This window comes from Dyella sp. (assembly GCF_036746095.1).
Taxonomy (GTDB): Bacteria; Pseudomonadota; Gammaproteobacteria; order Xanthomonadales; family Rhodanobacteraceae; genus Dyella_B.
Window position 1 is genome coordinate 1 of sequence record NZ_DAIOEU010000011.1, and the last position, 55176, is coordinate 55176.

General features: G+C 62.4%; 61 protein-coding genes. 39 read left to right on the forward strand and 22 right to left on the reverse strand.

The window, feature by feature from the left end; all coding sequences use genetic code 11:
* Positions 1–85 precede the first annotated feature (85 nt).
* From V7M64_RS07125 to V7M64_RS07145, 5 genes are all read left to right on the forward strand, one after another.
* Entirely contained in the window at positions 86–469 is a 384-nt protein-coding gene (locus tag V7M64_RS07125) for a hypothetical protein (protein ID WP_333678117.1), read from the forward strand.
* Between the two features lie 137 nt (positions 470–606).
* On the forward strand, positions 607–1056 hold the full coding sequence (locus V7M64_RS07130; protein ID WP_333678119.1) for a transposase: 450 nt from the start codon (positions 607–609) through the stop codon (positions 1054–1056).
* Between the two features lie 683 nt (positions 1057–1739).
* A complete protein-coding gene (locus tag V7M64_RS07135; RefSeq protein WP_333678121.1) occupies positions 1740–2909 on the forward strand; it encodes a hypothetical protein in 1170 nt (389 codons plus the stop codon).
* Positions 2910–2966: 57 nt separating this feature from the next.
* Complete coding sequence (locus tag V7M64_RS07140; RefSeq protein WP_333678123.1) at positions 2967–4184, forward strand: hypothetical protein; 1218 nt, start codon at positions 2967–2969, stop codon at positions 4182–4184.
* 608 nt (positions 4185–4792) lie between these two features.
* Positions 4793–5161 carry a hypothetical protein gene (locus V7M64_RS07145; protein ID WP_333678125.1) on the forward strand — a complete coding sequence of 123 codons (369 nt, stop codon included), beginning with the start codon at positions 4793–4795 and terminating at the stop codon, positions 5159–5161.
* A 34-nt stretch (positions 5162–5195) separates the two neighbouring features.
* Here the strand turns inward: V7M64_RS07145 and V7M64_RS07150 are convergent, their stop codons facing one another.
* Entirely contained in the window at positions 5196–5753 is a 558-nt protein-coding gene (locus V7M64_RS07150; RefSeq protein ID WP_333678127.1) for a lytic transglycosylase domain-containing protein, read from the reverse strand.
* 120 nt (positions 5754–5873) lie between these two features.
* Positions 5874–6743, reverse strand: a complete 870-nt coding sequence (gene trxA, locus V7M64_RS07155) for a thioredoxin (RefSeq protein WP_333678129.1) — start codon at positions 6741–6743, stop codon at positions 5874–5876.
* 203 nt (positions 6744–6946) lie between these two features.
* Here trxA and V7M64_RS07160 point away from each other — a divergent pair, with 203 nt between their 5' ends.
* The 8 genes from V7M64_RS07160 (at position 6947) to nadD (ending at position 15627) form a co-directional block, all read left to right on the forward strand.
* Positions 6947–7597: a paraquat-inducible protein A gene (locus V7M64_RS07160; protein ID WP_333678131.1), complete on the forward strand. Its 651-nt coding sequence runs from the start codon at positions 6947–6949 to the stop codon at positions 7595–7597.
* Positions 7594–8217, forward strand: a complete 624-nt coding sequence (locus V7M64_RS07165; RefSeq protein WP_333678133.1) for a paraquat-inducible protein A — start codon at positions 7594–7596, stop codon at positions 8215–8217. Before V7M64_RS07160 ends, V7M64_RS07165 begins: the two co-directional genes overlap by 4 nt.
* A complete protein-coding gene (locus V7M64_RS07170) occupies positions 8210–9940 on the forward strand; it encodes an MlaD family protein (protein WP_333678135.1) in 1731 nt (576 codons plus the stop codon). Before V7M64_RS07165 ends, V7M64_RS07170 begins: the two co-directional genes overlap by 8 nt.
* The gene (locus V7M64_RS07175) at positions 9937–10548 is read left to right on the forward strand and encodes a PqiC family protein (protein WP_333678136.1); all 612 of its coding nucleotides are present in this window, start codon (positions 9937–9939) and stop codon (positions 10546–10548) included. Before V7M64_RS07170 ends, V7M64_RS07175 begins: the two co-directional genes overlap by 4 nt.
* A 176-nt stretch (positions 10549–10724) precedes the next feature.
* Positions 10725–13358, forward strand: coding sequence for a leucine--tRNA ligase (gene leuS / locus V7M64_RS07180; protein ID WP_333678138.1), 2634 nt, complete (start codon positions 10725–10727; stop codon positions 13356–13358).
* 4 nt (positions 13359–13362) lie between these two features.
* Positions 13363–13953, forward strand: coding sequence for an LPS assembly lipoprotein LptE (gene lptE, locus V7M64_RS07185; protein ID WP_333678140.1), 591 nt, complete (start codon positions 13363–13365; stop codon positions 13951–13953).
* A gap of 15 nt (positions 13954–13968) precedes the next feature.
* Positions 13969–14979 (forward strand): DNA polymerase III subunit delta, encoded by a 1011-nt coding sequence (holA, locus tag V7M64_RS07190; RefSeq protein ID WP_333678142.1) that lies wholly within the window; start codon positions 13969–13971, stop codon positions 14977–14979.
* Between the two features lie 12 nt (positions 14980–14991).
* Complete coding sequence (gene nadD, locus V7M64_RS07195) at positions 14992–15627, forward strand: nicotinate-nucleotide adenylyltransferase (RefSeq protein WP_333678143.1); 636 nt, start codon at positions 14992–14994, stop codon at positions 15625–15627.
* A gap of 475 nt (positions 15628–16102) precedes the next feature.
* Here the strand turns inward: nadD and msrB are convergent, their stop codons facing one another.
* Both msrB and V7M64_RS07205 read right to left on the reverse strand, forming a co-directional pair.
* Positions 16103–16729, reverse strand: a complete 627-nt coding sequence (gene msrB / locus V7M64_RS07200) for a peptide-methionine (R)-S-oxide reductase MsrB (RefSeq protein WP_333678144.1) — start codon at positions 16727–16729, stop codon at positions 16103–16105.
* Positions 16730–16759: 30 nt separating this feature from the next.
* Entirely contained in the window at positions 16760–18484 is a 1725-nt protein-coding gene (locus tag V7M64_RS07205) for a cytochrome c biogenesis protein DipZ (protein ID WP_333678146.1), read from the reverse strand.
* Positions 18485–18758: 274 nt separating this feature from the next.
* Here V7M64_RS07205 and V7M64_RS07210 point away from each other — a divergent pair, with 274 nt between their 5' ends.
* From V7M64_RS07210 to V7M64_RS07240, 7 genes are all read left to right on the forward strand, one after another.
* Entirely contained in the window at positions 18759–19283 is a 525-nt protein-coding gene (locus V7M64_RS07210) for a sigma-70 family RNA polymerase sigma factor (protein ID WP_333678287.1), read from the forward strand.
* 5 nt (positions 19284–19288) lie between these two features.
* Entirely contained in the window at positions 19289–19939 is a 651-nt protein-coding gene (locus V7M64_RS07215; protein ID WP_333678147.1) for an NrsF family protein, read from the forward strand.
* A 458-nt stretch (positions 19940–20397) separates the two neighbouring features.
* Positions 20398–20787 carry a ribosome silencing factor gene (gene rsfS / locus V7M64_RS07220; protein ID WP_333678149.1) on the forward strand — a complete coding sequence of 130 codons (390 nt, stop codon included), beginning with the start codon at positions 20398–20400 and terminating at the stop codon, positions 20785–20787.
* A gap of 12 nt (positions 20788–20799) precedes the next feature.
* Positions 20800–21270 carry a 23S rRNA (pseudouridine(1915)-N(3))-methyltransferase RlmH gene (gene rlmH / locus V7M64_RS07225; protein ID WP_333678150.1) on the forward strand — a complete coding sequence of 157 codons (471 nt, stop codon included), beginning with the start codon at positions 20800–20802 and terminating at the stop codon, positions 21268–21270.
* Between the two features lie 43 nt (positions 21271–21313).
* Complete coding sequence (locus V7M64_RS07230; protein WP_333678152.1) at positions 21314–21763, forward strand: GNAT family N-acetyltransferase; 450 nt, start codon at positions 21314–21316, stop codon at positions 21761–21763.
* A 107-nt stretch (positions 21764–21870) separates the two neighbouring features.
* On the forward strand, positions 21871–22827 hold the full coding sequence (locus V7M64_RS07235) for a hypothetical protein (RefSeq protein ID WP_333678154.1): 957 nt from the start codon (positions 21871–21873) through the stop codon (positions 22825–22827).
* 37 nt (positions 22828–22864) lie between these two features.
* Positions 22865–23440: a Maf family protein gene (locus tag V7M64_RS07240; protein ID WP_333678155.1), complete on the forward strand. Its 576-nt coding sequence runs from the start codon at positions 22865–22867 to the stop codon at positions 23438–23440.
* A gap of 69 nt (positions 23441–23509) precedes the next feature.
* Here V7M64_RS07240 and V7M64_RS07245 read toward each other — a convergent pair whose 3' ends face one another.
* Entirely contained in the window at positions 23510–24304 is a 795-nt protein-coding gene (locus tag V7M64_RS07245; RefSeq protein ID WP_333678157.1) for a CPBP family intramembrane glutamic endopeptidase, read from the reverse strand.
* A gap of 22 nt (positions 24305–24326) precedes the next feature.
* Positions 24327–24722, reverse strand: a complete 396-nt coding sequence (locus V7M64_RS07250; RefSeq protein WP_333678159.1) for an MAPEG family protein — start codon at positions 24720–24722, stop codon at positions 24327–24329.
* Between the two features lie 101 nt (positions 24723–24823).
* Here V7M64_RS07250 and V7M64_RS07255 point away from each other — a divergent pair, with 101 nt between their 5' ends.
* Positions 24824–25687, forward strand: coding sequence for a neutral zinc metallopeptidase (locus tag V7M64_RS07255; protein WP_333678161.1), 864 nt, complete (start codon positions 24824–24826; stop codon positions 25685–25687).
* Positions 25688–25761: 74 nt separating this feature from the next.
* The gene (locus V7M64_RS07260; protein ID WP_333678162.1) at positions 25762–26127 is read left to right on the forward strand and encodes a YkgJ family cysteine cluster protein; all 366 of its coding nucleotides are present in this window, start codon (positions 25762–25764) and stop codon (positions 26125–26127) included.
* On the opposite strand, the gene V7M64_RS07265 is transcribed toward V7M64_RS07260, so the two are convergent.
* Positions 26108–26884 (reverse strand): anti-sigma factor, encoded by a 777-nt coding sequence (locus V7M64_RS07265; protein ID WP_333678163.1) that lies wholly within the window; start codon positions 26882–26884, stop codon positions 26108–26110. The two genes, V7M64_RS07260 and V7M64_RS07265, sit on opposite strands and share 20 nt — an antisense overlap.
* Positions 26874–27434: a sigma-70 family RNA polymerase sigma factor gene (locus V7M64_RS07270; protein WP_333678165.1), complete on the reverse strand. Its 561-nt coding sequence runs from the start codon at positions 27432–27434 to the stop codon at positions 26874–26876. Before V7M64_RS07270 ends, V7M64_RS07265 begins: the two co-directional genes overlap by 11 nt.
* Positions 27435–27582: 148 nt before the next feature.
* On the opposite strand from V7M64_RS07270, the gene V7M64_RS07275 reads away from it, so the two are divergent.
* Both V7M64_RS07275 and V7M64_RS07280 read left to right on the forward strand, forming a co-directional pair.
* Positions 27583–28515 (forward strand): metallophosphoesterase, encoded by a 933-nt coding sequence (locus tag V7M64_RS07275; RefSeq protein WP_333678166.1) that lies wholly within the window; start codon positions 27583–27585, stop codon positions 28513–28515.
* The gene (locus V7M64_RS07280; protein WP_333678168.1) at positions 28515–28868 is read left to right on the forward strand and encodes a cupredoxin family copper-binding protein; all 354 of its coding nucleotides are present in this window, start codon (positions 28515–28517) and stop codon (positions 28866–28868) included. Before V7M64_RS07275 ends, V7M64_RS07280 begins: the two co-directional genes overlap by 1 nt.
* 92 nt (positions 28869–28960) lie before the next feature.
* Here V7M64_RS07280 and V7M64_RS07285 read toward each other — a convergent pair whose 3' ends face one another.
* Positions 28961–29746: a class III extradiol ring-cleavage dioxygenase gene (locus V7M64_RS07285; RefSeq protein ID WP_333678169.1), complete on the reverse strand. Its 786-nt coding sequence runs from the start codon at positions 29744–29746 to the stop codon at positions 28961–28963.
* A gap of 199 nt (positions 29747–29945) precedes the next feature.
* Entirely contained in the window at positions 29946–31802 is a 1857-nt protein-coding gene (locus V7M64_RS07290) for a DEAD/DEAH box helicase (protein WP_333678171.1), read from the reverse strand.
* Between the two features lie 108 nt (positions 31803–31910).
* Between V7M64_RS07290 and V7M64_RS07295 the strand changes: the two genes are divergently transcribed.
* Positions 31911–32057, forward strand: coding sequence for an SDR family NAD(P)-dependent oxidoreductase (locus V7M64_RS07295; RefSeq protein ID WP_333678173.1), 147 nt, complete (start codon positions 31911–31913; stop codon positions 32055–32057).
* Positions 32058–32062: 5 nt separating this feature from the next.
* The gene (locus V7M64_RS07300; RefSeq protein ID WP_333678288.1) at positions 32063–32617 is read left to right on the forward strand and encodes a GNAT family N-acetyltransferase; all 555 of its coding nucleotides are present in this window, start codon (positions 32063–32065) and stop codon (positions 32615–32617) included.
* A 182-nt stretch (positions 32618–32799) separates the two neighbouring features.
* Here V7M64_RS07300 and V7M64_RS07305 read toward each other — a convergent pair whose 3' ends face one another.
* A complete protein-coding gene (locus V7M64_RS07305; RefSeq protein ID WP_333678175.1) occupies positions 32800–34113 on the reverse strand; it encodes a DEAD/DEAH box helicase in 1314 nt (437 codons plus the stop codon).
* Between the two features lie 167 nt (positions 34114–34280).
* Here V7M64_RS07305 and V7M64_RS07310 point away from each other — a divergent pair, with 167 nt between their 5' ends.
* From V7M64_RS07310 to V7M64_RS07320, 3 genes are read left to right on the forward strand one after another with little or no spacing between them, the layout of a single operon-like run.
* Positions 34281–35501: an MFS transporter gene (locus tag V7M64_RS07310; protein ID WP_333678177.1), complete on the forward strand. Its 1221-nt coding sequence runs from the start codon at positions 34281–34283 to the stop codon at positions 35499–35501.
* A 31-nt stretch (positions 35502–35532) separates the two neighbouring features.
* Positions 35533–36093 (forward strand): GNAT family N-acetyltransferase, encoded by a 561-nt coding sequence (locus tag V7M64_RS07315; RefSeq protein WP_333678179.1) that lies wholly within the window; start codon positions 35533–35535, stop codon positions 36091–36093.
* The gene (locus V7M64_RS07320; protein ID WP_333678180.1) at positions 36090–36575 is read left to right on the forward strand and encodes a peptidylprolyl isomerase; all 486 of its coding nucleotides are present in this window, start codon (positions 36090–36092) and stop codon (positions 36573–36575) included. Before V7M64_RS07315 ends, V7M64_RS07320 begins: the two co-directional genes overlap by 4 nt.
* 66 nt (positions 36576–36641) lie before the next feature.
* Here V7M64_RS07320 and V7M64_RS07325 read toward each other — a convergent pair whose 3' ends face one another.
* The 4 genes from V7M64_RS07325 to V7M64_RS07340 all read right to left on the reverse strand — a co-directional run bounded on the left by V7M64_RS07325 (position 36642) and on the right by V7M64_RS07340 (position 40066).
* The gene (locus V7M64_RS07325; protein ID WP_333678181.1) at positions 36642–37073 is read right to left on the reverse strand and encodes an organic hydroperoxide resistance protein; all 432 of its coding nucleotides are present in this window, start codon (positions 37071–37073) and stop codon (positions 36642–36644) included.
* A 5-nt stretch (positions 37074–37078) separates the two neighbouring features.
* The gene (locus V7M64_RS07330) at positions 37079–37552 is read right to left on the reverse strand and encodes a MarR family transcriptional regulator (protein ID WP_333678182.1); all 474 of its coding nucleotides are present in this window, start codon (positions 37550–37552) and stop codon (positions 37079–37081) included.
* A gap of 150 nt (positions 37553–37702) precedes the next feature.
* Positions 37703–38269 carry a C40 family peptidase gene (locus V7M64_RS07335; RefSeq protein WP_333678183.1) on the reverse strand — a complete coding sequence of 189 codons (567 nt, stop codon included), beginning with the start codon at positions 38267–38269 and terminating at the stop codon, positions 37703–37705.
* A 348-nt stretch (positions 38270–38617) separates the two neighbouring features.
* Positions 38618–40066: a hypothetical protein gene (locus V7M64_RS07340; RefSeq protein WP_333678184.1), complete on the reverse strand. Its 1449-nt coding sequence runs from the start codon at positions 40064–40066 to the stop codon at positions 38618–38620.
* A 282-nt stretch (positions 40067–40348) separates the two neighbouring features.
* Between V7M64_RS07340 and V7M64_RS07345 the strand changes: the two genes are divergently transcribed.
* From V7M64_RS07345 to V7M64_RS07360, 4 genes are all read left to right on the forward strand, one after another.
* Positions 40349–41608, forward strand: coding sequence for an FAD-dependent oxidoreductase (locus V7M64_RS07345; RefSeq protein WP_333678186.1), 1260 nt, complete (start codon positions 40349–40351; stop codon positions 41606–41608).
* Between the two features lie 163 nt (positions 41609–41771).
* Entirely contained in the window at positions 41772–43118 is a 1347-nt protein-coding gene (gene gorA / locus V7M64_RS07350; RefSeq protein WP_333678188.1) for a glutathione-disulfide reductase, read from the forward strand.
* 24 nt (positions 43119–43142) lie between these two features.
* A complete protein-coding gene (gene hutG / locus V7M64_RS07355) occupies positions 43143–43922 on the forward strand; it encodes an N-formylglutamate deformylase (RefSeq protein ID WP_333678189.1) in 780 nt (259 codons plus the stop codon).
* A 183-nt stretch (positions 43923–44105) separates the two neighbouring features.
* Positions 44106–44324 (forward strand): hypothetical protein, encoded by a 219-nt coding sequence (locus V7M64_RS07360; RefSeq protein WP_333678190.1) that lies wholly within the window; start codon positions 44106–44108, stop codon positions 44322–44324.
* 69 nt (positions 44325–44393) lie between these two features.
* On the opposite strand, the gene V7M64_RS07365 is transcribed toward V7M64_RS07360, so the two are convergent.
* The 7 genes from V7M64_RS07365 to asnS all read right to left on the reverse strand — a co-directional run bounded on the left by V7M64_RS07365 (position 44394) and on the right by asnS (position 50402).
* The gene (locus V7M64_RS07365) at positions 44394–44822 is read right to left on the reverse strand and encodes a Rid family hydrolase (RefSeq protein ID WP_333678191.1); all 429 of its coding nucleotides are present in this window, start codon (positions 44820–44822) and stop codon (positions 44394–44396) included.
* Positions 44819–45487 (reverse strand): carbonate dehydratase, encoded by a 669-nt coding sequence (gene can / locus V7M64_RS07370; protein WP_333678192.1) that lies wholly within the window; start codon positions 45485–45487, stop codon positions 44819–44821. Before can ends, V7M64_RS07365 begins: the two co-directional genes overlap by 4 nt.
* Before the next feature lie 10 nt (positions 45488–45497).
* Complete coding sequence (locus V7M64_RS07375; RefSeq protein WP_333678193.1) at positions 45498–46949, reverse strand: aldehyde dehydrogenase; 1452 nt, start codon at positions 46947–46949, stop codon at positions 45498–45500.
* Positions 46950–47015: 66 nt separating this feature from the next.
* On the reverse strand, positions 47016–47807 hold the full coding sequence (locus tag V7M64_RS07380; RefSeq protein ID WP_333678194.1) for an SDR family oxidoreductase: 792 nt from the start codon (positions 47805–47807) through the stop codon (positions 47016–47018).
* A 56-nt stretch (positions 47808–47863) separates the two neighbouring features.
* Entirely contained in the window at positions 47864–48190 is a 327-nt protein-coding gene (locus V7M64_RS07385) for a hypothetical protein (RefSeq protein WP_333678195.1), read from the reverse strand.
* Positions 48187–48987, reverse strand: a complete 801-nt coding sequence (locus tag V7M64_RS07390; RefSeq protein ID WP_333678196.1) for a MalM family protein — start codon at positions 48985–48987, stop codon at positions 48187–48189. Before V7M64_RS07390 ends, V7M64_RS07385 begins: the two co-directional genes overlap by 4 nt.
* Before the next feature lie 14 nt (positions 48988–49001).
* On the reverse strand, positions 49002–50402 hold the full coding sequence (gene asnS, locus V7M64_RS07395) for an asparagine--tRNA ligase (protein ID WP_333678197.1): 1401 nt from the start codon (positions 50400–50402) through the stop codon (positions 49002–49004).
* A gap of 129 nt (positions 50403–50531) precedes the next feature.
* Between asnS and V7M64_RS07400 the strand changes: the two genes are divergently transcribed.
* From V7M64_RS07400 to alr, 6 genes are all read left to right on the forward strand, one after another.
* Complete coding sequence (locus V7M64_RS07400) at positions 50532–50858, forward strand: iron-sulfur cluster assembly accessory protein (protein WP_333678198.1); 327 nt, start codon at positions 50532–50534, stop codon at positions 50856–50858.
* Positions 50859–51023: 165 nt separating this feature from the next.
* Entirely contained in the window at positions 51024–51452 is a 429-nt protein-coding gene (rpsF, locus tag V7M64_RS07405; RefSeq protein ID WP_333678199.1) for a 30S ribosomal protein S6, read from the forward strand.
* 17 nt (positions 51453–51469) lie between these two features.
* Positions 51470–51700, forward strand: coding sequence for a 30S ribosomal protein S18 (gene rpsR, locus V7M64_RS07410; protein ID WP_017462785.1), 231 nt, complete (start codon positions 51470–51472; stop codon positions 51698–51700).
* Positions 51701–51799: 99 nt separating this feature from the next.
* Complete coding sequence (gene rplI / locus V7M64_RS07415; RefSeq protein ID WP_333678203.1) at positions 51800–52252, forward strand: 50S ribosomal protein L9; 453 nt, start codon at positions 51800–51802, stop codon at positions 52250–52252.
* A 239-nt stretch (positions 52253–52491) separates the two neighbouring features.
* The gene (locus V7M64_RS07420) at positions 52492–53883 is read left to right on the forward strand and encodes a replicative DNA helicase (protein ID WP_333678204.1); all 1392 of its coding nucleotides are present in this window, start codon (positions 52492–52494) and stop codon (positions 53881–53883) included.
* Between the two features lie 173 nt (positions 53884–54056).
* Complete coding sequence (gene alr / locus V7M64_RS07425) at positions 54057–55145, forward strand: alanine racemase (RefSeq protein WP_333678205.1); 1089 nt, start codon at positions 54057–54059, stop codon at positions 55143–55145.
* The last annotated feature ends 31 nt before the right edge of the window (positions 55146–55176 follow it).

The window sequence follows — 55176 nt, forward strand, 5'->3', positions numbered from 1 at the left end:
ATTTCCATCGTCGAAGTATACGGTCAAGCATCTAGTGTTAACACGCCCTAGCACAGGCACTACCTGGCGATGGCGGGGACGTACCGTGAAAATGGTCGATGGGAGCACGGTGACGATGCCCGATACGCCTAAAAATCAGGCGCTTTATCCGCAATCAGGGATACAAGCGCCGGGGCTTGGATTTCCCATCGCACGAGTAGCCGCACTGCTTTGCCTGGGGACCGGCGCGGTTATCGATACGGCAATGGGGCCGTGCCGTGGCAAGGGTGAAAGTGAGCAATCGCTGCTATATCGCATGTTGCCACGGGTGGCGTCGGGCGATGTCTTAATTGCCGATCGCTATTACTGCTCCTATTTCGGCATTGCCATGGTTCAATTGCGTGGCGCCGATGTGATTTTCCAGCAACATCAACGCCGGATCACGGATTTCGGAGAGGTCGTCGGCTGGGAGTTCGAGATCATGTGGTGACATGGCAGAAGCCCAAGTAGAAACCGGAATGGCTGAGTCAGACCGATTATGACGAAGCGCCCGAAACACTTACCGTTCGCGAGGTGCAAGCGGGCAAGAAAGTGCTTGTAACAACGCTGTTGTCGCCGGGCATCTGCATGAAAGAACTCAAGCAGCTTTACACACAGCGTTGGAATGTCGAATTGGATCTACGCAACATCAAGGCTACGCTCGGCCAGGATCGCCTAGCGTGTCAGACTCCTGTCATGAACGAGAAGCAGTGGTGGGCCGCCTTGCTTGCCTACAACCGGATTAGACTCTTGATGGCGCGCTCCGCAAAAATCGCCGATGTAATGTCGCGTCAGATCAGCTTCAAGCACTGTTTGCAGCTTTGGAACGCCTGGAGCATGAGAGGCGACCGAGTAAATGAAGCGGAAGAAGATGTGCTGTTCAAGCTTATGGCGCAGCAGCGGGTGGCAAATCGCCTAGGCCGAATAGAGCCGCGGTCGGTAAAGCGACGACCTAAACCGTACCCACTTTTAATGCGTCATCGCCACATTGAGCGCCAACAAATTCAACTACATGGACATCCAAAAAAACTAAAGTAAGTGCCATTCGGGTCTGACCCTTTATTTCCTTCTATTTCGATCATGATCGTCCGCTAACGAGAACCTGATCACGCTTTAACGCCAGCCAGGGGGCGACCTCGACATTGACCTTACAATCGCCTCCTTAGAATGCGTCTCCACCGCTGAGGCGCCGTTTTCGCCACGGCGGTAGCAGCTCAATAGCGGCACCCCATTCAAGCCACAGGGCATAAGGCCAGGGAGGGCGGTGATGTGTGCGCGTGACTTTCCCATGCATATTGCGGTGGTCGCGAATGGTGCGCCGACCTGCCCTGACGCGCGCTGCCGTGAACAGTCGGCGCTTTCCGCGCGCAGTACGAAGGGCATGGGCGCACTGCCGATCCATGCGCTTGCAACACCGATGGGCGAGACGATCATGGCCGCCATGGCGCCGATTGCGTTGGACGGCGCTCAGACCTGCGCCATTGGCGTCTGCAGGTTTCCTGCTCATTCCGATGTACAGCCTGGCCTCAGAGCCTGTTTGCGATCTCTGCGCAACGCGCGCTACGCAGGGATCGTAAACAGGCCCTCAAAGCAAACGAGGCGCGCGGCTCATGTGACGCAACCGATGTCCGACTGAAAGCTGGCCTGCCTGCACCTCAACGCCGGCTTCGGCTAGCTGCACTGCGTAGATCACCGGCAGTTTATCCATAAGGAGAAACGACATGTCCGAACCGCGATCCACAGACCTGTTCAAAAGTTTCGACACCGGCTTGCTCAGCGGACGTCCCGCCTTTCTGTTCGTCAAGCAAACGGATACCGACGGCGATGCGATCTACCTTCGCCACTATTCGGGCGACGGCGAATGCCACGACGTTCTCGCCGGCAAGAGCCCCGAGGGCTCGCACGTACCGGCGGCGCGCTTCGTGAAGGACGATGGCAATACGATCCTTGCACTTGCATGGTTTCATTCCACCGGGCAGGACCGGCATCAAGGGCATTTCTCCCAGGTCGTCACCGAGGCGTCCGGCATCAAGGTCACGCCTGCGCAAGCACTCGATTTTCCGAACGTGATCGAGCCGATCCTGGTCAACCTGGTGCCATCGGGCGAGAACATCTATTTCGCCTGCATCGATGGGTACGGTGACGGCCCGGGCGTCGTATGTCTGGCGACCTTCGATGCCGGGACGCTGCAACCCACTTCCCGTGTGACCCGGCTCGATGCGCCGCTGTCAGACGGCTACGGGGATGCAATCGAACGCCAGCTGGGCCGCAACATGAGCCTGGTGACCGATTTCGCCGGCGGCGCGTTCCTTCAGTTCGTCACCACGAATAACAATATTGCCGTCTATCGCATCGAGCCGCCCGAGCAAGGCAACGTCAAGTATCACCTGCTGTTCCGCATCGAAGAAACTGACGTTGGCTATCACAACGCGGTTTACGACAAGGAGTACAACCTGCTTCTCACCGTGTATTCCGATCTCTCGCGGAACCAGGATGAGGTTGCAGTGTATGGCGTGGCCTCGCGTATCTTCGGCGCCAACGCACCGGCGCGTAAGCGGCTCGCTGCCTATCCGGCCGCAAAAAAAAGGCTGAACCTGCTGCCCGGGGGATACACGCGGCCGGTGATTTCGCTGATCCCGCATAGCGAAAACTACCTGGTTTCCTGGGAGGGCAAGCAGAGCATCAACTTTGCCGAATTCAGCGCTGAACTCGATCACGCCGGAGCCGAGCAAAGTGTGCCGGCCGACATGCCCGGCAATCATCGCTCGATTGCAGCTGAGCATGGCTACGGCATCGGCTACCAGGATCGCTGCGATGAACCGCGGTTTGTCGGCTTGGAATACCTCAGTACGCTCAGGGCGGGGCAAGGAGAACACCATGGCCGCCACTGACGTAGCGCCGACTGCCCCCTCACCGATGAGATTGAACTGCCTAATGGAGGTATCCGCATGAATACCAACTGGCAAGACGGCCTGAACATCCTGTTCGACGGCCCCTACAATGAATCGCCACGTGCCGCGCTGTGTACTGCAGTCAGTGGACAGCTGATCGGCGCCTACACCGGATACGACGGAACGGTTTGGACGCTCTACACACGCATGCAGACGACCAACGGCGCATTGCGGCCGCCCTATCTGATGCCGGCATTCACGCGCAACAACCAGAAGGATATCGACCTGACCGCGATCGATGGCACCAACGAGATGGTCGCGGTTTGGGCAAGCAGCCATAACAACGGCTTGTACCGGGTCTATGCGCGCAAATACAGTGTCAGCGACCAGGGGGTCGGCACGCCATTCCCGCCATACCCGGAAATCCTTGCCAGCGGCGAGAACGGCAACTATGTATGCCCGCGCGTGATCTACAACCCGACCAGCGGGCTAACTTTCGTATGCTGGGCCAGCGACAACGAACGCGAGCTGCAGGGCATCTGGCTGGACCGTTCGCTGGAAGAGCAAAGCTATCGCTTCGGGATCAGCAAAGACATCTATTCGACGTTCTACTATTCCGGGACCGAACTTGGCATCGCCGCCAATGAAAACATCGTGCTGATGAACCAGCGCGACAGCGTCATCGTGGCGATCCAGGAGACCCTGAGCAAGATCAATTTCTATCGGGTGGAACGTCCGGTTTTCGGATCCTCGAGGGTGACGCTGATCACCAGCTACCCACAGGCCAACATGGGTAAGTTCCATGCCGTACTCGATCAGAGCAGAAGCACGATCATGCTGGTGTATGTCGGCCCCCAATCCTACGTCTACGGTGATCGCCTGCGCGTGTTCGGCTTGCAAGACGATTCGCCCGATGGCTCTCCAACGCCCCATGCCGAGGACAACCAGCCGCGAGCGGGTATCCGGCTGAACAATGCTACTTATGCCACAGGCATGCCATATATCGCGGCCCTGCCTGCGCAGAAGGGTCAGGAAGGGCCGCCTGGCTTCGTCGTGGCCTGGAGCTGTGCGAACTACGGCATCTACTACAACCACTTCGACGAGCTGTTCAACCCGATGGCGGCGGAACGGCAGATCAACCCGAACGATAGCGCCAACAACTATCCGAAGGTCCTGGTGAGCGACAACCAGGTCGCCATCGTGATGCAGGCCTCCCGCTTCAACAACAACAGTCTGGCTGGCTACGGCGTGCTGACTAACGTCGCACGCTACTGACCGCCTGGTCGGCGTCGGTTCGTTTCATGTGCGCCGACGCCGACCGATGCGCGGGCAGGAAAAACAGCGACGCGCTTAGAGCCCATTTACGATTCCTGCGTAGTCCGCGTTGCTTCTGAGCAGTTCAATCTGCGTATGCGATAGCCCTAAAGCAAGCCATCCCAGGCCGTGAACAGCGCCACCGAACTTGGCGCTCGCTTGTAAGGATTCAATTTGTTCTGTGGGAGCCATGCTCGGACGCGAGCTGCACACTAATAATGTGCTGCAGTTACCGCCGTGGCTTCAACGCTTTGATACGGAAAGTCAGGCAAGGATGCTTGCGCTGTAAGGCGTCGAGTAGATAAGTGTGCGGATTCTTGTCGCGTGGTTTGAAGCCTGGTCAAAGGGCGTTATGTATGGATATGGGCAATCATCGACTGGCTTGAACAGAAAAGGGCGGCTTCTGTCCGCATGATCTCTCGATGACGTCTGAGGCATTGCGGTCGACTGTGTATGGGGAATGTGAGTGGGTGACGCGCAGGTACCGGTGGCAAGTGCATGCAATTGAAAATCGTCTGTGCCGATGATTCGTTCCATGGCAGATGCTCACTATCGGGCACAATATCCCGATGACTTCTCTATCTCGTATCGATCGGTTAGCTGCGCAGCTGCGCGTTCAATTGGAGCGGCAAAGCAAGCGCTCCAGTAGCGTCCAGGCGGGTGGCTCAAGCAAAGATGGGTGGGCAGATCTGTACACCGGCGCCGCGCAATCGCCTGCCGCATCGGTTCGCGCGTTGCATGCGGCAGGTGTAACGGATGAGCGTGTGTTGGTGAGTCGTTTTATCGAGGGCATGCTCAAGCAGGAATTTGGCGATGAGGTTGGTAATGCATCGCAGTTTCAGCAGACGGTGGGGATGATCGTGGAGACTCTTGCCGATAACTCAGAGACCTGGGTTTTGTGCCGGAACTGTGTTGCGCAGGCGTTGGAGATGCGCTGATTTATTTGTGTCGTAGGTTGGGTTCAAATCTACGTCATGGTTTTGCAATCGACAGATCGGGTGTTTCAGGGTCGGGTACGCCCCATGTCGTGAGCAGGCCCTGGATTTTAACGACGTATGCGGCGCCGATATCCGGCGTTTCGGAATGATAGGCGGCGACGGCTCGCCACGAATTGCCGTATTTCTCCATCTTGCGGCGCAGATACCAGGCGCCGACGTAAGCGCTTACGCAAGGGTCCAGCAATTGCTCCCTGGCGATGCCGAAGCCGGAAAGTTCGGAAAGGTGTACGGAATTGATGCCCATTACCCCGTAGTCAGTGGTGCGGTTGGTGTTGACGTGTGTGACATCGGCGCGCATTTGCGATTCCTGATACGCAATGGCGCGCAGTACATAAGGGTGTACTTGGTGGTAGTACGCGGCCTCGTCGATGCAGTCGGCACGTGCGGAGTGTGGGGCGAGCGCTATGGCGCCAAGGGCGAGGGCTTTTAGGCTGCGCGGGACAAGCCGATGATCGCGTCGATGCGGGGGTTTGGGAGGGGGCATGGCGTCCTGCCAGGGGTCCGGAGCCTGAGAAGTATAACGGCAGCCCATGATGTGCCCGGGCGAGAACGGCGGGGAACTTGGTTCGCCTACGGGAGAGTACGAGGGTTATGGCCGTTCTTTAGGTTGGGTTAGCGCAGCGTAACCCAACCTGCGGTTGCATCGCGATCCTTAGAACAACAATGACGCCATCCGCCGGCGATAGCGGCCAACCAATTCCGCATCATCCAGGGTATTGAAGGCGGCCAACAGGCGCTTTTTCGCCTGGCCTTCGTTCCAGTCGCGAGCCTTGTCCAGGATGAGCAGCCACTGCTCCAGGCCGGCGGCAGGATCGGCGCCGAGCAGCAGGCGTACACCGAGCATATCGTGTGCTTCCCAGTCTTGCGGGTTGGCGTGCACACGCTGCTGCAACACCTCCATCGCCGGCGTGCCTTCCAGCGAACGGGCCAGGTCGAGCTGGCTGCGCAGGCGCACGGCGCGTGAATCCGTAGCGAGGTTGGCGGGCAGGGCGTTGAGTTCGGCTTCGGCGGCGGAGGCGTGGCCGGCTTGGGCCAGGGCGATGGCCAGGTCGAGCTTGAGTTCGGGGTGGTTGGGGCTTTCGGCGATTTCCTGCTGCAGGCGGTTGATGGCCTCTTCGGGCGATTCGGGGGCGAGTTCTTCCGGGGCTTCGTCTTCATCAAGCTCGCCTTCCAGCGGCTGCACGTGGCGCGACAGGAACTGGCGCAACTGGCCTTCGGGCAGGGCGCCGGCGAAGCCGTCGAGGATCTGGCCGTCCTTCACCAGGATGACCGTGGGAATGCTGCGGACGCCGAAAATGCCGGCCAGTTCCTGGTTCTTGTCCACATCGACCTTGCCCAGGCGGAACGCGCCGTTGTATTCCGCGGCGAGCTTTTCCAGCATGGGACCCAGCGATTTGCAGGGGCCGCACCATTCGGCCCAGAAGTCCACCAGCACGGGCGTCGTGAGCGAGGCTTGCAGCACCTCGGTTTCGAAGTTGGCTTGATCGACGTCGAAGATGTGCGGGGAGACGGCGGCGTTCACAGTGGACTCCAAGGATTAATCCGAGCAAATCGGGGCGGTGCGCAGCATATCAAGGGATGCCCTGATCCATGCCACGTACCCGTCACCACACTGTGCCACGCGACGCAACCTGCGAGCCTTCTGGACGTCATGCCGGGTGCGTGGCATGGATCAGAGCATCCCTGGCAAGCGTGTTTGCCCCGGATTTGCGAGAATCCCGACTTATGAGCACCACGCCCCCGGCCAGCATGGAACACGCGCAGAAGGCGATGACGTCGGATCTGCTGATCTGCGAACACTGCGACACCGTCTACCGTCGCCGCGTGCTGGCGCGCGGCGACGTGGCGCGTTGCGCACGCTGCCATGCGGTGCTGGAGCGCCATCAGCGCATCGGCCTGAATGCGATGTTCGCGCTGGTGGTCACGGTGATGGTGGTGTTCGTGCAGGCGAACGTGTGGCCGATCATTACGCTGGGCCTCAACGGCACGCAGATCCACGCCACGCTGTGGGGCATCATCCTCATGATGTGGAAGGAGCATTCGCAGGTGGTGTCGGTGCTGGCGGCGTGTACGCTGTTTTTCTTTCCGCTGTGCAAGATGCTGGTGCTGGGCTGGCTGCTGATCTACGGCCGCAAGGGGCAACGTGCACCCGGTTTCAGGCAGCTGATGGTGGTCTTGCATTACATCGGTCCGTGGACGATGAGCGAGGTGTTCGTGCTCGGCGTGCTGGTGTCGATCGTGAAGGCGCACATGTATTTCGACGTGACGCCCGATATCGGCGTGTTCGCCTATGCGGCGCTGGCGGTCCTGATCACGATTTTCTCCGGCATCGACGTGCGCCAGCTGTGGGACAAGATTCCGGAGCCGACGACGTGAGCGCACTGCCTCGCGCGCACGAGCTGGGCCTGATCAGCTGCCACGTCTGCGGCCTGGTCTGCCGCGACACGCACGTGGATCATGCGGCCTGTCCGCGCTGCGGCAGTTCCATGCATCGGCGCAAGCCCTATAGCTGCATGCGCACGTGGGCGTTGTTGATTGCCGCGTTCATCTTCTACATTCCCGCCAACGTGTTGCCGATCATGCGCACGGTCAGCCTGGGTGACGTGGACGACAACACCATTCTCAGCGGCGTGGTCGAGCTGTGGCAGAAAGGGTCGCCGGACCTCGCCGTGATCGTGTTCACCGCCAGCATCGTGGTGCCGATGGTGAAATTCCTGGTGATCAGCACCCTGCTGTTGAGTGCGCATCGCGGCACGTCCTGGGCGCGTCGGCAGCGGGCCATGCTGTATCGGCTGGTGGAATTCGTCGGCTACTGGTCCATGCTGGACGTGTTCGTGGTGGCTTTGCTGACGGCACTGGTGCAGTTCGGGTTTTTCAGCCAGGTGGAACCCTTGCCTGGCGTAGTGTATTTCGGCCTTACCGTGGTACTTACCATGCTGGCCTCCCAGAGTTTCGACCCCCGCCTGATATGGGATTGCCAGGACGACGATGACTGACCAGAACACTCCCGATCAAAGCAGACCCAATCAGAGCGGTCCCAACCTTGGCGGCAACTTGCCCGAACCGGTGGTCAAGCATCGCCGCTTCAACGCGTCGTGGATCTGGCTGGTGCCGGCGATCGCCGCGCTGGTCGGCCTGTCGCTGGTGATCAATGCGTGGCGGCAGCAGGGGCCCGCCATCACCATCAGCTTCCAGACCGCGCAAGGTCTGGAATCGGGCAAGACGGTGGTGAAGTACAAGGACGTGGTGGTCGGCAAGGTCACCCATATCCGACTCAGCCCGGATCACAGCAAGGTGATCGTGAAGGTGGACCTGGAAAAGAGCGCGGGCAATATCGCCGTCTCCGATTCGCGCTTCTGGGTGGTGCGTCCGCGTATCGGGCTGGGTGGCGTGTCGGGTATCGATACGTTGCTGTCGGGTTCCTTCATCGGCGTGGACGTGGGCAAGTCCACGCAGACGCAGACGGATTTTGTCGGCCTGGAGAATCCGCCTTCCGTATTGCACGACTCGCGCGGCAAGAGTTTTACCTTGCAGTCGGGTGACCTGGGTTCGCTGGATATCGGCTCGCCGGTGTATTACCGGCGCATCCAGGTGGGTCGCGTGGCGTCGTACAAGCTGGATGAGGACGGCAAGGGCGTCACCATGAAGATCTTCGTGGACAGCCCTTACGACAAATTCGTGACCAACGAGTCGCGCTTCTGGAACGCCAGCGGCGTGGACGTCACGATTAGCGCCGATGGCCTCAAGCTCAACACTCAATCGCTGGCCACGGTGCTGGCCGGTGGCGTGGCGTTCAACGATGCGCCCGGCCCGCATCCGGACGAAAAGCCTGCCGACGAAGACGCCTCCTACACGCTGTTCGACACCGAAGCCAATGCCATGGCGCCGCCGGATGGCGAGCCGCGCTACATCGTGATGCGCTTCGACCAGACGCTGCGAGGCTTGGCCGTAGGCGCGCCGGTGGAATTCCGCGGCATCAATTTCGGCCACGTCGTGTCGATCCGCATGGATTACGACGAAAAGACCGGTCACTTCCCGATCAACGTCGGCGCGGTGGTTTATCCCGATCGCCTTGGCCGCGCGCACAAGAAACTGGCCGAGATCGCCAAGTCCAAGGGTGACAACGAAGATATGTCCCACCTGATCGGCACGCTGGTATCGCACGGCCTGCGTGCGGAAGCCAAGGCGGGCAACCTGCTTACCGGGCAGCTCTACATTTCGCTGGACCTGGTGCCGAAGGCGCCGAAGGTGGCGTACAACCCCGACGCGCGTCCGCTGGAAATTCCCACGGTACCGGGCAGCCTCGACAAGCTGCAGGAACAGATGGCGCAGATCGTCGACAAGCTCAGCAAGATCCCGTTCGACGCCATCGGCAACAACCTCAACCACACGCTGGCCGACCTCGACAGCACCATCAAGCAGGTCAACGGCAACGTGCTGCCTACCTTCCAGGAGACGCTCAAGGGCGTCAACCGCACGGTGGGTACGGCGAATCAGACGCTGGGCACTGCCAACAGCGCGTTGTCGGCCGATTCGCCGCTGCAGCAAAACCTCGCTGGCACCTTGCAGGAGCTACAACGCATGGCCCGCTCGCTGCGCGCGTTGACCGACTACTTGAACACCCAGCCGAGTTCGCTGATCCGCGGACGCAGCAAGGACGCACCACTGCCGGATGCCGGCACGCCCACCGCACAGCCGCAGCAAGGGAGCAAACCATGATTCGTATGCGACATGTCATCGCGGCATGGTGCGCGGTAGCGCTGGCGGCCTGTTCCTCCGCGCCGGTGCATTACTACACACTGATCCCCGCGCCAGCTGGCGGGCAGGGCGAATCCCCAGCGGCGCCGGCAAGCTTCCAGTTCGAGCTGATGCAAGTGGGCATTCCGGCGCAGGACGATGTGCCGCAACTCGTCGTGCGCCAGGGTGGCCAGGCCGTGGCCCTGCTCAATGGCGAGCGCTGGGCCGCACCGTTGGCGGATGAAGTGCGTGGCGCCCTCGCGGTGGAACTGGCCCGGAGTACTGGCGCGCAGGACATCAGCGGCACCGCGCCCACGCACGGCAAGCCGGTCTTGCGCATCAAGGTCGACCTGCGCCGCTTCGATTCCTCGCCGGGCGACTATGCGTTGATCGACGCCACCTGGACGGTACGAGAGCTCGGCAGCCAAGCGGTGCTTACGTGCAGCAGCCGCATCCATGAAAGCGCGGGGCAGGGCTACGCCGGATTGGTGGCGGGCCATCAACAGGCGCTGGCGACACTGGCGGGCCAGATCGCGAGCGTGGCGCCGGCGATGGCGTCAGGAAGCGTGCCGGGCTGCCCAGCCAGGTAGGTGGCGGTGCGTAGCGGCGCAGGTGGGTCAGCACAACAAACCCAACCCGCGGGCCTGGCATGGGTTCTCTCACAGGGGAGGAAGCCTGACGCCCGTTTCTGCTAGTCTGCCGGGTCCCACGCAGCGCACGGCGATGGACGCCTGCACTGCCGAATATGCATCAACGGCGCCGGATCATGCAGGACAACCAGACCCAAGGTTCCCCCAACGATTACAACCCGCAGACGGTGGAAGCCGCTGCGCAGCAGTATTGGATCGCGCAACGCGCGTACGAGGTGAAGGAGGACCCCTCCCGCCCCAAGTTCTACTGCCTGGCGATGCTGCCGTATCCCTCCGGCGCGCTGCACATGGGACATGTGCGCAACTACACCATCGGCGACGTCATCAGCCGCTACCAGCGCATGACCGGCAAGAACGTGCTGCAGCCGATGAGCTGGGATGCGTTCGGCCTGCCGGCGGAAAACGCGGCGATCAAGAACAACACCGCGCCGGCCAAGTGGACGTACAAGAACATCGACCACATGCGCGAGCAGCTCAAGACCATGGGCTACGCCATCGATTGGTCGCGCGAATTTGCTACCTGCCAGCCGGAGTACTACCGCTGGGAACAGCTGATGTTCACCCGGCTGATGCAGAAAGGCCTGGCCTACCGCAAGAACGCGGTGGTGAACTGGGACCCGGTCGACCACACCGTGCTCGCCAACGAGCAGGTAATCGACGGCCGCGGCTGGCGCTCCGGCGCGCTGGTGGAAAAGCGCGAGATTCCGCAGTGGTTCCTGAAGATCACCGACTACGCGCAGGAACTGCTCGATGGCCTGGACACGCTGCCCGGCTGGCCGGATGCGGTGAAGACCATGCAGCGCAACTGGATCGGCCGTAGTGAAGGCGTGGACATCCACTTCGCGGTGGAAGGTGAGGCCGAACCGCTGACCGTGTTCACCACGCGCCCCGATACCTTGATGGGCGTCACCTTCGTGTCGATTGCCGGCGAACATCCGCTGGCACAGAAGGCCGCCGGCAGCAATCCGCAGTTGGCCGCGTTCCTGGATGAACTGCGCCACGGCGGCGTGTCCGAAGCCGAACTGGAAACGCAGGAAAAGCGTGGCATGGCCACCGGCCTGTTTGCGATTCACCCGGTCACTGGCGACAAAGTGCCGGTGTGGGTAGCCAACTTCGTGCTGATGGGCTACGGCACCGGCGCGGTGATGGCCGTGCCCGGCCACGACGAACGCGATTTCGAATTCGCGCATAAATACAACTTGCCGATCAAACAGGTGATTGCGGTGGGCGGCGGCGATGCCACCTACGATCCGCAGCATTGGAAAGAGTGGTACTCCGACAAGACGCGCGCCGACATGCGCGTGATCAACTCCGGCGAGATGGACGGCAAGAACTACCGCGATGCCTTCGACTTCATCGCCGGCAAGCTGGAAACCGCCGGCAAGGGGCATCGCCGCGTCAACTGGCGCCTGCGCGATTGGGGCGTAAGCCGCCAGCGCTATTGGGGCTGCCCGATTCCGGTGATCTACTGCGCCAAGTGCGGTGCGCTGCCGGTGCCGGAAGACCAACTGCCGGTGGTGCTGCCGGAAGACGTCGCATTCTCCGGCGTACAGTCGCCGATCAAGGCCGATCCCGAATGGCGCAAAACCACCTGCCCGCAATGTGGTGGCGCGGCCGAGCGCGAAACCGACACCTTCGATACCTTTATGGAATCGAGCTGGTACTACGCGCGCTACACCAGCCCCGGCGCGACCGGCCTGGTCGACGAGCGCGCCAATTACTGGCTGCCGGTGGATCAATACATCGGCGGTATCGAGCACGCGATTTTGCATCTGCTGTATTTCCGCTTCTATCACAAGCTGATGCGCGACGCGGGTTTGGTGCATGCGGACGAACCGGCCACTAACCTGCTATGCCAGGGCATGGTGATTGCCGAAACGTTCTATCGCGAAAACGCGAACGGCTCGAAGGACTGGATCAACCCGGCCGACGTGGAAATCCAGCGCGACGAAAAAGCGCGCGTGGTCGGCGCGGTGCTCAAGGCCGATGGTAAGCCGGTGTCGATCGGCGGCATCGAGAAGATGTCCAAGTCCAAGAACAACGGCGTGGATCCGCAGTTGATGGTGGAGAAATTCGGCGCCGACACGGTGCGCCTGTTCTCCATGTTCGCCGCGCCGCCGGAACAATCGCTGGAATGGAGCGAAGCCGGCGTGGAAGGCATGGCGCGTTTCCTGCGCCGCTTCTGGCGCGAGGTGATCACGCACGTCGGCCAGCCGGATCATCCGCAAGTCGATCCGTCCCAGCTGGATGCCGGCCAGAAAACGCTGCGCCGCCAGCTGCACGAAACCATCCAGAAGGTCAGCGACGACTTCGGCCGCCGCCACGCCTTCAACACCGCCATCGCCGCGCTGATGGAACTGCTCAACGCGCTCGGCAAATTCACCGACCAGAGCGACCAGGGCCGCGCCGTGCGCCATGAAGCGCTGGAAGCGATGGTGCTGCTGCTCAACCCGGTGGTGCCGCATGTCAGCCACGCCTTGTGGCAGGCACTGGGCCATGCGCAGACGGTGCTGGACGATCAGCCGTGGCCGCAGGCGGACCCGGTCGCGCTGGTGCGCGACTCGCTGACCCTGGCCGTGCAGGTGAACGGCAAGCTGCGCGGCACCGTCGAAGTGGCCGCCAACGCCTCGAAGGAAGAAGCCGAGGCGCTGGCGCGTGCGCATCCCAATGTGGCAGCCTTTCTGGAAGGGCAGACCGTGCGCAAGGTGATCGTGGTGCCTGGCAAGATCGTCAACATCGTCGCAGGATGAGTACATGAACCGCATGCTGAAACTGTTTGCGCTGCTGCCCGTGCTCGCCCTTGCCGGATGCGGTTTCCACCTGCGTGGCAGCGCGGCCTTGCCGCCAGGCATGCAGCGCGTGCACCTCACGGTCGGCGGTGCCGGCGATTTCCAGCGCAAGCTGGCGCGCGCCTTGCTCGCCTCCAACGTCACGCTGGAAGACAAATCCGGCCCCGGTATTGCCGAGCTGCACGTGCCGGCGCAGAACTTCACCGTGCAATCGCTCACCATCAACGGCGCGGCGCAGGTAACCGAATTCGCGGTGCGCTTCCATGTGGTGTTTACCGCTACAAATCCCGAAGGCAAGGTCATCGTGCCGGATCAGGCCATCGATCTGCAGCGCGAATTCAGCTATGACGCCAGCCAGCCGGTGGGTACGCAATCGCAGATGGAACAGATCCAGGGCAGCCTGATCGACGATGCCATCCAGGCCTTGCTGTTCCGACTGCAGGCAGTGGCCAAGAACGGGGAAACCGCGGCGGCCAATGCCGTCGGTCCGCTGCCGGCCAATGCGAGCACCACCCAGGCGCCGCCGCAGTACATGCCGACGCCGATCGGCAATTAAGGGCAGGTTATAGCCATGCCGCTCAACCAGATCCAGTGGCAGAAAGCGCTGGCTGCGGATCGCCTCAGCCCGGTTTACTTGTTGGCGGGCGAAGAATTGCTGGTGCTGGAGGCCGCCGACGCCTTGCGCGCACAGGCGCGCAAAGTCGGCTACAGCGAGCGCCAGGTGCTGGACGTCGGGGCGCATTTCGATTGGGATGACTTGGCGCGTTCGGCGGCAGGCATGTCGCTGTTCGCCACACGCAGGTTGCTCGACCTGCGCCTGCCTACCGGCCGTCCGGGCGTGGAAGGGGCCAAGGCGATCACCGAGTTCTGTGCCAATCCGCCGCCGGACGTCACGCTGCTGATCACCGCGGTCGAATGGAGCAACAAGCACGAAGGCGCGTGGACCAAGCAGGTCGACAGCGCAGGCAGCGTGGTGATCTTCAACGCACCGCGCCCGAACGAATGGGAAGCATGGATCGGCGCGCGCCTTGCTTCGCGCGGCCTGACCGCGACACCCGACGCCGTAGCCCTGCTGGCGGAGCGCGTGGAAGGCAACCTGCTCGCTGCCGCGCAGGAAATCGACAAGCTGGTCGTGCTGCATGGACAAGGCAAGATCGACTCGGCGGAGATGGAAAGCCTCGTTGCCGACAGCGCCCGCTATGACGTGTTCAAACTGACGGATGCCGCATTGGGTGGCGATGGCGCGCGTGCGCTGCGCGTTCTCGACGGCCTGCACGCGGAAGGCGATGAGCTGATTGCGTTGATGGGCTGGCTGGTGAATCAGTTGCAGCTGGCGCTGCGCCTGGCCAATGCACACGATTTTGGTGCGCAAGCGCGCGCGGAGCGTCTATGGCCGGCACGCGAGCAACTGTTCCGCAAGGCACTGCGCCGAGCCCCCCGCGAACACTGGATGCAATGCCTGGCCCGTGCGGCACGCATCGATCGCATCGCCAAGGGGCGCGAAGGCGGCGACGCCTGGCGGGAAACGCAGCGACTGATCGCCGCCATTGCCGAACCGCGTGCCGCGCAGGCACTGGTCTAATCGAGACATACGATGAAACCGCTGGCCCTCTTTGGCGGCACCTTCGACCCCATTCACATCGGTCATCTCAGCGTCGCCTGGGAAGCCTCCGAACTGCTCGATGCCGAAGTACGCCTGATGCCGGCCAACGTGCCGCCGCATCGTCCGCCGCCCACGGCAAGCGCGCAGCAGCGCGTGGACATGTTGCGCGCGTCGTTGCGCGGTCAATCGCGTCTGACGCTCGATACGCGCGAACTGGAACGCGGCGGCCCGTCCTACACCGTCGATACCCTGGAAGAACTGCGCCGCGACGTTGGCGAACGGCCGCTGGTGTTGCTGCTGGGCGCGGATGCGTTTGCTGGTTTGCGCAGTTGGCATCGCTGGCGCGATTTGTTTCTCGTGGCGCATATCGGCGTGATCAATCGGCCTGGTATTGATGCGTGCGTTCCGGTGGAAGTGGAGCGCGCGGTAGCGAGGCGACGTACCGATGATCCAGCAGTGATTCGCTCGCAGCCGGCGGGGAAGGTGATCGAGCTGGCGGTGACGCCACTGGAAGTTTCCGCCACGCGCATCCGCGAGTTGCTCGCGGCGGGGCGCGATCCGCGGTATCTGTTGCCAGCGGGGTTGTTCGATGATGCGGCGTTGCTTGCGCCGTATCGAGCCGGGTAGGCTGGGATGAAATCCCAGCTTACGTGCGTTTTCGCAGCGATTCGTCATTCCGGCGCAGGCCGGAATCCAGTCAAGGCAACACTGATCAAGTATCGCGGTCGTCACCAACCCTGTCTGTTCGCAGGCCAAAGGGCCGTCGGCGAAGGCAGACTGGTTGTCTGTCGAGACGGGGACCTGCGGCATGCGAACAGACAGGGCTGGCCCCAACATATTGAATTCAAAGTGATGGGGTGAGGTCTGGAAGGTCCGCAGGCTGCGCCGCGTAGCTTGGCAAGACGGCCAGTCTTCCCGGCGCCACGCAACACACCCTGCGCGCCTTCCAGGCATCATTACGACGGCGATACTTAATCAGTGTTGCCTTAAGCATGCTGTGCGAAGCACACGATACAAAAATGATTCTGTGTGCTTCGCACGTCATATTCAGACTGGATTCCGGCCTGCGCCGGAATGACGAGTGGAAAGATTCCGGCGCTCATTAACCCGCAAACGCCACAAACCGCATCGCCACCGAGTTCATGCAATAGCGCAATCCTGTCGGCTGCGGACCATCATCGAACACGTGCCCAAGGTGGCCATCGCAGCCTGCGCAACTGATCGCGATGCGTTCCATGCCAAAGCTGGTATCGCGGTGCTCGATCACGTTGCGCTTGGCAATCGGTTGCCAGAAACTCGGCCAGCCGGTACCGGAATCGAATTGCGTATTGGCATTGAACAGCGCCGTATCGCAACCGGCGCAGCGATACAGGCCTTTGTGATTCGGTTTCTCATGCGGACCGCTGAATGCCATCTCGGTACCCGCACGGCGCAGCACGTTGAAGGCGGCGGGCGAAAGGCGCTGCTGCCATTGCGCATCCGTCAGCACCACTTTGCGCACGTCGCACACGCCAAGGTCGCGACCATCTTCGTCCGCAAAACATTCCAGTTGCAGCATTTGCAGGGGAGCGGATGCTACCGGTACTGCCGCGGCCATCGCGTTACCTCCTTTGCCGCCCATGAAGCGGGTGGCCGTCACGGCGCCGAGTGCCACCACGGCGCCACCTCCAAACAAGGTGAACAGGAATCGCCGACGATCCATCGTCTTGTCGTCGAATGCGGATGTCATGTCAGTCTCCTGGGGCGGACTTCGTTGTACTCAACCGAACGTAAACGCGTAGACGTGCACGCCCGGATCGAGAAAGGTGATTTCAAAGACGCGCTCGCCGGTGCCGTGTGCCTGGCGGACGAGCTGATACAGGCGTTGGCCGTTGATGACGCCATGGCCATCGGCATCGGTATCCGTGCCGTGATCGTCGCCCGGCGCCTTGCCGTCGAGTGTCACGCGAAAGCGGATGGATTTGGCATGTTCGCCAGGACCAAGTACCAGATGCAGATCGCGTCCGCGGAAGCGGTAGACGACGCTGCCATTCGGTTTGTCGAGCGTCGCCTGCTGCGGTTTTACCGTCCACGTGCCGTTGAGCGCCCATTGATTGGCGGCGAGCGTGTCCGGCGCGTGATAAGCAAAGCTATCGTCGTGCGCAATCTGGCCACCGGCAAAGCCGTCGCTGCGCGCATAGCCCACGTAGGTTTCCGGCGAACGATACGTATCGCCGGAGCCTGCCGCCTCCGCACCGGAAGCACCCGGTTGCACGTAGCCGCCGGGCAGGTTCTTGTAGCCAGCATCGCTCAACAACCGGCGGATCACATCTTCACTGTGGGCGTATCCGCCTTCGCCGTAGTGATGCGCACGGATCTGTCCATGCGCATCGATGAAGTAATGCGCCGGCCAATATTCGTTGTTGAAGCCCTTCCATATCGCGTAGTCGTTGTCCATCGCCACGGGATAGGTGATGTGGAAATCCTTGATCGCCTTGGCGACGTTGGCAGGATCTTTCTCAAAGGCGAATTCCGGCGAATGCACCCCGATCACCACCAGGCCGTGATCGCGATACTTTTGCGCCCACGCATTTACATACGGCAGCGAGCGGATGCAGTTGATGCAGGAGTACGTCCAGAAATCCACCAGCACGACTTTGCCGCGCAGGGCTTCCGCTGAGAGCGGCGCGCTGTTGAACCACTGTGTGGCGCCGGATAGCGAAGGCAGTTCGCCTTCCACTGGCAAGGGTGTGCCCGCTTGCGGCGCGGGCGCGGCGTGCACGGGCGCCGGGCTGATGGCATCGATCAGCTTCTGCTCGATGCCGCCGGTGCTGGCCAGCGAAACACGCGTCAGCAAACCGGTATCCACGCCCAGGGCGATAATGGCCACGCCAGCCAGTACCAGCGCACCCAAGGCCCGGCGCACCCATTCACCGGCACCCAGCGAGCGCTTCATCAACGCAAATACGCGGCCACCGACCAATAAAGCCAACGCGAGCGATAGCGCGGCGCCAGCAGCGTAAGTAAGCAGCAGCAGCGTCGTTTCCACGCTGGCGCCTTGCAATGCCGCGCCGGTCAGCAGCAGGCCAAGAATCGGACCTGCGCACGGCGCCCACAGCAGGCCGGTGGCAACACCCAGGCCCGCGGCGGACCACGGCGAATCCTGCCTGGCATCCGCTTTTTCCGTGAGCCGATTGCCAAGCTTGACGAACGGCCGGCTGATCCAGTCGGCGACGTGCGGCAACAGCAAGGTCAAGCCGAGCACGGCCAGCACCGCCAACGCGATGTAGCGTCCATATTGATTCGCATGCACCGCCCAGCCGCCGCCGACCGCCGCCAGGGTGGCAACCAGCGCAAACGTAACGGCCATGGCGATCAGCATCGGCAGACCGTTGCGTGCGAATGGCCGGTCGGCGCGTGCAAACACAAACGGCAGCACCGGCAGAATGCATGGACTCAAGATGGTGACGATGCCACCGAAGAAGGCAAGGATCAGCAAAAGCATGACGGACTCGCGTGTCTTGTTTTCTGACTGGGTATTCGTTGCGTGAGCGCATGCGTTACATGCTTGCGCCGACGTAACCGCGGCGCCTTGACCAGCGAATCAGCCTGTGTATCCGGATTGACGACAGGTCATGTCAGCCACCTCATCCTTGACCTTTGACGGCCCATGGGTCCTACTACGCCAGCCTTCGTCGAGGAGGCTGAATAGCGACAAGGCCGTGTCCACCGATACTCCCAGTGCCAGCGAACAGGCTGACCGGCAACGGGCAGCATGGATGGCCGCCGCGCAAGCCGGCGACCAGCGCGCCTACACGCGCGTGCTGAACGATTCGGTGGCGTTGATCCGCGCGGTGGCAAGAAGGCAGGGCGTGGCGGTGGACGCGCTGGATGACGTGGTGCAGGAAACCCTGCTCACCGTGCATCGCGTACGGCATACCTACGATCCCACCCGCTCCTACGATGCATGGCTGGCCGCGATCGCCGCGCGCCGCGCCATCGACATTTTGCGCAGCCACGGCCGCCGCGAGCAGCGCGAAGTGCACGACGAATTCGCCTTCGACACCCATGCCGACCGCGACGATGCCAGCACCGGCGCCGAGCGTGCGGAAGAGGCTCAGCGCCTGCGCAAGGCAATCAAGACCCTGTCGCCGGGACAACGCGAGGCAGTGGAGCAGCTTGGCTTGAAGGAACGCTCGCTGGCCGAAGCCGCCGAACAAACCGGGCGCAATACCGGCGCCCTGAAAGTGAATTTGCATCGCGCGTTGAAAACCCTGCGCGATCGCTTGCATGGAGAACCTTGAAGGCAATGTCCGACGCAACCCGCCATGACGCCTTGATCGACGCGCTCGGCGCGGAGCTGACGCCTGTACGGCGTCTGCTGCCGCCGTGGCGGCGCGCGCTCGGCTGGCTGCTGGTGGTGTCGGCGATCGCCGCGGTGCTGTTCATGCGTTATGGCTGCAGCACCATGCTGCATCGCTGGGGTGCGCTGCCCGACCTGGGCGTGGGCGCGGGCGGCGGGATCATTACGGCCATCACCGCGGCGCTGGCCGCGTTCGTGCTGGCGGTGCCCGGCCGCTCCCTCAAATGGGCGTGGCTGCCGGTGCCCAGCGCCCTGGTCTGGATCGGCGCCAGCGGCCTGGGCTGCCTGCGCCTGCACCTGCCGGGGACGCCGGTGGTGGATGTGCATGCGGCCAACGATTGCCTGATTTTCATCACCAGCTATTCCGTGCCGTTGTCGGCGCTGATGATCTGGCTGATCCGGCGCGCCTGCCCGCTACGGCCGGTGGTGACGGCGGTACTGATCGGGCTGGCCAGTGCGGCTGCTTCGGCGAGCCTGCTGGAGATCTGCCACAGCTTCGATGCCACCGCGTCGGATCTGTTTTTGCATGCACTGGCGATAGCCATCGTGATCGGTGCGAATGCCGCCATGGGCGGACGGTTGCTGTCGCGGGCGTAAGCCGACACTCGCTTGCGGATGGCTTCGTTTACAACGCCAAGGCACGCCGAAATCGGCCAAACCCCGGTGGATGTTAAGGCAGCACTGATCAAGTATCGCCGTCGTCACCAGCCCTGTCTGTCCGCAGGCCGCAGGGCCGTCGGCGAAGGCAGACTGGCCGTCTATCGAGACAGCGGACCTGCGGCCTGCGGACAGACAGGGCCGGCCCCAGCATGTTGAATTCAAAGTGATGGGGTGATGCCTGTAAGGCCTGCAGGCTGCGTCGCGCGGCTTGGCAAGACGGCCAGCCTTCCCGGCGCCACGCGACACACCCTGCGAGCCTTCCAGACATCATGACGACGGCGATACTTGATCAGTGTTGCCTTGAGAAAAAAGCGCTTGACGTCCCGTCACAGCAAGGCGGATATACTGCGCTTGCGCGATCCCGCGCTGCCGAAACGCTTAAGAGGCCCCAACTCTTGACCACCATCCGTCATACCAAGGCCGTCAACACGGCCGCCCTGCGCAAGACCGTCATCGCCGCCCTTGAAGACCTCAAGGCCAAGGACATCCGGGAAATTGATGTACGCGGCAAAACTTCCATCGCCGACCTGCTCGTGATCGCTTCCGGCACCTCGGCACGCCACGTGAAATCCATCGCCGACGAAGTCGTCAAGTTCGCCAAAGAGGCGGGCGTGATGCCGCTGGGTGTCGAAGGCGAACAGGAGGCCGAGTGGGTGCTGGTGGATCTGGGCGACGTCATCGTGCACGTGATGCTGCCGCGCATTCGCGAGTTCTACGGCCTGGAGCGCCTGTGGACCGTGGGTGACCGCGACGCCGAGGGCGAAGCAGCTCTGGCAACAGGCTGAAAAAAAGCCGGAATGCGCGCCCGCCTGATCGCCATCGGCGAACGCATGCCTGCATGGGTTGCAGAAGGGTTTGCCGAATACCGCAAACGGCTCTCCCACGATTTGCCCCTCGAATTGATCGAACTGAAGCCTGGCACGCGCGGCAAAGGCCGCGATGATGCGCGTGCGATACACGACGAAGGCAGCGCCATCCTCGCCGCATTGCCGCGCGATACGCATGTGATTGCACTCGACGGGCGCGGCAAAACCTGGTCCAGCGAAGATCTGGCCGAACAGCTGGCGAAATGGCGCATGGCCGGGCGCGACCTGGCCTTTCTTATCGGCGGTCCCGATGGCCACGCGCAGGAAGTGTTAGCCCGCGCCGATCAAAAGTGGTCATTGGGACCACTCACCCTCCCGCATATGCTGGTCCGGCTGGTGCTGGTGGAGCAGCTTTATCGCGCGACCACCTTGCTCGCAGGCCATCCGTACCATCGCGCATGAAAGCGATGGCGCGCGCCGTCATTGCATTGTCATCGGAGTTGTCATGCGCTTTGAAGTTCGTCCGGCGAGCATCCAGGATCTCGACACCCTCGTGCCATTGTTCGACGGCTATCGGCAGTTTTATCGGCAGGCCGCCGATCCCGCGCGTGCGCGCACGTTTCTCGCAGAGCGTTTTGCGCAGCATGAATCGGAAATCCTGCTGGCCCACGCCGAACAGGGAACCGGCATCGGCTTCGTGCAACTGTATCCGCTCTTTTCATCCGTGCGTACGGCACGCATCTATCTGCTGAATGATCTTTTTGTAGCGTCCATGGCGCGCAGGCTGGGTGTTGCGAGTGCTTTGCTTGCCGCGTCGGCCGAACATGCGCGGGCGCGCGGCGCAACCGGTTTGTGGCTGCAGACGGCGCAGGACAACACGCCCGCGCAGGCGCTCTACGAATCGCTTGGCTGGCGACGCGATCACGAATTTTGCGACTACGGCCTCATGCTGTAGCGTGGAGTGGCGCAACGTAGCCAAGCCCATTCGATGTGGCAATGCTGGGTTACGCCGCGCCAACCCAACCTACTATGGTTGTTCCTGCATGGACGAGGATGACAAGCATGGGCAAGCTGAGCGGTTTTCTACTGATGCTGGCGGCGCTATTGCTCCCCTTAGCGGCTACGGCAAAAGAAGCCAGGAATTTTTTGTTTCTGCGGCAGGGCGGACTCGACGGCTATGAGCATCTGCTACAGCGCACCGATATCGATGGTGTGCAGATCGTCTACACCTGGCGGCAATTGGAGCCGCAGAAGGGCCGCTACGATTTTTCGCCGATAGAACGGGATCTCGCTCGCGTGGCAGCGCTGCAGAAGGCGCTGTTCATCCAGATCCAGGATCGCTTCTTCGACAAGGAAGCGCGCGATGTTCCGGATTATCTGCTTACCGAACCTTCTTACGGTGGCGGCCTCGTTGCCCAGATCGACAATCCGGGCGAAGGTGTGCCGCAGGCGCAGGGCTGGGTGACGCAACAATGGAATCCGGATGTACGCCGCCGCTATCAACAATTGTTAAAGGAGCTCGCCAAGGCCTTTGACGGGCGGGTGGAAGGCATCAATCTGCCGGAAACCGCCGCCGATATCGATCAGAAGCACGACAAGACAGGATTCACCTGCGACAAATACTTTGCGGCAGAACGGGAAAACATGCTGTTTGCGCGCAAGGTATTCCAACGGTCGGTGGTGGTGCAGTACGTCAACTTTTGGCCCTGCGAATGGGACAATGACCATCGCTATATGCAGCGCCTGTTCGAGGCCGCGCTTGAGCATGACGTCGGCCTGGGCGGCCCGGATATCGTGCCGTATCGCAAGGCGCACATGCATAATGCATACCCGTTCTTCCATCGCTACAAGGATCGGCTGGCGATGATTGCGATGGCGGTGCAGGAGCCGACCTTGACATACAAGGACCCGCAGACCGGCAAGCCGTTCACGAGGACGCAGCTGGAGGATTTTGGACGGCATTACCTCGGCGCGCACATTGTCTTCTGGAGTACGTCGTCGCCGTGGTTGTTGCAGTAAGGTGCTTTTCAATTCCCCACAAGGAACCTGGTGATTCATGCTCTATCTTGCCTCCCAATCGCCACGCCGGCGCGAATTGCTCGGCCAGCTCGGTGTGACTTTTTCCATGCTGGAGGTGGATGTGGCCGAAGTGCCGTTCCCGGAAGAATCGCCGGTGGATTACGTGCGGCGCGTGGCGCGCGACAAAGCGCAGGCAGGATGGGAAGCGCTGGAGCGCAGCGTGCAGGCGGATGCGCTGGTGCTCGCCTCCGATACGGAAGTCGTGCAGGGCGATCGCATCTTCGGCAAGCCGAAAGATGCCGACGATGCGATGCAAATGCTGCAATCGCTTTCCGGTCGTACGCATGAAGTGATTTCGGCGGTGTGCGTGGTATCGGCCAAGCGTGAACACGACGACGTCTGCATCTCGCGCGTGCGTTTTGCGGACTTGAGCGGGGCACAGATCGCCGCCTATGTCGCGACCGGCGAACCGTTCGGCAAGGCGGGGGCCTATGCCATCCAGGGTAGGGGGGCGACGTTGATCGAATATCTGGAAGGGAGTTATTCGGGCGTGATGGGCTTGCCGGTGTTTGAGACGGCGAAGCTGTTGCGGACGTTCGGGATGGCCGTATAACGCCTGCCGCGCGGGTCACGGAGGGGGCGAGGCGCAGCCGAACCCCGACATGGGGTGGTTGCGGCGCGGTCAGGTGGCTGCCAGCAATGCCACCAGCGCAAACAGGTTATACAAGCCATGCGCCAGAATCGGCGGCCATAGCGAGCCGGCTTTCAAGCGCAGCCAGCACAGCACTGCTGCAAACAACATCAGGTTCGGCAGCGCGTACCACTGAAAATCCAGGCCGGCCAAATGCACGAGGCCGAACAGCATCGCGCATATCGCAACGGACGGTGCAACCGACATCCGCTGCATCAAAGCGGAAAGCAGCACGCCGCGAAACATCAACTCCTCAACCATCGGCCCGATCGTCACCGCCACGATGGCCAGTGGCAGACGCAGGTTGCGCGATGCATGCTGCGTGAGTTCCTGCACGTTCTGCGTCACGTCATGGCCGTGTGCCAGCAGTTGCGTGAGCAAGGCACCCAAAGGGGGCATCACCACGCCGACCAGCACTGCCGCGGCATACCAGCGAGAGCCGTACGGCGCGTTGAAACCGAAGCCGGGTGGTTCGGCTTGCAGCCACAACTGCGGCCATTGTCGGCGCACCAGCCAGAACATAAGCAGTGCGATCAACGGCAGCGCCACCACCATCAGCATGACGCTGCTGTCGGTTTGCCGCAGCACGTTCATCACATGCTTGTGCACATTGGCAAACGACGATTGCGGATGCCGAATTTTTTCCAACACGCCAACAACCAGGCCCATCAGCACACCGGCACCGACTTGCAGCAGGAAATACAGCAGCACCAGGCCGATGGCATGCAGCACGCCCGGGAGTTTGGAAGAGGGCCATGGCGTAGCCGGTGGGGCCGGCTTGAACATCGGGACGTCCTCGGTACGCGGTTCAGCCGGCCAGCAGGGCGCGGCCCAGGCCCAAGGCAGCCATCACCAGCGTCGCCGCCCAGCCCACCATGCCAACCATGTAACCGCCGCCGCGTTTGCCGGCGTCGCCAAGATAAGCGATGGCATACCACACGCGCCCCAACACCCACACCAGGCCGGCGACACCGGCCCAGAACACGTAGCCGTAATGTGCAGCCAACCACAATGTCGGCAGAAACATCACCGTGTTTTCCAGGGTATTCATCTGCACGCGATAAGCGCGTTCGAACACCGGATGGCCGCTGATGGCGGGCGCCTGGATGCGGTACTTGCCTCGCGCGTGGCCAACCACCCACATCGTGCCGAATTGCAGAAGGACCGTCAGCAGGGTGACCAGGGCGGGCAGGTTTTGAGTCATGTGGCGCACGCGTGTGGAAAAGGATGTGCCACTGTAGCGTTTTGATGCGATGCTGTGGGAGTTGGCCGGCATTGCACGGCGGGGCGCATGCGGGAGGCGTTATGGACTGGCAGAAAGGCGAAGAGAGTCAGAACGTCGAAGTCGACCAGGGCGGTGGTGGTGGCCGTGGATTTGGTTTCGGTGGCGGCCGGATGGGCATTGGCGGCCTGCTGATTCTGGCCGTGCTGGGCTGGATCTTTTTCAAGAATCCGCTGGCGCTGCTCGATCAGGGCGGTGGTCAGCCCAGCACCTATGCACCAACGAGCCAACCGGCGCAGGTGGATCCGCAGCAAAAGGAATTCGTCAGCCGGGTGCTGGGTTCCACCGAGAAAACCTGGACCGATATCTTTGCCGGCATGGGACGCAGCTATGTCGATCCCAAGCTGGTGCTGTTCAGCGGTGGCGTGAATACGGCCTGTGGCGCCGCGTCCACGGCGGTGGGCCCGTTCTATTGCCCGGGTGACCAGAAGGTTTACCTGGACCTGGATTTTTTCCGCGAGTTGCAGACACGCTTCCATAGCAGCGGCGATTTCGCGCGCGCTTACGTGATTGCGCACGAAGTCGGCCACCACGTGCAGGATCAGCTGGGCATCTTTGCCAAGACCAGCCAGTTGCAGCGGCAAGGCGCGGCCATGCAAGGCGCTACCGGCCTTTCCGTGCGGCAGGAATTGCAGGCCGATTGCTTTGCCGGCGTGTGGGCCAACCGCACGCAGCAACGCCTGCAATGGCTGCAACCGGGTGACGTGGAATCCGCGCTCAATGCCGCCAGCCAGATCGGCGATGACACGTTGCAGCGCGAGGCGCGTGGCACGGTGGTGCCCGATTCGTTTACGCACGGCACCTCGGCGCAGCGGGTGAAATGGTTCAAGACCGGATTGGAGAGTGGGGATATTCGGTCGTGCAATACGTTTAGCGACGCGCTGTAGCTTTTGCTGGCTGGGATTTCATTCCAGCGTGCAAAGCGAAAACTTGCGCCAGGGGGCGCATTCGTTCAATCGCCATGATGCATCCATGTTTGCGCTGCGGCGCGTGTTGCGCCAGTTTCCGCGTCGCCTTCCATTGGAGCGAGGCCGAGCCTGCCATGGGCGGCCAGGTACCGGTGGAACTTGCTGAAAAGCTCGACCCGCATCGCCTGGTGATGCGTGGTACGCAGGCGTACCAGCCGCATTGCGTTGCCTTGGAAGGCAACATTGGCGTGGCGAGCCGCTGCCGTATCCATCCGCAACGTCCGTCGGTGTGCCGCGAAGTACAGCCGGCATGGGAAGCTGGTGAGCCTAGCCTGCAATGCGACAGGGCCCGTATCAAGCACGGCCTGCCACCGCTGACGCACGAAGACTGGATCGCCTTCAACGCATCAACGGCGTAACGCTGTCGTCCTGGAAATCCTGCACGAACTGACGAAGGTCGTTTTCGCTGACGTTGGATACCGCCACGAAATGCATGCGATCGGCCGTCCACTGGATGGCGGCATAGCCATGCATCTGCGTAGTGCTGGGCGAGGTGTCGCTGGACGTAACCGGCCACTGGTAGAGGTTGATGATGTGTAGGCGCCGCTTGTAGATCAGCGCGGCGACGTCGCGTCCGCCGAGCGCATCAAGCCTGCCGCCCACCAGCGGAAAGCCCAGGCTGGCGAGATCTTTCACGCGCGGCGAAAAATCCAGCTTGCCGTCGAACCACGGCTTTACCGTGTGCTGATCGGTCGACACCACGTCGACCAGATGCTGCGGCTGCATCGAGCGAATGTGGCTGGAAATGGCTTCGTTCGCCCACTGAGCGGTGTCGCCGCTGCGATGCGCCGTGAGGAACCATAGCGGCGCGGCCATGGCGACGGCCGCCGCAAAACCGGCGGCCATCGCCAGCGCGACGGGCGCACGGCGTGCCCTGGCTGGTTGCACAGCCGGCGGAGCCGGTTTTTCGGCAGACCACTGTTTACGCAAGGCATCCGGTGCACGGCGATACAGGGACGCGCGCGCCATGCCTTCGCGCAGCTTGGTGTAATCGGCAAAGCTTGCCGCGCAACTGGGGCAGCTTTGCATGTGCCGGACCACCGCCACGCTTTGGGCGGCATCCAGTTCGTTGTCGAGATAGGCGTGCAGAAGCAGCCTTGCGTCATCACACATCATGACGGCGTGCCTCATGGATGAAAGAGTGGGACAGTTCGGCTTTCAGCCGTTCGCGCGCGCGGGCCAGTCGTGACATCACGGTGCCGATTTTCTGGCCCGTGATGGCGGCAATTTCCTTGTATGAGCATTCTTCCAGTTCGCGCAGCACGATGACTTCGCGCAAGGGAGGCGGCAGGTTTTCCAGCGCCGCTTGCAAGGCCTGGATGTCGAAGGACAGCAAGACACGAGCCTCGGGCGAAGGCTGCTCGTCCACCAGCACGTGGACGTCGTCGTCGAAGGTTTCATGCGTTGCGCCCGAGGTTGCTTTGCTGCGCAGCGAATAGAACGTGTTGCGCACGATGGCCAGCAGCCATACGCGAGCATCGTCGCCGCGGAAGCTGTTGAAGTAGCGAAGTGCGCGCAGCATGGATTCCTGCACCACGTCCTGCGCATCTGCGTCGTCGCGCGCCAGCCAGCGGGCCAGGTTGTAGGCGGCATCCAGGTACGGCACTACGCAGCTTTCGAAGCTTGTATTGCCATGCGCGGGAGGTTGTCGGGCATCGGGAGACATGAGCATGAAGCCTAATACCGTATTTCGAGCGACTTTATTCCTTTATTGGAAACAAGTCTGTGGTCCGGGTTATGGGAATAAGCCGGCAGCCCCGTGAGTAAACGCAATTGAAGGCCGCGATGGGTGGCCTACGCAAGCGGAGCTAGCAATGGCGAACGATGACAGCCGCACGGAAGACCGGCGGCAATTTCTCAAGTGTATGGCCTGGGCCGGGGCCGGCACCCTCTGGGTGATGAAAAGCGGCGTGCTGCGGGCGCAGCCATTGGGCGAATCGGCTGCGATGGCAGCCAAGGACGCCACTTTCAGTTTCGTGCAGATCAGCGATTCGCACATCGGCTTCAATAAGGAAGCCAATCCGGACGTGGTCGGTACCTTGCGCAAATCGCTGGCGATGGTGAAAGCGCAGAAGCCGTCGTTCGTGGTGCACACGGGCGATCTTACTCATCTCTCCACGCCCGGGCAGTTCGATACGCTGCAAGGGATCATGCAGGAAGCCAACGTCGGCGAAACCTTCTACGTACCTGGCGAGCATGACGTGATCGGCGACGCCGGTGCCGAATTCTTCAAGCGCTTCGGGCAGAAGCAGAACAAGGGCGGCTGGTATAGCTTCGACAAGGACGGCGTGCATTTCGTGGGCCTGATCAACGTGCTCAGCTTCAAGCCGCCGGTCGGTCTTGGCGGGCTGGGCGCGGACCAATTGGCATGGCTGAAGAACGATCTGGCCGGTCTGTCCGCTTCAACGCCTGTCGTGGTACTGGCGCATATGCCGCTGTGGGATGTGTATACCCAGTGGGGCTGGGGCACTGAGGACAGCGCCGAAGCCATGAGCTATCTGAAGCGCTTCGGTTCGGTGACCGTGCTTAACGGCCATATCCACCAGATCCAGCAGAAAGTGGAAGGCAGCATCACTTATTACACCGCGCGCGCCACCGCTTACCCGCAACCTGCACCAGGCGAAGCCCCTGCGCCCGGGCCGAAAAAAGTACCGGCGGACGAGCTGCATAAATACATCGGTATTCGCGACGTGCGACATGTGAAAGGTACTGGCCCTTTGGCCGTCACCGACAAGGAGTTGACGTGATGCGCAAGACCGTACGGAAGTTTTTAATGCTGCTCTTGATGCTCACGCTAAGTGGCGCTGCGCTGCCGGGGATGGCTGCCGGTACTTCGTCATCCCAAGGCAAGCACACGGAAGTGACGATCGAGAAGTTCGCCTTCCAACCCAAGGAACTCAGCGTGCCCGTGGGCACCAAGGTGGTGTGGACCAACAAGGACGAGGAGCCGCATACCGTGACCAGCCCAGGCGAGCAGTTCAAGTCGTCGAAGGCGCTGGATGGAGGTGATACCTATTCGGTGACGTTTTCCAAGCCCGGTACCTACACCTACTTCTGCACCGTGCATCCGTTCATGACGGGGACGATCACCGTGAAGTAAGCGTAGGTTGGGATGAAATCCCGGCTGTTTTTGGCTCCTGATGCTGGGATTGCATCCCACCCTGCGCAAGCGCTGGCATTCCAGCGTGGCGGTCAGCCGTCGAAGCGGTAGATGTCCATAGCAAGGAAGCCAAGCTCGATCCCTGCATCGATGCGCTGCCCTTTGACGTGCTCACCTGCCGCGCCGAGCGCCACATACAGCGGGAGCAGATGCTCGTCGGTGGGATGTGCGCGCTCGGCGCCGGGCGCCTGGCGTCGGTAATCGAGCAAGGCAGCGACATCACCCGTTTTGATTTTCTGTTCGATCCAGCCGAGGAACGGGCGCAGGTACGGTGCTTCGTTCGTTTCGCTATAACCGGCGCGGAAGTCGTGCAGGTTATGCGTGATGCTGCCGGAGCCGATCGCCAGGATGCCTTGCTCGCGCAGCGGCGCCAGCGCACGGCCCACGGCGTATTGATGGGCGGGGCCGAGATTTGGCTGGATGGAGAGCGGAACAACTGGAATGTCTGCTTGCGGATAAAGCAGGCGCAGTGGCACCCAGGCGCCGTGGTCAAGACCCTGGTTGGTGTCGAGGAGAGGTTCCAACCCGGCACGGTCGAGCAATTGCACAACCTGCGCGGCAACGTCCGGTGCGCCAGGTGCCGGGTATTGGATCTCGAAAAGCTCACGCGGAAAACCGTAGAAATCATGGATGGTTTCCGGCTGCACCGCGCCACCCGCGCTCGGCTGATGCGCCAGCCAATGGGCGGTGGCGATCACTACGGCTTTCGGGCGCGGAAGTTCGGCGACAATGCTGGCCAACCGCTGGCCGACCTTGCCCGGTTGCAAGGCAGTCATCGGCGAGCCGTGGGAGATGTAAAGGCTAGGGAGAGTGTTCATGGCTGCGTAGGTTGGGGTGACAACCCCAACACGGGTTGTTCATGGCGACCAAGTATGGCCGCACGAACAGGTTTGCAGCGCTAAGTTGGCTAGAACACACCGTTGCGCTGGGAGCAACGACGACGCGCTCTTGCATACCGTAACCCACACGGCCGTCATTCCCGCTTTCGCGGGAATGACGGCCGTGTGGGTTACGCGCCTATTTGCGGCGTACGGGCTTATCGCCTCCGCGCCCGTGCTTCGGCTTGCCGCCCGCATGCCCACGCGCATGCGCCGGCTTGAAGCCGCCCGGCTTGCGTGGCGCACGCGCGCCGCCTGCGTCGGCCTCGTTGCCATCCCACTCGCTGATGCGCAATTGCTGCTGGTTGACCCACACCTTCTTCAGGTGCTGGAAGACTTCCGGCGGCATGCCATCGGGCAGGTCGATCAGGCTGTAGTCGTCGCGGATGCTCAAACGACCGATGAACTGGCTTTCCAGGCCGGCCTCGTTGGTGATGGCGCCGATGATGTTGCCGGGCTTCACGCCATGCTCATGGCCCACTTCGATGCGATACGTGCGCTTGCCTTCTTCCGTGGCATGCGGACGCTGCTGGCGCGGTGCGAAGTCGCGCGGATGATCGTCGCGATGGCGCGATTCCCGCGCCGGACGCCGCGATTCGCCATCCTGCGCGCGAGCAGGTCGCGGTTCGCGTTCCTGCGCACGTTCGCGCTTGGGCGGCGCTTCCAGCAGCAGTGGGCGATCGCCCTGGGCGATGCGTGCCAGCGCTGCGGCGATTTCGATCGCAGGAATGTTGTGCTCCTGCTCGAATTGCTCGATCAGCTGCTGGAATTGTTCCAGCCCGCCCATGGCCAGCGTATCGCTGATGTTCTGTTTGAAGCGCGAGATGCGGCGATCGTTGACGGCCTCCACCGTCGGCAGCTTCATTTCCTCGATCGGCTGGCGCGTGGCGCGCTCGATCGCGCGCAGCATGCCTTTCTCGCGCGGGGTGACGAACAAAATCGCCTCGCCGCTGCGGCCGGCGCGGCCGGTGCGGCCGATGCGGTGCACGTAGCTTTCGGTGTCGTAGGGAATGTCGTAGTTCAGCACGTGGCTGATGCGTTCCACGTCCAGGCCGCGTGCGGCGACATCGGTGGCGACGAGAATGTCGAGCTTGCCTTCTTTCAGTTGCTGGATCACGCGCTCGCGTTGCGGCTGCGCGATATCGCCGTTGATGGCGGCGGCGGCCAGGCCGCGCGCCTGCAACTTTTCGGCGAGTTCTTCGGTGGCCTGCTTGGTGCGCGCGAAGATGATCATCGCGTCGAACGGTTCGGCTTCCAGGATGCGGGTCATCGCATCCAGCTTGTGCATGCCGCTCACCCACCAATAGCGCTGGCGGATGTTCGCGGCGGTGGTGGTGGCCGCCTTGATGGTGACTTCCACCGGGTTCTTCAGGTGCTGCTGCGCGATCTTGCGGATCGGCGGCGGCATGGTGGCGGAGAACAGCGCCACTTGACGCTCCGGCGGCGTGGCTTGCAGCACTTTTTCGACGTCGTCGATAAAGCCCATGCGCAGCATTTCATCTGCTTCGTCCAGCACGATGAAGCGCAGTTCGGAAAGGTCCAGCGTGCCGCGTTCCAGGTGATCGATCACGCGGCCCGGCGTACCCACCACGATGTGTACGCCTCGGCGCAGGGCATGCAATTGCGGGCCGTAGCTCTGGCCACCGTAGATCGGCAGCACCTGGAAGCCCGGCATATGGGCGGCGTAGCGCTGAAACGCCTCGGCTACCTGGATGGCCAGTTCACGCGTCGGCGCCAGCACCAGCGCCTGTGGCTTGCCGGGGCGCATTGCGATGCGCGAAAGAATCGGCAGCGCGAAGGCGGCCGTCTTGCCGGTGCCGGTCTGCGCCTGGCCGAGCACGTCGCGGCCTTCGAGCAGCGGCGGGATGGTCGCGGCCTGGATCGGCGAGGGCGCTTCGTATCCCACGTCGGCCAGTGCGCGCAGCACTTCCGGCGTAAGGGCAAGCGCAGAGAAACCAGCGGTGGCCGGAGCAGAGTCGGAAGACGGGGACGACATGGGGAAACCTCGAGGTGGCATGCGCGCGGCATGCGGGAGAAAGGCCACTATTGTAACAGCCCATGGCGGACATACTCTTGACGGATTGTGTCGTTACCAGGAGCCGTAATGAAGAACCGCCTGAAAGATCGCATTGCCTTGGTTACGGGAGCGTCCACGGGGATCGGCGAGGCGACCGCGCTGGCCCTGGCCGAGCCGCGTGCCAGGGCGGTGATGGCAGCCCGGCGCAAGGGGCCGATGGATCAGGAGCGTTGAGCGCCGTGGTTGCCTTGCCGTCGCTGGAGACGCCGCGGGCGCGCATCCGTATTGCAGAGGTCACGGATGCGACCAAGCTGCTGCGCTATCGCGTAGAGAATCGCGCACATCTTGCGCCATGGGAGCCGTTGCACGAGGCAGCGTTCTACACCGTGGAGCATTGCATTCAGTCGATCGGGCTAGCTCGCCAGAGTGCGGCGCAGGATCGCGGTTATCCCTTGCTGGTGTTCGATCGCCACGAGCAGGCGATCATCGGCACTTTCAGTTTTTCCAATATCGTGCGCGGTGCATTCCAGGCCTGCCATCTCGGCTATGGCGTGGCCGAGCGTATGCAAGGGCAGGGTTTGATGCGCGAGGTGCTGGAAGTGGGCATTGACTGGGCGTTCGGTGAATTGGGATTGCACCGGATCATGGCCAATTACCTGCCGCGCAATGAGCGCAGTGCGCGATTGCTGACATCGCTTGGGTTTGAGAAGGAAGGGTATGCGAAGCGGTATCTGCAGATTGCAGGGGTATGGGAAGACCACGTGCTGACGGCGTTGATTTGCCCGGAGGGTTAAGGCATCAGTGTTGCCTTAAAGCCGCTCCCGCATGCTGCGTTGGTTGCCGATTTAGATCCCGAAATCTCAATCACGAAGCGCCGTCATTCCCGCGAAAGCGGGAATCCATGTTGCTCCGATGCCTTTGAAATGGATTCCCGCTTTCGCGGGAATGACGGCCTGAAATTTCAGGCCAGATCGAACTACGCTTTCGCGGCAGGCTTGCGCCCACGCGACCGCTGGCGCTTGCGATTCCCCATCGCATGTTCGCCAGCCGCATTGCCCTGCTGCGCATGCCCATGCGGACGATGCCCGTTGCCACCCTGGCGCGGCTGACGCTGCCCTTGCTTGGGACGCGGAGCATGCGCGTCCAGACGCAGTGGCGTGGAGAGCTCAAAGCCAGGCACTTCGCTGATCGCTATGTCCTGGTTCAACAGTTTGCGGATATCGCGCAACAGGCCGGATTCTTCATGGCACACTAGCGACAAGGCGATGCCGCTGGCGCCGGCGCGGCCGGTGCGGCCAATGCGGTGCACGTAGTCTTCGGCCACCATCGGCAGGTCGTAGTTGATCACGATCGGCAATTGGTCGATATCGATGCCGCGTGCGGCGATATCCGTCGCCACCAGCACGGTGATGCGGCCGTTCTTGAAATCGGCCAGCGCTTTGGTGCGATTGTTCTGGCTCTTGTTGCCGTGAATGGCCGCGGCGCGCAAACCGGATTGCTCCAGGTAGCGCACCAGCTTGTCGGCGCCATGCTTGGTGCGGCTGAACACCAGCGTCTGGCGGCGGCTGTCCTGGCTGAGTACGTGCAGCAGCAGATCGCGCTTGCGCGTGCCGTCTACCGGATGCACCTGATGGCTCACCGTGGTGGCCACGCTGTTGGCCGGCGTCACCGACACTTCGTGCGGCGATTGCATGAACTGCATCGCCAGTGCCTTGATCTCCGGTGCGAAGGTGGCCGAGAACAGCAGCGTCTGGCGCTGTTTCGGCAGCGCGCCGATGATGCGCCTGAGCGACGGCAGGAAGCCCATGTCGAGCATGCGGTCGGCCTCGTCCAGCACCAGCACTTCCACACCGGAGAGATCGATCGTGCGCTGTTGCATGTGATCCACCAGCCGGCCCGGCGTGGCGATGACGATATCGGTGCCGCGGCGCAGCGCCTGCACCTGCGGCCCCATGCTCACGCCGCCGAAGATCACCGCGCTGCTGACGCGCAGATGCTTGCCGTAGGCGCGGACGTTGTCGTTGATCTGAGCGGCCAGCTCGCGCGTGGGCGTAAGCACCAAGGCGCGCGGACGCTGCTTGCGGGTGGGTTCGGTGGTGGACAGATGCTGCAGCAAGGGCAGCGAGAAGGCGGCGGTCTTGCCGGTGCCGGTCTGCGCGGCGGCCAGCAGGTCGTGGCCCTCAAGCACCACCGGAATGGCGCCGGCCTGGATGGGCGTGGGTTCGGCGTAGCCTTGTTCGGCAAGCGCGCGCAGTAACGCAGGGGCAAGGCCCAGCGATTCGAAAGACATGATTAGCTCCTGTTGCAACCCGGAGCCTTCGTCTAGAACCGCGTTGCCGTATATAGGGATGTGGGAGGAATGCGACGCCAACAAAGCGAGCGATTCGAATGGGCATTATACATGAAGGCCGCCGCGGCATCATGGTAGCCTGCGCAGCCGCCTATCGGGAGTGTTGCATGTCCGTCCTGTCTACCCTTCGCGAGTTGAATCATGAGCAGCGGCATACCGTGCTGGCGAGCTTTCTGGGCTGGACGTTGGACGCGTTCGACTATTTTCTCTTCACCTTCGTGATCGTCGGCATCGCGAACGAATTTCACGTGGATCGCACCGAGGTGACGCTGGGCGTGTTCCTGACCTTGGCGGCACGCCCGGTGGGCGCCTTGCTATTTGGCCGACTGGCGGATCGCTTCGGTCGCCGGCCGGTGCTGATGGCCGACGTATTGCTGTTTTCGGTGTTCGAACTGGCCACCGCGTTTTCCACCTCGATGACGATGTTGCTGGCGTTGCGCTTCTTGTTCGGCGTGGCGATGGGCGGCGAATGGGGCATTGGTGCGTCGCTGGCGATGGAGTCGATTCCGGCGAAGTCGCGCGGCCTGGTGTCGGGCTTGCTGCAAAGTGGCTATCCGTGCGGGTTTTTCCTGGGTGCGTTGGCGAACTGGTTGTTGATCGATCACATCGGTTGGCGTGGTCTGTTTGTCGTCGGCACGGTGCCGGCGCTGCTGGTGCTCTACATCCGCCGCAAGGTGCCCGAGTCGCCGGCGTGGGAGGCGAGCCAAGCCGCGCATGGCAAGCGCAGCCTCGGCGAGGCGATGCGTGGACACTGGAAGCTCGCGATCTACCTGATGTGCCTGATGGCGGCGTTCAATATGTTCAGCCATGGCTCGCAGGACATGTATCACACGTTTGAGGAAGTGAACCTGCATTTGCCGACCGGATCGAGCGCGGCGTTCCTGTTGGTGGCCTTGCTCAATTTCGGCGCGCTGGTGGGTGGCATCTTCTTCGGCGGATGGTCGGAAAAAGCGGGGCGGCGCCGCGCCATGATCGTGTCCGCCTTGTTGGCCATCCCGGTGATTCCGCTGTGGACCTACGGCGGCTCGCTGTTGCTGCTGGGCTTGGGGGCGTTCCTGATCCAGGTGATGGTGCAAGGCGCCTGGGGCGTGGTACCGACGCATCTGAACGAATTATCGCCCGATGCCGTGCGCGGCACATTGCCCGGCTTTGCCTATCAGATGGGCAACCTGATCGCTGCCGGTACCGCCACGGCGCAATCATGGCTGGCGGCGCAAGGGGCGGGTCTGCCGTTGGTGATGTCGCTGTGGATCGCCGCGGTGGCCGTGTTGCTGGCACTGCTGGTGTGGCTGGGGCCGGAAGCCAGGGGCGTCCGTTTCGGGGAATAATGGCCAGCCTAGCACCAGGACGGGACTGGCCATGTATGAACTCGAACTTGCCGCAGCCGCAGATGTGGACGAAATAGCCGCGCTGCTGCAAGCCAACGCAGCGGACCGGGGCGGTTCGTTGACCGGTAATTTTACGCGTGAGGTCGTGGCGCGCATGAGCTTGAACGGCATGCCAGTCATCGTTGCGCGCCGGGAAGGGCAACTCGTCGGGGTGCTGTTCAGTGCGGCCAAGGGCGGCGCGGAGGAACCCCCATCGATCCGGGCAATGTGGCGGGCGTGGTCGGGCAGCCCGTCCGCCTATGCCTATGGCCCGGTCTGCATCGCCGAGACCGAGCGGGGCCGGGGCTTGCTGCCACAGTTGTACGCGGCGCTGAGGCGTCGGTTGCCGAATCGCGAAGCGGTGCTTTTCATCCGGCGCGACAACCTTGGCTCGATCCGCGCCCATCAGCGGTTGGGTATGCGCGAAACGGCGCAATTCAGCTTGAATGGCGATCATTTTGCCGTCTACAGCGACGATGCTGCCGTGGCCGCCGGGGAAGGTGGTGAAACCGGTAGAATAGATTTTTTACCTGAGTCGAGAGACAAGCAATGAAGGCTGGCAAGGACAAGGTCATCGCGTTCCACTACACGCTTACCGTGGACGGCGAGAAGGTTGAAAGCTCGCACGACGGCGGCGAGCCGTTGTGGATCCTGCTGGGCCATGGCCAGTTGATCCCGGGCCTGGAAAAGGCGTTGGAAGAGCACGGCGCCGGTGACTCGCTGCAGGTGGAAATCCCGCCGGCCGAGGGTTACGGCGAGCGCCAGGAAGGCCAGATCCAGCGCGTGCCGAAGAAGTACTTCCACCAGGGCAATCGCTTGAAGCCCGGCATGACCACCGTGCTGTCGCTCAAGCAAGGCGGCCAGCGCGCGGTGACGGTGCACAAGGTGGGCATGAGCACCATCGACGTGGACATGAACCATCCGATGGCCGGCAAGACGCTGAACTTCGACGTGGCGATCCAGGAAGTGCGCGAGGCGACCGAGGAAGAGATTCAGCACGGGCACGCGCATCCGCCGGGTGCTGAGGCGCATTGAGTGCATTGAGTTCGGACATGACAACGGCGCCTTTCGGCGCCGTTGTTGCATTCAACGCCGGGCAAATCAAACCAGGCTGATCTGCACATCCACATTGCCGCGCGTGGCATGCGAATACGGGCAGATGTCACGGTGCGCAATGTCGATCAGCTCCTGCGCCACGGCACGATCGATACCCGGCAGGCTCACTTCCAGCTTCACCTGGATGGCGAAACCAGTGGGTTCGCGTGGGCCGATGCCGACGTGGCCGGTCACGGACGCATCCTTCAGCGCAACCTTCTTTTCGCGTGCAACGTAACGCACGGCACCTTCAAAGCAGGCCGAATAACCGGCGGCGAACAGCTGCTCCGGGTTGCTGCCGTGGCCGCCCGGGCCGCCGAGTTCCTTCGGCACTTTCAGGTCGAAATCCAGCACGCCGTCGCTGCTGTGGATATGGCCTTCGCGGCCGCCCTTGGCGGTGGCGGTAGCGGTGTAGAGGACTTTGGTCGGGTTGGTCATGGCGTTTATGCTCCTGGGTCAAAGTGGGATGGATCGTTGGGGGAGGCGAGCTGGGTCGCCAGGGTTTTCAACTCATCGCGCAGGCGCGTAAACGCGTCCACGGACATGCAAAGTTTTTCGGCCAGGCAGCGCGGCACCTCGGCGGCGCGTTCGCGCAGCGTGTCGCCGGTTTCGGTCAAGGTGATTTCCACTTCGCGCTCATCGCTTTCACGGCGGCGGCGGCCGACCAGGCCAGCTTGTTGCAGCCGCTTCAACAGCGGGGTGAGCGTGCCCGAATCCAGCTGCAACCGTTCGCCAAGCTCGCTCACGGTGAGCCCATCCCGTTCCCACAGCACCAGCATCACCAGGTACTGCGGATAGGTGAGCTCCAGTGCTTCGAGCAGGGGCCGGTAGGCCGCCGTCATGCGGCGCGACGCGGCATACAGCGCAAAGCAGAGCTGTTCGTCCAGGAGCAGGGAAGGGGTGATGGATTTCTTCATGGGGTGAAAATTAGCATCAAATTTAATTGTGCACAATATAAATTTTGTGAAAGCCAGGACAGGCTGGCGGTGAGGCGCAGCCGAGCCCAGACATTGCCATGTATATGCCGGCGTCGGGGTTCGGCTGCGTCCTCACCGTCAACCTACGTGTCAGTCCAGCAGGCGCTTGCCGTATTCGAAATGGTCGCGCCAATACGGCCCATCGATATCGTCCAGCCGCACCGTGCCGCCGCTATTGGGCGCATGTACGAAACGCCCTTTACCGACGTAGACGCCAACGTGGCTGATGCCGCCGCGGCTGCCGAAAAACACCAGGTCGCCGCTTACCAATTCATCCATGCGCTTGATCTTCTCGCCGCTCACGAACGCCATGTCACGCGAGCTGTGCGGCAGATTGATATTGGCGGCATTGCGATAGATGTATTCCACCAGCCCGCTGCAATCGAAGCCGCCGGTGGGCGTGTTGCCGCCCCAGCGATACGGCGTGCCGACCAGGGCCATGGCGCGGAACAGCACGTCGTTGGCGGTGCCGACGTTTTCCGGTGCACGTGCCGGTTCGTTGGCAAGGGCCGAGTCCGAGGGCTTGAAGGTGGCCTCGCGACGCGGGGAATCGGCGCATGCAGCGAGCAACAGCAAGGCACCCACCAGTGCGCCCAGGCGTAGGGCGCGGGCGAGCGATGGGTGTTCGTCTTGATCCCCTGCGATGGCCAAATCCATCTGCAAAACCTCGGCGCTGGTGCTGCGTCGAGGTTAGCAAATCAACAAGTTGCGGGGAAGTTTTCAGGAGTTGGGGGAGCTTGGCTGGCTGGGTGGCGGAGGCATCGGGCACCCTGCGGCGGCATCTCGTCCCGCGGGCCGGGCGGGTGCGGCGGCAGCAGGGCGAGGCTGAAAAGCACGGACACCTTGACCCACGCTTCGGCCGTCTTGCCGCTGTCCTGCTTGGGCGGGTAAGTCAATGACGCGCGAGCACGTCGCGCTGCGCGGCATCGCGGTAGTTGTTGCGGTGGTGTCCGATAAAAAGCTACCCGTGTGGCTGGAAAGGCAACAAGAACAGTAGAGAGCCAATCAGTTTGACGGTACGCTGATGTCCTGCTGCTGCAGGGTTTTGCCGGAGTCATCCCAGGCGCGCAAGCGGTAATGGCCAGGATAGAGATAAAGCACGTTGTGTGAATGGCTGTTGCGCAGGAAGGTGTAACGATCGGCCGGCGTCGCATTGTCGGGCTCGCCGGGGTAATCGGCTTCGACCACGCAGGGCATCTGGCCGGCGCACAGCTCGGCGCTGATCGGATAAGGCACGCGTTTGCCGCCCAGCGTCAGCCACGACGGCCGATGGTTGGGATCGAGGGGCAGGCGCGGCAGTATGACTTCGCGGCGCAATACATCGCTCTTCATGATGCCGTTGACGTCCAGGTCGCTGTCGAAAGCGGGCGGCAATATCACGGTGACGTCGTGCTGCCTGGAATCGGAACTCCAGATCGTGTCGCTGCCACGTTGGCGCAGTACATACGGCACGGGGAAAGTGAAGTGGCTGGCGATGGTGTTGTAGAAGCCGAAATCGAGGCCGCCTATGGCGACATCGCGAAATTGGGTCTGGTCCACGCTGAGCGGGTCGTAGCCGGTGAGGCGCTTCAGTTGCATCGCCATCGGCTCGATGCCGCCGCCCAGATTGCCTGCGGCCTTGTCGATGTGCGAGTAGCCGGCGTGCACGAACAGCCTGGCCTGTGGATCCTTGGCGAACACTTTTTCGTAGAGAATGCGCGCCTGTTCCGCATCGCGATCGGCCAGCGATGCATCTTCCGGATCGTACGCAACGATGGTGTAGCCCAGGTGGATAGCCTGGCGCACGATGTCGCCATAGAGAGGCTCGAGCAGGTATTCGCTGCCGGAAGTCTCCGTGACGTAGCCGCGATGCATCAGGTCGAGGTCCTTGGCGCTCAGCGCCTCCACGGCGAAGTACTGGAAACCGAGCGCGCGCAGGCGCGGCAGCAAGGCCAGCGTCAGTTCGCGGGTATGGGCATCGTGATGCGCTTCGTTGACCATCACGCTGCGCCGGTTGGCGGCGAGCTCGGCCACGGCATCCGCGGCGTCGACGGCCTGCCATTGCTCCGGCTGGGGCAGCGGCGTGGAACGAGGCGGCGCGATGCGGTTGTCGAACGGGAAGGTCATCATGGCCTGGTTATAGAGGCCCAGTTCGCTGTCCACGGTGGACAGCAGTTGCTGCGCCAGTGTTTTGTCTTCGCCGCTCAGCAGGGGCATCACCGAGGTGAGGTATTCGTGGCGCACCAAGCCATTGGGTGCGCTGCCGAACCGGCTCAGCAATTGTGCGGCGGAAGGCGCCGACGGCTGCCCGTGCGCGCTGATCGAGGCCACCAGCACGGTCGTGCAAAGCAGGCACATCACAGACGTCAGACGCATCGGCATGGGGAAGGCGATGTCGTGTTCGTGATACCAGCCTGCGCCCGCGACCCACTGCCGCGCAAGTACCAATTCTTGGGATGCTCTGATCCATTCCATGCACCCGTCACCGCACGGTATGCCCGCCTCGGTTTGCACCGACGGTGAAGGCGTACTGGTTGTATATCGAGACGGCGGGGCGAAGCGAGGCGCGCATACAGTGCGGCCCCAACCTATTGAATTTTAAAGACGGGGTGACATCCAGAAGGCCCGCAGGCTTCGCCGCGCGGCTTGAACAGACCGCCAGTCTGCCCGGCGCCACGCGATGCACCCTGCGGGCCTTCTGGACGTCACGTCGGATGCATGGAATAGATCAGAGCATCCCTTGGCTACAATGGTCCGATGAATGCTTCCCGCAGTGACGTAGTGATCCTTGGTGGCGGTGTCATCGGCCTGGCTTCGGCGTTGCATCTGCTCAAAGGCGGCGCCCGGGTGCGCGTGTTGGAGCAGGGCACGCCCGGCTGCGGTGCCTCGCACGGCAACTGCGGCACGCTCACGCCCAGCCATGCCGCGCCGCTAACCATGCCCGGCACGCTGGGCGTGGCCTTGCGCTCGGTGCTTCGCGCCGATGCCCCGCTCTATCTCAATCCTCGTTTGGACGGCCCGCGTCTGCGCTGGCTGATGGGCTTTGCACGCCGTTGCACGTGGCGCGATTTTGAGCATGCGGCGAAAGCGCGAGGTGCGATTCTGCAGCGCTCGTGCCGGCTTATTGCCGAGCTGGTCAGCACGGAAAAGCTGGATTGCGAATTCGTGGAAGAAGGACTGCTATACGTCTATCGCAGTACCGCGCAGATGGCCGACGACGAACATCATCATGCGCAGTTGCTCGATCGCCTGGGGATTCCGGTGCAACGGCTGCGCGGCCACGAGGTGGAGGCGATGGAGCCGGCGCTCAAGCCGGGCGTGCTGGGCGGCTTGTTTCACCCGGGGGATGCGCGCCTGCGGCCGGATCGTTATGCCGCCGAACTGGCGCGGCTGGTGCGCGAGCATGGCGGCATGATCGAGACCGGCGCGAAAATCGAGCGGATAGCCACCAACGATCGAAGCATCACCAGCGTGGCGACGACGCTCGGTGATTTCACCGCCGATCGCGTGGTGCTTGCACTGGGCGCCTGGTCGCCATTGCTCGGCAAGCAGCTTGGCTTGCGCTTGCCGATGCAACCGGGAAAAGGTTATTCCTTGACCTATTCGCGACCGACGTTGGCGCCGCGCCATGCGATGGTGCTGCGCGAACCCAAGGTCTGCGTCACGACGTGGGAAAGCGGTTTCCGTCTTGGCAGCACGATGGAGTTTTCCGGTTATGCGCAAGGGCTCAATCGCACGCGCATGGATGCATTGCGACGCGGCGCGGCGGAAGGCCTGCATGAACCGGAAGGGCCGCAGCTGCAAGAGGAATGGTGGGGCTGGCGGCCGATGAGCGTGGACGAAGTGCCGATCATTGGCCCGAGCACGCGCTGGTCGAATCTGCACTTGGCCACGGGGCACGGCATGCTGGGCGTCAGCATGTCGTTGGCGACGGGGGAACTGGTCGCGGCGCAGATGCTGGGTGCCACGCCTGCCATCGATCCGGCGCCTTATGCGCCGTCACGTTTTTATCTCTAAATAAAAAGCGAGATATCACAGGTCGTCATTCCGGCGAAGGCCGGAATCCAGTTGAGTAAACCGTGCGAAGCACTCATAACCTTTTTGATGTTGAGCGCTTCGCGCAGCATATTTGAACTGGATTCCGGCCTTCGCCGGAATGACGCCAATGATTGGAGGATGCATGAGCGAGCGTTTCGATCTGATCGTGCTGGGCGCAGGTTCCGGCGGGCTGAGCGCGGCACAGCGTGCCGCGCGGCTCGGCGCACGCGTGGCGCTGTTCGATCCGGATGCACTCGGCGGTACGTGCGTGAACCGCGGCTGCGTGCCGAAGAAGGCGATGTGGTTTGCCGCGCAGATCGCCGACATGCACCGGCTTGGCGGCGAGATTGGATTCGAAAGCGCGCCGTTGCGTCTGGATTGGGCGCGCTTTCGCATCTTGCGCGATCAGTACATCGCCGGTATCCGGCACCGTTATGCGACGCGCCTGGACATGGCGGGCATCCGTGTGATCGCTGAAGCCGCGCGTCTTGTATCGCACGATACGGTGGCGACGGAGCAGGGCATTCAGGCGAGCGCGCCGCATGTGGTGATTGCCACCGGCGCGCGGCCACGTCGGCTCGATATCCCTGGTTTCGAGCTAGGCATGGTGTCCGATCAGATCTTCATGCTCGATGCGCCACCGCAATCCATTGCGATCGTCGGTGGCGGCTATATTGCCGTGGAGTTTGCGTGCCTGATGCGTAGCCTGGGCTGCCAGGTGGATCTGCTGGTTCGCGAAAACCTGTTGACGGGTTTCGACCTTGAAGTGGTCGAGGCATTGGCGGTGCAGATGCAATCGCATGGCATTCGCATCGTACGCAATACGCAGATCAAGGCGGCGCGCGGGCAACCCGGCAAGGTAACGCTGGAGGCGACCGATGGCGTGGAGCACGGCATCTACGATGCGGTGCTGTGGGCTATCGGGCGCGTGCCCAACAGCAACGATATAGGTCTGGAATCACTCGGCGTGGAGTGCGGCGAAGCCGGACACGTGCTGGTCGATGCGTTCCAGAACACCAGCGTGCCTGGCGTCTGCGCCGTCGGCGATGTAACCGATCGCAAGGCGCTTACGCCGGTGGCTGTCGCGGCGGGACGCGCCTTGGCGGAGCGGCTGATCGGCGGCGATGCGCAGGCGAAGCTCGACGACAGCGTCATTCCCAGCGTGGTGTTTTCCGAGCCGCCACTGGGTTCGGTCGGTCTTACCGAGCAACAGGCGCGCGCCCGCTATGGCGACGCGGTGAATGTGCATACGGGACGCTACACGCCGTTGCTGTGGATGGTGGCCGGCCGCTCCGAGCAAAGCGTGGTGAAACTGCTGAGCGTGGGCGAACAGCGCAAGATCGTCGGCATTCACGTGCTGGGGCCGGGCAGCGATGAATTGCTGCAAGGTTTTGCGGTGGCGATGCAGAAAGGGCTGTATTGGGCGGATCTCAAATCGACCATCGCGATCCATCCCACTGCCGCCGAGGAACTGCTGTTGCTGCATTGAGCGCAGACGGGCGACACTGCGGGAATGGATACCTTCACGCTTACCCGCGGCGATGTGCCGCTGCTGATCAGCCTGCCGCACAACGGTACCTGGCTTCCCGACGACCTGGCCGCGCGCATGCAACCCGGCGCACGCCGTGTGCCCGATACCGACTGGCACGTCGCGCGCCTGTACGAGCCCTTGGCGCAGGAGCTGGGAGCCAGCCTGATCAAGCCGCTGGCGTCGCGCTATGTGGTCGATCTGAACCGACCCGGCGATGGGCATGCCCTCTATCCAGGCCGGCGCGAAACGGGGCTGGCGCCCACCATTGGCTTCGACGGGCAGCCGCTGTACCTGGACGGACAGGCACCCGATGCGGATGACATCCGCCATCGCGTCGAAACCTGGTGGCGTCCCTACCACGAGGCGTTGGCCGGCGAGTTGGCGCGGCTGAAGGCGCAGCACGGCAAGGTGGTGCTGTGGGACGGCCACTCCATCAAGAGCCACGTGCCCATGTTGTTTGAAGGGCGCCTGCCGGACTTCAACCTGGGTACCGCCGATGGCGCGAGCTGCAGCGCTGATCTCCAATGGAGCTTGACCCGTGCGCTGGAGGGCCAGCGGCGCTACGACTTCGTGGTCAATGGACGCTTCAAGGGCGGCCATATCACGCGCCACTACGGCCAGCCGGCAGAAGGTGTGCAGGCCGTGCAGCTGGAGCTGGCGCAGTGCCAGTACATGGATGAAGAAAGCTTTGCCTGGGACGAAGCCAAGGCCGTGCAGGTTCAGGCCATCATTCGCGAGTTGCTGCGTTGCTGCCTTGCTTGAGGCTGTCAGTCGCAAACATGGCGGGCAAGAATTGTTTAAAAAGCTACCGGCGAACTCGAAATTTTCCTACGTCCGTTCAGTTTCGGTATGCCGAGATGGATGCATTGTTAGGGCCGTCACGCCGCCCGCGATAGCCGGGTTCCGGCCGGGTCCGTGGCCACCAAAATCTCGAGGCTCATGATCATGATGCGTAAACTTGCGATCGCTTCCCTGCTCGTGGCGGGTGTCGCTCTTTCCGGTTCGGTGCTGGCTCAGGACTCGTCGGCTGCTCCGGCATCCGCGTCGACGTCGGCCCCCACCACCAAGCACGCCCATCATCACAGCAAGTCTTCGACCCACAAGTCGTCGCACAAGGCGAAGAAGTCCGCTGAGCCGGCTTCCAGCAGCACCGCAGGCAAGTAATCTCTCCTCATCCGATCGGATGAAAGACCCGGTGGGCGAAGGCCCCCGGGTTTTTTTGTGGCCCTGGTTTTACGAGTGCGATGCCGGCAAGGCGGCAACGCACTTCAACTCGATCGCGATCGGCGTCGGCAACGCGGTAATGCCCAATGTGGTGCGGCAGGCATCGACGCCTTGGAAGTATTCGGCATAGAGGCGGTTGTAGACGGGGAAGTCGCGCGCCATGTCGGTGAGAAAGACGGTGACGTCGACCAGGTCTTCCCAGTGCGCGCCGCTCGCTTCGAGCACCGCGCGCACGTTGGCGAACACTTGCCGGCATTGCTGCTCGATGTCGTAGCCGACCAGGTTTCCTTGCTCGTCATGGACGTTGCCGGGAATGCGGTTGGTGCCGGGTTCGCGCGGACCGACGCCGGAAAGAAACAGCAGGTTGCCCACGCGGCGCGCATGCGGATAGGCGCCGACCGGAGCCGGTGCGGTATCGGTGCGGACCGCGTTGCTCATCGCAATTCCTGTGCGCGCTGCATCAGCAGCTCAAGCGCGTGCTCATAGTTGGGGCGTAGCGACTCGCGCGAGGAAACGTGCATGCCAAGGTCATGCATATGGCCGTTGGAAAGACCGTAGCACCAGGCATGTACCGACAGCGGTTGGCCGCGTTCCCAGGCGTCCATCACGATGGTGGTCTGGCAGACGTTGACCACCTGTTCGATCGCGTTGAGTTCGCACAGGCGCATGTTGCGCAAGGACATGGAATCCAGCGCCGCCAGCTTGTCCACGTGCTTGTGCGCGACATCGCCCACGTGACGCAGCCAGTTGTCGACCAGGCCGAGCCGGCGCTCGTCCAGCACGGCTTGCACACCGCCGCAGCCGTAATGGCCGACGACGATGATGTGTTCCACTTTCAATACATCCACCGAGAACTGGATGGTGCTGAGGCAGTTCAGATCCGTGTGCGACACAACGTTGGCTACGTTGCGTTGCACGAAGATTTCGCCGGGCGGCAGGTCGACGATCTGCGTGGCGGGCACGCGCGAGTCGGAGCAGCCGATCCACAGGTATTTGGGCGATTGCTGTCTGGCCAGGCGCTCGAAGAATTTCGGATCGGCCTGCGTTACCGACGCCGACCAGCGGCGATTGCTGTCGATCAGGTCTTGCAGTGGACTGCTCAAGGTGGCTTCCTCAGTAACGAATACAAATATTGCGCGGCTCGGTGAAGAAGCGCAGCGCTTCCACGCCGCCTTCTCGCCCGACGCCGGATTGCTTGCTGCCCCCGAACGGCGTGCGCAGATCGCGCAACAGCCAGCAGTTGATCCACACGATGCCGAATTCCAGTTGCGCGCCCATGCGATGTGCGCGTGACAGGTCGCGGGTCCAGAGCGACGCAGCAAGGCCATAGCCGGTGCCATTGGCGAGGGCGATCGCTTCGGCTTCGTCATCGAACGGAATCAGGGTGACGACTGGTCCGAAAATTTCCTGCTGGTTGGTCTGCGTGTCGTTGCCGAGTGCTTCGATCACCGTCGGCGCAATGAACCAGCCTTCGGCGCAACGCCCATCGAGCGTCAGCGCGTCGCCGCCGCAAAGAATGCGCCCACCTTCGTCGCGTGCCTGTGCAATGCAGCGCATTACCTTGTCGAAGTGTTCGCGCGAGACCAGTGCGCCGAGATCGGTGGTGGCGTCCTTGGGATCGCCCACGCGCAGCGCCTGGACTTTGGCGAGGTAGCGTTCGCGGAAGCTGTCGTAGATCGAGCGCTGCACCAGCAGGCGCGAGCCGCATAGGCAGATCTCGCCCTGGTTGGCGAAACCCGAGCGCACGATGGTGTCGAGGTTTGCGTCACTGAGATCGGCGTCGGCGAAGACGATCGCGGGATTCTTGCCGCCCATTTCCAACGACACTTTCTTGAATTGCGGCGCGGTAGTGGCGGCAATGCTCGCACCGGTGCGCGTGCTGCCGGTGAAGGAAATCGCCTTGATCGCAGGATGCTCGATGATCGCCTGGCCGGTGGTAGGGCCGCGGCCTTGCACGATGTTCAACACGCCAGCAGGAAAGCCGGCTTCGATGCTCAATTCGCCCAGCCATGCGGCCGTGCAAGGCGTGATCTCGGAAGGCTTGGCAATGACGGCGTTGCCGCTCGCCAGCGCCGGTGCAATTTTCCAGGTGAACAGATATAGCGGCAGATTCCACGGGCTGATGCAGCCGACGACGCCAAGCGGATGGCGTAGCGTGTAGTTGATCGCGCCAGTTTCCATCGCGTGCGATTCGCTCTCCCAGCCGATGACGGCAGCAGCGAAGAAGCGCAGGTTGGATACGGCGCGCGGAATGTCCAGGCGCTTGGCGAGTGCGACGGGCTTGCCGCTGTCGCGCGATTCCAGCTCGGCGAATTCATCGAGCCTGCCTTCGATCAGATCGGCGAGCTTGTGCAGCAATTTGGCGCGCGTTTCGGTCGGCGTGGCGGCCCATGCCGGGGCTGCGCCTAGCGCTGCTTTAACGGCAGCATCGATGTCGGCAGCCGTGGAATCGGGACATTGCGCGAACACCTCGCCAGTGGCGGGTTCATAGACGTCGAGCCAATGGTCGTCCAGAGGAGCCTGCAGGCGACCGTCGATAAGGTTAGCGAGGCGTGTGCTTGGCATCTTTGCAAGCTTAGAACCTGTTCAAGTGGAATGCACCGGACGCTGCCGTATGTGGGAGTGCAGCGATCAGCTCAATGCTTTCGTACGCCCGCCGTCCACGGCGATGCTCACGCCATTGACGTACGCTGCCGCCGGCGTGCACAGGAATGCGATCACTGCTGCGACTTCACCTGGTTCACCGAAACGGCGGGCTGGAACCGCAGCGGCCATGTCCTTGGCCAATTCCTGCTCGCTGCGGCCACTCTTCTGGGCCTGCACGGTCAGCAATCCGTCCAGCCGAGCTGTGCGGGTGTAGCCGGGCAGCACGTTGTTGACGGTGATGCCATCGGCGGCCAGTTCGTTGGACATGGTCTTGGCCCACGCGGCCATCGCGGCGCGAACGGTATTGGAAACGCCAAGGCCGGGAATCGGTTCTTTTACCGAGGTGGAAATTACGTTGACGACGCGTCCGTATGCACTGTCGCGCATGCCCGGCAGCACCGTTTGCAACAGCGCATGCGCAGCCAGCACGTGTTGGCGGAAGGTATCTTCGAAGGCGGCGGATTCGGCGCTATGAATGGGGCCGCCCGGCGGACCGCCGGTGTTGTTGATCAGGATGTGCACGGGGCTGGCGTTGACGATGCCGAAAGCCGTTGCCTTCAGCGCATCGGTATCCTGCATGTCCACGCTGCGCCATGCATGCCGTTGCGATGCATGCTTGCGCGGCAGGCTCTGCGCCAACGCGGCCAGACGTTCGACGGAGCGCGCCAGCAGGGTGACGTCGGCGCCCAGTTCGGCAAGTTCGACTGCCGTCGCGCGGCCGATGCCTTGCGATGCGCCACACACCAGGGCGTGACGTCCGCTCAAATTCAAATCCATGTGATCTCCCGGTTGTTTTCAGCGCCAGCCGATGCGCAAGAATCGCCAGCAAGCGCTCAGGAACGGCTGTGCCATTGGATGGCCAGCGCACCGAGCCAGCAACCCCAGGCCAGCCACTGACTGTAGCGCCAGATGCGCCACAGGCGCGTGATCGCAGCGTCGTCGATCGCCGCAATGGCTGGCGAGCGCAGCACGCTCTGCATGCGCAGCCACAATTGCGGCCCGTGCGCGGCTTGCGCGCTGCCGGTATCCACGATCACTTTCCAGTGTTGCGGATAGTCGTCGCGCAAATGCTTGGCGATGCGAAACGGCAACACGGCGTGCATGGTGAAGCAGATCAGGCCGATCATCAGCAGGCCGATGTAGGCCACGACGGGAATCAAGGGCCTCTCCGCGTCAAACCGAGGTCCAGGCCGATGGAATTCAGCAGCCCATTGCCTTGCGGGGCTTTGCCGCATACGGCCTTGCTCACGGCCTGGTTGTAGCTTTTATCCATCAGGCCGACCCACACCACGCCTTCCGGACCGTGCTGGATCTTGTAGCTGCCGCCCATGGTGGTGGCGGTCGGTGTATTGGTGGTGCTGCTGGTCGAGAAGGTGCTGGCCGACTGCTCCCAGTATGTGTTGTCCGATTGCTGCTTGGCGGAGCTGTAGACCACCACGTAGCGCGCGCGGCTGTCGGTAACCTCGACGCTGCCGAATGCGCCGCTGTCGTCGTTGGTCCAGCCCATGTATTCGCACAGTTTCACGTCTTGCGAATCGATCGGCTGGAAGGCCTCGTCGAGTTGCACCACGGTAGGCGCGAACAGATAGCTGCTGCTGGCCACGGAGCGGCCGACCAGTTCCGACTTCAGGCCGATCTTGTAAGGCAGCTTTACATCCTGGGGCAGCGCGAAGCTCAGGAAGTAGCTGCGTGAACCGTTGATAGCCGCCACCGGGCTGCTGGGGCCAAGCTCGAACCGTTGCGGCCGCCAGGGCAAGCGGGCCTGGTAGGAGAAGTCGGCGAAGGTGGTGCAGCAGGGCGTGGCTGCGGCGAGTGCCTTCTTGGCATCAGCCAGCGGCCGGATCGGCTGGCTTTGCGGCAGCAGATCGGTAGGCAGCGGCAACTTGGGCAGCTTGACGCTATGGCAGGCGGCCAGCAGCAGGATGGATGCAAATAGGAGTACCAGTTTGAGACGCATGGTGGTTTAAGAGCTCAGAACTCGGCGCTCCCTGCCGCACGTGGATAAGGAATGGCATCACGGATATTGGTCAGGCCGCACACGTATACAAGCAGACGCTCAAAGCCGAGGCCGAAGCCTGCGTGCGGCACGGTGCCGTAGCGGCGCAGGTCACGGTACCAACCGTACGTGGCAGGATCGAGACCGAACTTGGCCATGCGGTGATCGAGGTAGTCCAGACGTTCCTCGCGCTGGGCGCCGCCGATGATCTCGCCGATGCCGGGGGCGAGTACGTCCATCGCAGCGACGGTTTTCCCGTCGTCGTTCAAGCGCATGTAGAACGCCTTGATCTGCTCCGGATAGTTCATAACGACCACCGGACGGCCGATATGTTTCTCGGCCAGGTAGCGCTCGTGCTCGGTCTGCAGGTCGATACCCCAGGCGACCGGAAACTCGAACTTCTGGCCGCACTTCTGCAGTATCTCGACGGCATCGGTGTAGTCGATGCGCTCGAACGGCTGGCTGATGAAGGTTTCCAGGCGCGTGATGGCTTCCGGCAGCACGCGTTTGGCGAAGAACGCCATGTCATCCGCGCGCTCTTCCAGCACCGCCTTGAAGATCGCCTTCAGGAACCCTTCGGCGCAATCGGCGTCGGCGGTGAGGTCGGCGAAGGCGATTTCCGGTTCCACCATCCAGAACTCGGCCAGATGGCGCGGCGTGTTGGAATTCTCCGCGCGGAAGGTGGGGCCGAAGGTGTAGACCTTGCTCATCGCCAGGCAGTAGGCCTCGACGTTGAGCTGGCCGGACACGGTGAGGAAGGCTTCGCGGCCGAAGAAATCCTTGCGGAAATCGATCTTGCCCTTCTCATCGCGCGGCAGGTTGGCCAGGTCCAGCGTGGACAGGCGGAACATGTCGCCGGCGCCTTCGGCATCAGAAGTGGTGATGATCGGCGTATTGATCCAGAAGAAGCCCTGTTCGGTGAGATGGCGGTGGATCGCCGTCATCATCGTGTGGCGCACGCGGGTGACGGCGCCGAACAGGTTGGTGCGCGGACGCAGGTGCGCGACCTCGCGCAGGAATTCCATCGAGTGCTGCTTGGGCTGGATCGGATAGGTTTCCGGATCGTCCACGAAGCCGGTGACTTCGACGCGGTCAGCCTGCAGCTCGAAGGCCTGGCCCTTGCCCTGCGAGGGCACCAGCGTGCCGGTGACGATCACGCCCGCACCGGTGGTGAGGTGCTTGACCTCGCTTTCGTAGTTGCCGAGGGTGGCTGGCACGACGGCCTGGATCGGATCGAAGCACGAGCCATCGCTGATATTCACGAACGACAGGCCAGCCTTGGAATCGCGCCGTGTGCGCACCCAACCGCGCACCGTCGCCTTGCTGCCGGCCTCGAGTTTGCCGGAAAGGGCCTGTTTGACGCTTACCACCGTCATGGATTGAAACTCCTGGGAGAGGCGCCCATCTGAGTGGGGGCGTGAAGGCAAGCGGGCATGATAATGTAGCCCTTGCCGCACTGCGACAAGCTTTATGCGCCCAAGTGCCCGATTCAGACCGTTGTCCCTATGACCATCTCGATCACTCCTTCCGCCCAGCAGCGCATGCGCCAATTCCTCGCGCAGGCGCCGTCTGCCGCCGGTGTCCGTTTCGGTGTGAAGCGCACCGGCTGTTCGGGCTTTGCCTATGTAGTGGATCTGGCCCAGCAGGTAGGCGAGAACGACCAGGCCTTCGAGATCGATGGCGTGCCGGTGATCGTCGACGCCAAGAGCCTGCCGCTGGTGGAAGGCACCGAAATCGACTTCCAGCGCCAGGGACTCAACGCCAGCTTCGTGTTCCGCAACCCCAATGCCACCGGCGAATGCGGGTGCGGGGAAAGCTTCACCGTCGGCTGAGCTGCGCATAGACCCAGCTAATTCAGCGGCTTGCGTCCGCTCATTCACCCCGCTTACAATTCCGCTTCTGTCCACGCCAAACAGGCGCTGGACAGCCCTTGCCTCACCGCATGCCGCGGGAGGCTGCGAGGCCCGTAAGGGTCGCATCCTTAAGGAGTTTTCCCGATGACCTTGCGTCATTACGAAGTTGTATTCATGGTCCATCCCGACCAGAGCGAACAGGTTCCGGCGATGATCGAGCGCTACAAGGCGCTGATCAGTTCCGACGGCGGCAAGATCCACCGCCTGGAAGACTGGGGCCGCCGCCAGCTGGCGTATCCGATCGTGAACCTGGCCAAAGCCCATTACGTCATGCTCAACATCGAAGTGAGCCAGAACGTGCTGAGCGAACTGGAGTCGGGCTTCCGCTTCAACGACGCCGTGCTGCGCCACCTGGTGATCAAGCGCGACGCTGCCGACACCGAGCAGTCCTTCATCCTCAAGAGCAAGGAAAAGGACGACGCCAAGTCCTCCCGCCGCCGTGACGATGACAGCGATGGCGACGATCGCCGCGTAGGTCGTGCCGATAGCGACGACGCCGATTCCGAAGATTGATCCAGGAGCCCAGACTCATGTCCAAGTTCTTCCGCCGCCGTAAGTTCTGCCGCTTCACGGCTGAAAAAGTCAAAGAGATCGACTACAAGGATCTCAATACGCTGCGCCAGTACGTCACTGAAAACGGCAAGATCGTGCCCAGCCGCATCACCGGCACCAAGGCGCGCTACCAGCGCCAGCTGGCCACGGCGATCAAGCGCGCGCGCTTCCTGGCGCTGCTGCCGTACACGGACAACCACGACGTTTAATGCTTTACCGCTGCTGCCCGCAAGGGCAGCAGTTCCTTTCGGACAACCGTCCACGGCTGCATCGGGCCACTCCGGTGCTAACGAATCGAGGAATCAATCATGGAACTCATTCTTCTTGAGAAGGTGCGCAACCTCGGCAACCTCGGCGACAAGGTCAACGTCAAGCCGGGCTATGGCCGCAACTACCTGCTGCCGCAGGGCAAGGCCGTGCGTGTCAACGCCGAGAACCTCGCCGCCTTCGAAGCGCGCCGCGCCGAATACGAAGCCAAGGCCAATAAGCTGCTGTCCGATGCCGGCGCCCGCCAGGCCAAGCTGACCGACGTGACGGTGACCATCGCCGCCAACGCCAGTCCGGAAGGCAAGCTGTATGGTTCGGTCGGTCCGCGCGAGATCGCCGATGCGCTGCAGGCCGCCGGCCATGACATCCACAAGGGCGAAGTGATCCAGGGCGAAGGCCCGATCCGCCATACTGGCGAATTCGACGTGGTGATCAGCCTGCACGCCGACGTGCAGAACACGATCAAGGTTGTTGTGGTTCCCGAGAAGCAGTAAGCCTCGGCGACATCGATTGCAGCCTCCGCTGCTGCCACGCGACTAGGCAATAGGCAAAAGGCACCCCGTGACAACGCGGGTGCCTTTTGTTTTCCCGGGCTGCCGTTTTTTATCCCCAGTCGCCCACAAGATATCCACAGACTTATTGGCTCGTCTCAGGCGATGAGACCTCGTAAGCTCATTACTTGTGCGTGCGGCCTACACGGCGCTGAGCACCCCTCTTGCTACAGGGAATGTCCATGTCCTTCGTCCCCGAACGCAAATCCTCCTACAGCGCCATTGAGGCGTTGCGCGTGCCGCCGCATTCCATCGATGCGGAGCAGGCGGTGCTGGGTGGACTGATGCTCGCGGCTGACGCATTGGATCGGGTTGCCGACAAACTCGCCGAGCAGGATTTCTATCGCAAAGACCATCGCCTGATCTGGCGCGCGATCACCGAGCTTGCCAACAAGGGCATGCCTTGCGACGCGATCACGCTGGGCGACTGGTTCGAAGCCAACGGCCTGGCCGAGATGGTGGGCGGCGCCAGCTATCTGGTCGAACTGGCGAACACGACGCCGAGCGCGGCGAACATCATCGCCTATGCCGAGATCGTGCGCGAGAAATCCGTGCTGCGTCAGTTGATCGATGCCGGCACCGCGATCACCGAAGACGGCTATCGCCCGGAAGGCAAGACCGTGCACGAGGTGCTGGAAACGGCCGAGCAGCGCGTCTTCCACATCGCCGAATCCGGTGCGCGCGGGAAGAAGGACACCGTGTCCATGCGCGATGCGGTAAAGGATGCCTTCCGCCAGTTGCACGAGCGCTATCAGAACCGCGGCCAGCTCACCGGCATTTCTACCGGCTTTAGCGATCTGGACAACCTCACGTCCGGTTTGCAGCCGTCGGACCTGATCATCGTTGCGGCGCGCCCGTCGATGGGCAAGACCGCTTTTTCGGTCAACATCGCCGAAGCTTGCGCGCTGCGTGCCAAGAAGCCGGTGGCGATCTTTTCGATGGAAATGTCCGCCTCCCAGCTGGCCTTCCGCCTGATCTCTTCGGTCGGACGCATCCATGCCCAACATCTGCGCACAGGCGACCTGGCCGAAGAAGATTGGCCGCGCGTCACCAATGCCATCGCGCTGCTCTCAGAAGCGAAAATCTTCATCGACGACACGCCGGGCCTGTCGCCGGTGGAAATGCGTTCACGCGCGCGACGCCTGGCCCGCGAACATGGCGGACTCGGCCTGATCGTGATCGACTACCTGCAGCTGATGCAGGTGCCTGGCAACAAGGAAAACCGTGCCACGGAGATCTCGGAAATCTCGCGCTCGCTGAAAGGCCTGGCCAAGGAGCTCAACGTACCGGTTATCGCGCTGTCGCAGTTGAACCGCTCACTGGAGCAGCGCGCGGACAAGCGGCCGATGATGTCGGACCTGCGTGAATCGGGCGCTATCGAGCAGGACGCGGACGTGATCATGTTCATCTACCGCGACGAGTACTACAACAAGGATTCCCCGGACAAAGGCTTGGCCGAGATCATCATCGGCAAGCAGCGTAACGGCCCCACGGATACGGTGAAATTGACCTTCCTCGGTCACTACACCAAGTTCGAGAACTATAGCCCGGACTCGTATACCGGCCATTTCTGAGCCGGCGTTGCCCGCGCACTGCCATCTGCGCGCCACGACCCAGCGCAGGTTAGCGGCTACCCTGTGCGTCGATAGGTTGCGCCGAACCCACCCCTCCCGATGGGAAAGGAAAGGTTGAGCTCGCCACGAGATCCACCCTTTGCCAGGAACCGCACTTCATCCATGCAAGCATCATGAGTCGCACCACCGTCGCCACCATCCATCTGGGCGCATTGCGCCACAACCTCGCGCGGATCAAAGAACTGGCTGTGCCGGCCAGGGTCATGGCGGTGGTCAAGGCCGATGCGTACGGTCATGGACTGGAGCGCGTCGCGCGTGCCCTGGATGGCGCGGCGGATGCCTTTGCGGTGGCGTCGCTGGGCGATGGTTTGCGCTTGCGCGCGGCGGGACATCGCCAGCGCATCGTGGTGTTGTCAGGTCCCGATCAGTCCGGCGATATGGCGGAAATGCAGCGGCTTGGCCTTGATGCCGCCATCCATCATGAAAGCCAGCTGCAGTGGCTGTCGGAAGCATCGCCCACGCGTGGGCGCTTGCGCGTATGGTTGAAAATCGACAGCGGCATGCATCGTCTCGGCTTTGCTCCCGAGCGTGCGGCGATAGTGCATGCGCAACTGGCGGCAATGGCGGGCATCGATCCGGACATCGGCTGGATGACGCATTTTGCCGAGTCGGAGGTGTTCGATGGCGATCGCACGCGCCAGCAGATCGAGCGGTTTCAAGCCGCCACGCGGCACCTCGCCGGGCCGCGTTCGCTTTCCAATTCCGCCGCTGTGTTGGGCTGGCCGGACGCGCGCGGAGATTGGGTGCGTACCGGTGGCCTGCTCTATGGGCTGTCGGTCGTAGAAGGCAAAAGCGGCGTTGATTTCGGTTTTCGCCCAGCCATGACGCTAGCGACGCGCCTGATCGCCATCAACCTGATCAAGCGCGGTGAACGCATCGGGTACAACGGCACCTGGGAATGCCCGGAAGACATGCCTGTCGGTGTCGCTGCGGTCGGTTATGGCGACGGCTATCCGCGCAGTGCCATGGCCGGCACGCCTGTGCTGGTGGCGAACACGCGAGTGCCGTTGATCGGTCGTGTATCCATGGACCTGATTACGCTGGATCTGCGTGCTGCGCCTGGCGCCAAAGTGGGCGATCGCGTCGTGCTGTGGGGGCCGGAGATGCCGGTGGAAATCGTCGCGGCACAGGCCGGCACGATCAGTTATGACCTGACCTGCGGGATGACTCGCCGCGTACTGTTTGTCGAGGACGACCGGTAATCGCACGTCTCGCGGCCTGCGACCCTTGCAG

Coding starts and splice junctions, on each gene's coding strand:
- V7M64_RS07145 (WP_333678125.1), top strand. CDS start 4,793: ATGACTTCTCTATCTCGTATCGATCGGTTAGCTGCGCAGCTGCGCGTT.
- V7M64_RS07330 (WP_333678182.1), bottom strand. CDS start 37,552: ATGAAGAAATCCATCACCCCTTCCCTGCTCCTGGACGAACAGCTCTGC.
- V7M64_RS07360 (WP_333678190.1), top strand. CDS start 44,106: ATGATGCGTAAACTTGCGATCGCTTCCCTGCTCGTGGCGGGTGTCGCT.
- V7M64_RS07290 (WP_333678171.1), bottom strand. CDS start 31,802: ATGTCGTCCCCGTCTTCCGACTCTGCTCCGGCCACCGCTGGTTTCTCT.
- V7M64_RS07130 (WP_333678119.1), top strand. CDS start 607: ATGAAAGAACTCAAGCAGCTTTACACACAGCGTTGGAATGTCGAATTG.
- V7M64_RS07175 (WP_333678136.1), top strand. CDS start 9,937: ATGATTCGTATGCGACATGTCATCGCGGCATGGTGCGCGGTAGCGCTG.
- rplI (WP_333678203.1), top strand. CDS start 51,800: ATGGAACTCATTCTTCTTGAGAAGGTGCGCAACCTCGGCAACCTCGGC.
- lptE (WP_333678140.1), top strand. CDS start 13,363: ATGAACCGCATGCTGAAACTGTTTGCGCTGCTGCCCGTGCTCGCCCTT.
- V7M64_RS07210 (WP_333678287.1), top strand. CDS start 18,759: ATGGCCGCCGCGCAAGCCGGCGACCAGCGCGCCTACACGCGCGTGCTG.
- V7M64_RS07295 (WP_333678173.1), top strand. CDS start 31,911: ATGAAGAACCGCCTGAAAGATCGCATTGCCTTGGTTACGGGAGCGTCC.
- leuS (WP_333678138.1), top strand. CDS start 10,725: ATGCAGGACAACCAGACCCAAGGTTCCCCCAACGATTACAACCCGCAG.
- V7M64_RS07335 (WP_333678183.1), bottom strand. CDS start 38,269: ATGGATTTGGCCATCGCAGGGGATCAAGACGAACACCCATCGCTCGCC.
- V7M64_RS07305 (WP_333678175.1), bottom strand. CDS start 34,113: ATGTCTTTCGAATCGCTGGGCCTTGCCCCTGCGTTACTGCGCGCGCTT.
- V7M64_RS07280 (WP_333678168.1), top strand. CDS start 28,515: ATGCGCAAGACCGTACGGAAGTTTTTAATGCTGCTCTTGATGCTCACG.
- gorA (WP_333678188.1), top strand. CDS start 41,772: ATGAGCGAGCGTTTCGATCTGATCGTGCTGGGCGCAGGTTCCGGCGGG.
- V7M64_RS07340 (WP_333678184.1), bottom strand. CDS start 40,066: ATGGAATGGATCAGAGCATCCCAAGAATTGGTACTTGCGCGGCAGTGG.
- V7M64_RS07375 (WP_333678193.1), bottom strand. CDS start 46,949: ATGCCAAGCACACGCCTCGCTAACCTTATCGACGGTCGCCTGCAGGCT.
- V7M64_RS07285 (WP_333678169.1), bottom strand. CDS start 29,746: ATGAACACTCTCCCTAGCCTTTACATCTCCCACGGCTCGCCGATGACT.
- V7M64_RS07135 (WP_333678121.1), top strand. CDS start 1,740: ATGTCCGAACCGCGATCCACAGACCTGTTCAAAAGTTTCGACACCGGC.
- V7M64_RS07230 (WP_333678152.1), top strand. CDS start 21,314: ATGCGCTTTGAAGTTCGTCCGGCGAGCATCCAGGATCTCGACACCCTC.
- V7M64_RS07345 (WP_333678186.1), top strand. CDS start 40,349: ATGAATGCTTCCCGCAGTGACGTAGTGATCCTTGGTGGCGGTGTCATC.
- msrB (WP_333678144.1), bottom strand. CDS start 16,729: ATGACATCCGCATTCGACGACAAGACGATGGATCGTCGGCGATTCCTG.
- V7M64_RS07255 (WP_333678161.1), top strand. CDS start 24,824: ATGGACTGGCAGAAAGGCGAAGAGAGTCAGAACGTCGAAGTCGACCAG.
- V7M64_RS07270 (WP_333678165.1), bottom strand. CDS start 27,434: ATGTCTCCCGATGCCCGACAACCTCCCGCGCATGGCAATACAAGCTTC.
- V7M64_RS07420 (WP_333678204.1), top strand. CDS start 52,492: ATGTCCTTCGTCCCCGAACGCAAATCCTCCTACAGCGCCATTGAGGCG.
- V7M64_RS07260 (WP_333678162.1), top strand. CDS start 25,762: ATGATGCATCCATGTTTGCGCTGCGGCGCGTGTTGCGCCAGTTTCCGC.
- holA (WP_333678142.1), top strand. CDS start 13,969: ATGCCGCTCAACCAGATCCAGTGGCAGAAAGCGCTGGCTGCGGATCGC.
- V7M64_RS07380 (WP_333678194.1), bottom strand. CDS start 47,807: ATGGATTTGAATTTGAGCGGACGTCACGCCCTGGTGTGTGGCGCATCG.
- hutG (WP_333678189.1), top strand. CDS start 43,143: ATGGATACCTTCACGCTTACCCGCGGCGATGTGCCGCTGCTGATCAGC.
- rpsR (WP_017462785.1), top strand. CDS start 51,470: ATGTCCAAGTTCTTCCGCCGCCGTAAGTTCTGCCGCTTCACGGCTGAA.
- alr (WP_333678205.1), top strand. CDS start 54,057: ATGAGTCGCACCACCGTCGCCACCATCCATCTGGGCGCATTGCGCCAC.
- V7M64_RS07365 (WP_333678191.1), bottom strand. CDS start 44,822: ATGAGCAACGCGGTCCGCACCGATACCGCACCGGCTCCGGTCGGCGCC.
- nadD (WP_333678143.1), top strand. CDS start 14,992: ATGAAACCGCTGGCCCTCTTTGGCGGCACCTTCGACCCCATTCACATC.
- V7M64_RS07150 (WP_333678127.1), bottom strand. CDS start 5,753: ATGGGCTGCCGTTATACTTCTCAGGCTCCGGACCCCTGGCAGGACGCC.
- V7M64_RS07205 (WP_333678146.1), bottom strand. CDS start 18,484: ATGCTTTTGCTGATCCTTGCCTTCTTCGGTGGCATCGTCACCATCTTG.
- V7M64_RS07160 (WP_333678131.1), top strand. CDS start 6,947: ATGAGCACCACGCCCCCGGCCAGCATGGAACACGCGCAGAAGGCGATG.
- V7M64_RS07310 (WP_333678177.1), top strand. CDS start 34,281: ATGTCCGTCCTGTCTACCCTTCGCGAGTTGAATCATGAGCAGCGGCAT.
- V7M64_RS07320 (WP_333678180.1), top strand. CDS start 36,090: ATGAAGGCTGGCAAGGACAAGGTCATCGCGTTCCACTACACGCTTACC.
- V7M64_RS07390 (WP_333678196.1), bottom strand. CDS start 48,987: ATGCGTCTCAAACTGGTACTCCTATTTGCATCCATCCTGCTGCTGGCC.
- rlmH (WP_333678150.1), top strand. CDS start 20,800: ATGCGCGCCCGCCTGATCGCCATCGGCGAACGCATGCCTGCATGGGTT.
- rpsF (WP_333678199.1), top strand. CDS start 51,024: ATGACCTTGCGTCATTACGAAGTTGTATTCATGGTCCATCCCGACCAG.
- V7M64_RS07250 (WP_333678159.1), bottom strand. CDS start 24,722: ATGACTCAAAACCTGCCCGCCCTGGTCACCCTGCTGACGGTCCTTCTG.
- asnS (WP_333678197.1), bottom strand. CDS start 50,402: ATGACGGTGGTAAGCGTCAAACAGGCCCTTTCCGGCAAACTCGAGGCC.
- V7M64_RS07245 (WP_333678157.1), bottom strand. CDS start 24,304: ATGTTCAAGCCGGCCCCACCGGCTACGCCATGGCCCTCTTCCAAACTC.
- V7M64_RS07240 (WP_333678155.1), top strand. CDS start 22,865: ATGCTCTATCTTGCCTCCCAATCGCCACGCCGGCGCGAATTGCTCGGC.
- V7M64_RS07400 (WP_333678198.1), top strand. CDS start 50,532: ATGACCATCTCGATCACTCCTTCCGCCCAGCAGCGCATGCGCCAATTC.
- V7M64_RS07315 (WP_333678179.1), top strand. CDS start 35,533: ATGTATGAACTCGAACTTGCCGCAGCCGCAGATGTGGACGAAATAGCC.
- V7M64_RS07215 (WP_333678147.1), top strand. CDS start 19,289: ATGTCCGACGCAACCCGCCATGACGCCTTGATCGACGCGCTCGGCGCG.
- V7M64_RS07235 (WP_333678154.1), top strand. CDS start 21,871: ATGGGCAAGCTGAGCGGTTTTCTACTGATGCTGGCGGCGCTATTGCTC.
- V7M64_RS07265 (WP_333678163.1), bottom strand. CDS start 26,884: ATGATGTGTGATGACGCAAGGCTGCTTCTGCACGCCTATCTCGACAAC.
- V7M64_RS07325 (WP_333678181.1), bottom strand. CDS start 37,073: ATGACCAACCCGACCAAAGTCCTCTACACCGCTACCGCCACCGCCAAG.
- V7M64_RS07170 (WP_333678135.1), top strand. CDS start 8,210: ATGACTGACCAGAACACTCCCGATCAAAGCAGACCCAATCAGAGCGGT.
- V7M64_RS07140 (WP_333678123.1), top strand. CDS start 2,967: ATGAATACCAACTGGCAAGACGGCCTGAACATCCTGTTCGACGGCCCC.
- V7M64_RS07275 (WP_333678166.1), top strand. CDS start 27,583: ATGGCGAACGATGACAGCCGCACGGAAGACCGGCGGCAATTTCTCAAG.